We start from the raw sequence: 57,069 nt of genomic DNA on the forward strand, positions 1-57,069 counted from the left end.
CGGGACGCCCAGAATTGCCCGCCCCTAGTTGCCTTTGTTATACTTCCCGCTTGGTCAGCGAAGGGTGTTGACGCGAAAAACCGATGCGGCAAGCTCCCGGCGAGTTTCGCCCGGCCTGTTTATCGCGACACGCGCCGGACGTTTGGCCGCGCGAGGCTGGCAAGTTATCGATCCGTTAACCGGTACGTCACACTGCCCCGCTGGATCTAAAAATGCTTCGCACCCTTCGTCAACGCCCACTGGCCGCACCGCTGAATGACTATTCAGCACACAATTCCATGTTTTAGTAAAAGACGCAGGCTGCGGTGGTCGCAAAAGGAACTTCCCATCATAATCCGCTCCACAGTTATATCGCGCGTACGCGGTCTTAAGTGATGACCCGCGGCGCTCAACAGTGAAAGTGCGTCTGACTTTGTCCTTCGACCAATAAGCATATTTACGGCGAAAAGCCAAGAGACCTACTAAGGGACGCCTATGCAGTTAATTACGACCATTCTTTGCGGCGGTGCTGGCTCTAGATTGTGGCCCGTTTCGCGTGAACTCCACCCGAAACCGTTTATCCGCCTGGCGGACGGACAGAGTCTCTTGCAAAAGGCTTTCTTGCGAGGCGCGCAGCTTTCAGGACTGACGGAAATTTTGACCGTCACCAACCGCGAACTCCTGTTCGCCACGCAGGATGAATTCCGTGAGGTCAATTCGACCGGAATTCCGGTGTCGTTCGTACTGGAGCCTTGCGGACGCAATACTGCTGCTGCCATCGCGATTGCCTCACTGCAAGTCGCCGAGAAGCACGGTCCGGACGCGCTTATGCTGGTGCTCGCGGCGGATCATGTAATCGCGGACCAGCCCGCGTTTGAAGAAGCTGTGCGGAAGGCGAGCCAACTGGCCGCATCCGGCAAGCTGGTGACCTTCGGCATTCATCCTGACAGTCCTGAGACGGGTTATGGCTACATTGAGGCGGAAGGCTACACGGTGATTCGTTTTGTCGAAAAACCGTCGATCGAGGTAGCTCGGGAATATGTGGAGTCTGGACGCTTCCTCTGGAATTCGGGCATGTTCTGCTTTGCAGCGGGCGCGATGCTCGCGCAGATGAAACTGCACTGCCCTAACATTTTGGACGCCACCGCCGCTTGCGCCGGGCAATCGCGTTCCGCTGAAGGCAAGGGATTTACCCAGTTGGAGCTGGACGCGGAGACGTTCAAGCTGGTGCCGGACTTGTCGATCGACTACGCCGTCATGGAGAAGTCTGATCAAATTGCCGTCGTTCCATGCAATGTCGGCTGGAGTGACATCGGGTCCTGGACCGCGCTGGGCAATCTGGACGAACCGGATGCAAACGGCAATCGGATCCAGGGCGACGTGCTCCTGCATAACACTCATAACTGCATCATCCACAGTAATGACCGGCTGATGGGCGCGGTCGGCGTGGACGATCTAATTCTCATCGATACCCCAGACGCCGTTCTGGTCGCTCACAAGTCGAGTGCCCAGGACGTCAAGCAGATCTACTCACAGTTGAAGACCAATGGTCATGAGGCTTACCGACTGCATCGCACGGTGCACAGGCCATGGGGCACTTATACCGTTCTCGAGGAAGGCAACGGCTTCAAGATCAAACGCATCGAAGTGAAGCCGGGGGCGAGCCTGAGCCTGCAAATGCACCATCACCGCAGCGAGCACTGGATCGTCGTGCGCGGCATGGCAAAGGTGGTGAATGGCGACGCGGAACTGCTCGTCAATACCAATGAGTCCACCTACATCCCTGCAGGCCACAGACATCGGCTTGAAAATCCGGGCATCCTGAGCCTCGTCATGATCGAGGTCCAAAGCGGGCCGTACCTGGGTGAAGACGATATCGTCCGGTTCCAGGACATCTACGGGCGCGCGTAACGCCTTCTCGGCCGCCGGGCTTGGTCCGGCGGCCTTGTGCGTATCCTTTTTAGACAGGCTTTCTAGTCAATGAGCAACTATTTCCCCGCAACGCCGAGCGCCGTGATCCGGGGCGTGGTCCAGCACCGGGAATTGCTGCGCGACCTCGTCAAGCGGGATTTCGTCGGCCGCTACAAGGGCTCGATGCTAGGTGTCATCTGGTCGCTATTCAATCCCCTGCTGATGCTGGCCATCTACACCTTTGTGTTCAGCGTGGCGTTCAAGGCACGATGGGGCGGCCATAGCGACGAAAGCAAGGTTGCGTTCGCGGTCGTGCTGTTCTCGGGGATCATCGTTCATTCGTTTTTTGCCGAGTGCCTCAATCGCTCGCCAAGCCTGATCACGAGTCATGCCAACTATGTTAAGAAGGTGGTGTTTCCGCTCGAGATACTGTCGTGGATGGCGCTGTTCTCGGCGTTCCTGCACTTTCTCGTCAGCTTCGCCGCACTCCTTGTTTTTTGCATGCTGACCGGTGCATCGATCCATGTTGAGGCCTTGCTGATTCCGCTCGCGCTTGTGCCGCTGATCCTGATGATCATGGGACTGTCGTGGATATTGGCCTCGCTCGGCGTCTACCTGCGTGATCTGTCGCAGGTGATCGGCATGCTGGTCACGATCTCGCTCTTTCTCGCGCCCATTTTTTATCCAATCGAATCGTTGCCTGAGGGATACAAGACATTCCTTGCATGGAACCCGATTACTCTCCCGGTCATCCAGTTGCGCAACCTGTTGTTGTGGGGCAAGCCATTCGAGTGGGAATCATGGGGCATCAGTCTCGTAATCGGTCTGGGTATTTTTCAAGCCGGGTACTGGTGGTTCCAGAAATCACGTCGAGGTTTCGCTGATGTCGTCTGAAGAAATTGTTATCGACGTACAGCACGTCAGCAAACGCTACGAGATCTACAAGACCCCGCGTGACCGGCTGAAACAGCTCGTCGTACCACGCTTGCATCGCACGCTCAATCAAGCCGGAACGGCGCTTCGCGTCGTCAAGCCTCAACCGTCGCCGCATTTTTTCCGCGAGTTCTGGGCGCTGCAAGACATCTCCTTTCAGGTTCGTCGTGGCGAAACGCTCGGGATCATCGGTCGTAACGGCAGCGGCAAGAGCACCTTGCTGCAAATCCTGGCCGGTACGCTCACCCCCACCGCAGGCGATGTTCACGTCAATGGCCGTGTCGCGGCTTTGCTTGAACTGGGAAGCGGTTTCAATCCCGAGTTCAGCGGGCGCGACAATGTTTACTTGAACGGCCGCATTCTTGGGCTGACGCAACGCGAGATCGAAGAACGCTACGATCAAATAGTGGAGTTCGCGGACATTGGCGAGTTCATTGACCAGCCGGTCATGACGTATTCAAGCGGCATGTTTGTCCGGCTCGCGTTCGCGGTGCAGGCGCATATTGACGCGTCTATCATCATCATCGACGAAGCGCTTGCCGTGGGCGACGTGTTCTTCCGCAAGAAGTGCTATACGCGGCTAGAGCAGTTGCGAGATGCAGGCTCGGCGATCTTGCTGGTATCGCACGCGATGCCGGATATCGAGCAGTATTGCGAACGGGCCGTGCTGCTCGATCACGGGACAATGAAATTTATCGGCCCGTCGTCGGAAGCGGCCAAGCATTATTACCTGATGCATCAGGCACCTGCAATCTCCGCGCCGCGCCCTGCCACCGCGCCGGCTCTGCCCGGAACCACCGGCCAGGCCGGAAGCGCGGTGCGAGGCGAGCGGCCATCGGCGGCAGCGTTTATCGACCTGTCCGACAGATCGCAGATTGGCGACGGCAGCGCGCGCTGCGTCGGCGTGGCGCTCTGCAACGAAGCCGGCGACCCGTGCAACTCGTTCCGTCAAGGCGACGTCGCGGTCTTCTACTATGAGTTCGAAGTCACCCGCGGCATAGGCGTGCCGATTTGCGGACTCGTCATTCAAAACGAGCGCGGTACGATAGTGCATGGGAAGAATAGCTGGCAGTTCGATAACGATGTTGCCGTCACCACCGAGGCCGGATCCACAATATTGTGCAAACACGAAATCAAGCTGGATATTGGCCCGGGCGAGTATGTCTTCGAAATTGGCTTGGCCTCTATATCGGAAGACGTGTGGGCCGCGCGCAAAACCATGTCGCATGACGATATGTCGGCCTTGCACATCCGCAATTGCCATATCGCTGACGCCGGCTCATTTTCGGTAGGCTTGGCAATGATCGATGGCGTCGCTAGATTGACCCATCACGGCATTGCGAACCTGGCCGGCGACATGTCGGTTACGGTCGAGCAGAGCCAGCACTTATCAGCACAATCAGTGGGTCATTGACCATCATGAATAGAGAACTTAATTCGCCGGTGTCAGTTTTCCATATCACGCAATGGAAAGCAGGTTCCCAGTGGCTGCATCGAATCCTCCGTGATATTGAATTGGATCGGATCGTGCGACCGCAGTTGTCGGAAAAGCAGTTTCTCGATTCGCCGCTGATTACCGATGCGATTTATCCGACTGTCTATGTGACCCGGGAACAGTTTGAGTCGGTGACGCTTCCTGAGAATTATCGGAAACTCGTCATTATCCGGGACCTTCGGGACACACTTATTTCCGCCTACTCCACCATTCGATACAGCCACGCTGTTATAAACCCGAGTTTGGCGGAATGGCGACAGCGCCTCGAGGCGAGCAGTATCGAAGAGCGATTGCTAATCCAAGCGGTCTTCCGCTATGAAGACCTGCTTGAAAACGATTTGAAGACTCTCGAAGACACCTTGCTTCGGCATTGCGAGATTCCACTGAGCTGCGACAGGTTGCGCGAGATCATTCTGCATAACCGGTTCGAAAACGTTGCCGGTGGGCGCGAGCCCGGAGAGGAAGACCAGAAGGCACACGAACGTAAAGGGATCGCGGGCGACTGGCGAAATTACTTCACCTCTTTGGTCGCGGAAAAATTCGACGCTCGTCACGGCGCCCTTCTCGCCGAGGCGGGTTACCAGCCGACTGATTTAGGAGCCTAACGCGATGGAAAACCGTATCCTGCTTGCGGACGAAGTACTGCGCGGCTATGACGCCGTTTGTCCTCTTTATCCCCATGTTCCGCCGCTCAGCCATTGGCGGGCGTGGGAGTACGCGGCCTATCAGCACTGCAGGATCGATGGGCGCGTGCTCGATCTCGGCTGCGGTGACGGCCGATATTTCCGGCTGATCTGGCCGGAAATCATGGACGCGGTGGGCGTGGACATGGAACCGGTGGTCGCGGAGTTGGGCCGCAATAGCGGGGTGTATCGGGCGGTGCATGTGGCTCCTGCTCATCAGGTGCCGGAACCCGACGCAAGCTTCGACCACGTATTTGCGAACTGCTCGCTCGAGCACATGGACCATCTCGACACGGTCCTGGCGGAGATTCACCGGTGCCTCAAACCCCACGGCACGCTGGTGGGTAGTGTCGTGACCAACAGGTTTGTCGAGTGGTCCCTTTTGTCGAATCTGGTTGCGATGGCCGGACACGGAGAGACCGCTCAGGCACTGCAGAAAGACTTCCTCGAGTACCACCATCTCGCGAATCCACTGACCATCGACGGATGGGCGAGCAGCTTCGAGCGTGCCGGACTGGTGCTGGAGGCGCACATCCCTATCCTGCCGAAGATCAATAGCGGAATCTTCCTCTTGATGGACAGCCTCTGGCACGTCAAGCGGAAGTCGGGCGGCGAACTGGGCGACGTAATCTATCCGTTCCTTTCAGCCAACGCGAATTTCCCTGCGGCATTCCGGAAGGTATTCGAGGGCCTACTGGATATGGAGACCGACTGGCAGGACACGTGTGGTGCGGTTTTTGTCGTCCGCAAACCCGGGTGATGACTATGCGTATGTGCTGGTGCGGAAACGCTGACTATCGACCGTTTGGCCTGGAATATGGCGAATGCACGTTCTGCGGAACGCTAGTGTATCTGCCGGCAATGCCGCCTGAAAAATTGTTGGTTCGTGACGACGAGTCTGACTTCTACGGCAAGAACTATTGGCTCGAGCGCCAGAAAGACGCATTCGGTACGGCCGATATCTTTTCCAGAGCACGCACTGACCTGACCGAGAGAAATCTTCACTGGCTAAAAGCGCTGCTCAAGTATCGCCTGCCGTCTGATGGAAAAGCGTTGGAGCTGGGCTGCTCGCACGGCAGTTTCGTCGCTTTGATGCAGATGGCTGGGTTCGACGCATCGGGCGTCGAAATGAGCCCGTGGGTGGTCCACTTCGCGCAAAAAGCGTTCGGCGTACCCGTTTCACTGGGACCGATCGAGAACCTCGACATGGTGCCCGGCAGCCTCGATGTGATTGTCGCAATGGACGTTCTTGAGCATTTGCCCGATCCCGTCGCTACCATGGCCCGTTGCCTCGAGCTTTTGAAGCCGGACGGATTGCTGTTAGTGCAAACGCCGCAGTTCACTAGCGGTGCGAGCTACGAAGAGTTCGTTGCGAGCCAGAATCGCTTCCTCGAGATGTTGATTCCAGAGGAGCACATTTATCTCTTCACTCAGGAGTCAGCGGCAAGAATGTTCCGTGGATTGGGTGCCGGGTTCATCCATTTCGAACCCGCCATATTCGCGCACTACGACATGTTCTTCGTCGTGAGCAGGACACATTTGACACCCTGTTCGGCTGATAAGATGAGAGCCACGCTGGAGTCGCGTCCAAGCGGGCGAATGGCGTCGGCCTTGCTCGATCTGCGTGAACGCGAACTTGCCTCGGTGTCCGATCGCATCGCGCGAGGCTGCCAGATCGATGAGCTCACCACGCTTCTGAAGGAAGCAGAGGCCGACCGGGCTGCGCGAGGTCTGCAACTCGAAACGCTTTCGACATTGCTCAATGTCGCTGAGGCGGACCGCGCCGCGCGAGGTGAGCAGATCGAGACGCTAACAAAGTTATTGAATGAAGCTGAAGCCGACAGAGCGTCGCGAGGTGAGCAGGTCGAGACGCTGACAAAGTTATTGAATGAAGCTGAAGCCGACAGAGCCGCGCGCGGCGAACAAATCATGCGGCTGACCAAAATGTTGGCGGCGTCCGATGCGCAAGGATCGGCGAGGGCCGAACAACTTGCCGCGTTGGAGGAGACTCTGAAGCAATTGGTCGCCGACCGCGCGGCGAAGGAAGAACTGCTGGGTGAAGTGCGAAACTTGTTTCACCAACGGGCGTTCCACGCGGTTGCCAAGATGGCCGGCGGAGAACAGTTCCGCGCATTGGAGAAACGGCTTGAAAACAAAACTTAGTACGGCATTGACAAGCGGAATTGAGAAACGATGAGTCGAGTTCCTCTAAAGGTGGGGGTAGATCTCACCCCTGTTCTGCCCGGGGGTGAGAACGGCGGCGCGAAGATTTTTGTCCTCGATTTGCTGCGCCAGTTGGCTGCGATGCAGCCCGACACCCTATTCATCCTGCTCACGCAAGCCGCATCGCACGAAGAGCTAGCGGCGCTCGATCGGCCCAACATACAACGCCGCATGGTACTCGGCGCCCTGACCGCAGACTCGAGCCGGTCGCGCCTCAAGAGGCTGGCATCGCGCGTGGTCCCAATGGTGCCAGGTCGGTTCCAACGCGTATTGAGCCGCGTGGTGTATCGGCTGAACGCGAAGTTGAAGCGGCGTGGGACTGAAGGATTGATGCGTCAGCTTGGCATCGATCTGCTGTTCTGCCCGTTCACGGCACCGACATATTACGAACCCAGCATTCCTATCGTCTGCACGATCTACGATTTGCAGTACAAAACCTATCCGGAATTCTTCACGCCCGAGGACGTGGCGCATCGCGCACAAACGTTTGTCGACGCTGCGCGCCGGGCGACCGCACTCGCCGCCATCTCTGACTACTCGCGTCAGTCTGCAATCGATCACGGCGAGCTGGAGCCGGACCGGATTCGCACAATCCATCTACGGATGGCTCGCCGGATCGCGCCCGACGCGACGCAAAGTACGGAGGTGCTGGACCGCCTTGGCCTGACACGCCAGCGCTATCTCGTATTTCCGGCGAATTTCTGGAAGCACAAGAATCACGAGATGCTACTGACGGCGTTCGGCATGGCGCGCCGCGATGGTAGGCTTGACCCGAAAATCAAGCTTGTTTGCACCGGCGCGCCAGGCGTACGGCGTGACTGGCTGATGCAAGCGGCAAAGGCGATGGAGCTGGGCGGACACATCGTCTTCCCGGGTTACCTGCCCAACGACGAGTTGGCGGCCTTGATCGCGAACTGCAGCGGAGTCGTGTTTCCATCCCTTTACGAAGGGTTCGGATTGCCGGTCATCGAGGCCATGGCGGCCGATGTTCCCGTTGCGTGCAGCAACACCACCTCTCTACCGGAAGTCGCGGCGGACGCGGCAATCATGTTCGACCCACGCATCCCCGAGCAGATCGCGCAGGCGATGATTACCCTGGTGAACGATGAGCCTTTGCGCGCGCGGTTGATCGAAGCCGGGCGGCGGCGAGTGGACGAGTTTTCGGATTCAAAGCGCATGGCCACCGAATACTGGGAGCTCTTCGTCTCCGCGCTGGCCAATTCCAGGCACGAGAACCTGCTTACCGGCGTGCACGTGGACGGCTGGGTCGGCGACAACCTCAAGATCCAAACCGCCCCGCTAACAGGCGCGCGCAGTGTGGAAGTCACCTTCCTGTCGCCCGACTGGGCGCCGCAACGGGCCATTAGTGTTCAGCGATATCGCGACGGAAAGCCGGATGGCGAGCCAATCAAGATAAAGCGCGGATCGGAAACGGTCGTTTCGCTCCCCATGGACGGCAGCGGCGGCTTTTACGAATTGCACCTCAGGCCTACATTCGTCCCGGCGCGCCATAAGATCGGCGATGACCAGCGCGAACTCTCGGCCATGTTGCAGCGCTGCTGCATTGTCGCCGACAATACGGCCAACATCGACCTGTTCCCTGAGAAGGTTTCTGCATGAAAGTCAGCGTCGTCACTCCCTCGTACAACCAGGGACAATTTATTGAACGTACGCTGCAAAGCGTGGCCTCGCAAACGGGCGCGGAGATCGAGCACGTCGTGTTCGACGGCGGTAGCAACGACTCTACGGTATCCGTTTTGGAGGCGTTCAAACCGCCGGTGCGCTGGGTATCGAAGAAGGACAAAGGACAGACCGATGCCGTCAATCAGGGGATCGCTGCGACTGACGGTGAGATTATTGGATGGCTGAATTCGGACGATGTCTATTACCCAAGCGCGATTGCAAAAGTGGTGGCGTTCTTTGAACAGCATCACGATGTAGACGTGGTCTACGGACTGGCTGATCACATTGATCTCGAAGACCATGCTTTCGAAGAATATCCGGCTGAAGAGTGGGACCTCGAGCGGCTGAAGGAAACATGTTTCATTTGCCAGCCGGCGCTCTTTTTCCGGCGGCGCGTGGTGGAACAGCATGGCCTCCTCGATGAATCGCTCAACTACTGCATGGACTACGGGTATTGGTTACGGCTTGGCAAAGCGGGCGTGAAATTCGCGCTGCTTCGTGAAAAACTTGCGGGCTCGCGGCTTTACGCCGACAACAAGACGCTCGGCGCAAGGGTCAAAGTTCACGCCGAAATCAATGATATGTTCCGCAGGCTGTTCGGCAACGTACCCGACCGGTGGCTGTTTAACTATGCGCACGCAGTAGTAGAACAGGGAGAAGCGACGCAACCGCGCACGAAATCGTTTGCTGCGCGAGTTGGCGTAGTGGCGCTGAAGGCGTCGCTGCGATGGAACCGCAGCATATCGATTGGGATGATGAAATCGATTTTCCAATGGATTCGGGGATGATTTTAGCGCACGTCTGGAACATCGGAACGGGCATTGGAGCGACACTGATCGTTGTTGCGTTTGTGTATTTGCTAGGCGTTGCCCTCACGCCCGCAACCGCGGTGCGGTTCCTCTCTAAGCCCTCGTTGTCAATCGCGCTGGGCGCGTCCGTATCCATTGTGTGGTGCTGGTACGGAATCAAGTTCAACATCACACTGCCCGTTTGCATACAGATGCTGGCCATCCTGGCGGCAATCATCCTTTTAGTCCGATGCCGAAAGCTCACAGCGCTTTCGCAGCTAGAGGAATCGCTCAGGACGACCCCTTTTTTCATTGCCGCTTTCGCCACGTTCTATACGCTGTCTTATTTTTTTCTGGCGCCGCCAACATCGACGGAATATCTGCCGATCGCGCGCATCATGAATAACGACATATTCAATTACTTTATCATCACGCAATATCTACAGAAATTAGGCACGCCGAACATCGCTGGTTTTTCGTTCTTCGATACGCCTTCGATGATGCTGACATTTACTCCGGGCGTATTCACAGTCATGCAAGGCGTCGCGACGGTTCTACACGGCGACGTGCTCGCGGCCACGATGCCGGCTATCTTCGCTATAACCGCGCTCATAGGATGCGCGGCCGTTCAGCTTGCGAGAGGCGCTTTCAACGTATCGAAATCTGTTGGATTCGGCATCGCGGCCGCGTTCATATGCGGCCCGTTCTTCCGCTATCTGGTCAGCAATTACTTTCTATCGTCTTTGATCGGGATGTTGTTCGTGATGCTGCTGCTTGTTGAGACAGTGGCCATCGTATCCGAACCTCAACAGCGGAGCTGGATTCGCTCGATTGCGTCGTGTGCACCGCTTTATGTCGTTATTTTTTACTGCTACCCGCCTCTTTTCATCATCGGCGTGGGGGTGCAACTCGGGTTCGTGGCGACCGTCACGCTTGTGTCGTGCTGGCAAAAGCGCGGCGAGGCCTCCCTTTATCGCGAGATGGGCAGAGCCATCGCATACTGGACCAAGCTGACCCTCATCTGCTTGGTCATTGTGATCGCAGTCGATCCGGCACATCTGGCGCATATATTTCGCTTCTTGTTTTTGATCTCGCAGAAAGGCGATATCGGGTGGCCGCTTGATTTCATTTCTCCTGCGGCAATCTTCGGGTTCCCGTCGCGTCTGCAGCTCCACGGTGCGCGTCGTCAAACACTCGGCATTGCACTATCGCTGGTAATCGCCGGAGCGCTGCTGCTTGCATACTGGAGACGGCGTGGAGCGGAGCGGTCCGTCGCGGGATTTGCCTTATTCACTGTCGCTGTTCTGGCTCTATGTTTCTACTTCTTCTATTTTTTCCGCAGCGGTCCTACCTATCAACAGTGGAAGATGGCGTCCTATCTTCCGCTACTTCTTTCGATCTCGCTTCTCGGGGCCGTCCATGAAATATTCGGTCCCCTGAAAAATGAACCGGGAGCGGTAAAAAAAGCTGGCTTTCTGCTCGTCTACGCGCTTCTGACGGTAGGCAACATAGTTTCCGTGATTCATGAGAGGCGCCATCCGGAGACATTTTCGTCGAAATACGAAAACCTCAAGGCGCTCGACATGCTGGGTGGACCAAGCGATCTCTACGTGAAGATGTCGAGCTTCTCGTCCACCTTCTTTGCAGCCTACTTCATTCAACAAAAGAAGCTTCATTTGTTGAGTGCAAGCTACTATACCAAGGAGGATATGAAACTCGAGGACGTATCGCGCAACAAGCCCTTGTTTCTCGAAGGCGACTCGTGTGCTTCGAACGAGCACAACATCACGATTGCTGACGTCGGCTGCCTTTACTTCTCCCCGCCCTCCTTGCCGTACGGTCGTCAATATCGCATTGATGCGAGCACGCCGGGAGTCGCAAGCAGCAAGGGCCTGAGCGACCCGGAGGTCTGGGGTACATGGAGCAACGCGTTCGACGTCGACTACACAGTTCTGCTTGACACCAATGCGGTGCCGAACGACAAGAAGCTCTACTTGAACATCGAAGTCCAGCCTCTTGTTCTGGGAAATTCCAAATCACAGAAGGTGCAGGTTTCTTGGGGGAAAGATTCGCACATGGAGCAGATCGTCGACAAAAGAAAGTGGATCAGCCTGCCATACTTGAGCGACGATCTGGCCGGATTCGCCGCTCGCGAGATGTCAATCCGGATCCATATCCCTGGCGCCGTTGCGCCGCATTCCGTCGATCCGAACAATCCGGAAACGCGCTTGTTGGGGATCGGGTTCCTGGCGCTATCGGTGAGCGATGCGCCAAAGGGGCAAGTGCCCGAAAACTAAGCGTCAACTCAAATGCCAATCATGAATGGAGGAGCCGGTCAAAAGCGGCCCTCCACGTGCGCGCTCGAAGACCTTACTGTTGGCGAGCCACACACAAATAGCCGCGAACGGCGGCCAAGTCATTTTGATATGTACTTTCGTATAAAACTAATTCTCCTTTATCCGATATCAGAAGAAACATGCAAATAACGAATGGCTCCGGCAGGCCGTCTCACTCCGTCGTGGTGCCAATATTCTGCGCGGCGGCCACTGCAGCCTTTTTCGCTTTCATTGCTCACATCGGCAGTCTCAATCCCATCAACGATCACGCGTTCCTCGCGAACGTCTTTCAAGGATATCCATTCCCCGGCTATATCGACCGCCATCTGGGGCGGTTTACGCCGCTAGCATCGCAGGAATATGCATGGGTGTCCCGGCTCCTGTCACCATCCGCTCAGTTGTTTTACGTCGTGCACGCACTCAAGATGGCGGCAAGCTGCGCGCTTCTCCTTTACTGCCTCATCCTCCTGCGCGCGGGTTCGTGGCTTGCACTGAGTTTATGGTGCTCGGTGTTTTTCTCGGTCGGTTTCGTTTATTCGTCGGTCATTGTCCAGGCGGGCGAGCTAAACGAGTTATTGCTCACGCTCCTGTTCATAGCAATCGTCGTCCGCCGCGAGTACTCGCAACTCCCAACGTCCCGAATCCGCTATGTATTAGTGCTCGTCGCGACCCTTCTGCTGATCGTGACATTCTTCTACAAGGAAACTGCATTTATCTTCGCGCTGGTGTTCGGTGCATCAGAGGTCATGCGCTCGAGGCTTGCCGGTCCCCGTCGCATGCCGCGTTATGCCATGATTCTGCTGACTTCGGGCATTGGATATCTGGTGTTCTTTGGCCTCTGGCATGGTTTGAGTATGTCCGGGTCATACGCAGAGTCTCACTCGACGGGGCGATCAGCTATGATCGCCGCCTATGCCGCCAACGACCCGCTGATCATGTTCGTCCTCGCGCCAGTCTTATGCCTGCGAATCATCGCCGTGGCGCAAAAACCCAGCCGCTATTCGCTCTCCGACTCATTTCTCGTGACGGCGGCCGCCTATGCCGCCGCATATGTCGTCCTTCGCATGTACAGCGGCTACTACTTCCTGCCTTCCTATGGATTCGCCGTTTGCGGCATTGCCGGCATCGTAGCGCCGCTTCGCGGGTTTGTTCGGGCGATAGTTGCAGCGGTCTGCGCGCTGTTCGCGATCAATCTCGCCCCCATTGCGCTGTCCGACGCGGCCGCGCAATCCAACATTGCTCGCAACTACTCACGCTTCACCGACGCAGTGGCAGACTGGGTCTGGGCGAATCCAAATGCCGGAAAGGTTCCCCGCAATCTAGTGCTGCTCGGGGTGAGCGCCGACAGTCATCCTGAAATCATCATAAGTCTTCAGCGTTTTCTGGAAAATACAGGCCTCTCGGACTCACTGTTCAGGATCAGGGTTTCAAAAAAATCGACCAATCCCGCTGTCAGCGCTGCATTCGGTCTCACGGACACCACCCCTTATCAGGCGCGCGCGGGGGACCTTCTCCTCTACAACCCGTTTCAGGATGTAGTCACGTTGCCGCCGCTGCGCTCACCGGATCAGCAGATTGTCGTTCGAACCGGCGCTGAGCACACGCCGCCTCGATGGTCGGTCTATGAGTGGTTCGAGCAATGCGGCTCTAGCATCAATGCATGCATGGAACTCGTGTCAACGAATAGCCCGTACACTGGGTATGCCGCGACACTCCTTACCCGCGATCCAGCCCCGCCGCAAATCGCATCACTGACGGCGCCGTCCTACGACATAGGGCCCGTTGGGCTGCCAAAGCGGCTGCGAGCGGGTACCACAGTGTCCATCACCGTGCCTGTCAGGAATGCCGGTTCCGAGAGCTGGCCGGCGGTTGGGTCACTGCGTCCCGGGAAATATGTTCACATGAGCTACGTGTGGCTCGGTGCAAAACGCGCGGTTGTAACCATTGGCGACCGGACCGCGTTACCGACGTCGTTGCGGCCGGGGGACATCGCCCAAGTGAATATGCGTGTCAATGTGCCGTCAAAGCCTGGCGACTACACTCTGGTACTCAGCCCGATTCAGGAAGACGTCGTCTGGTTCTATCAGGTGAATCCGAACGCGAGCGGCGCGGCGAAAAAGGTCAATGTCTTTCAATCGAGGCTGGCGAAATTCTTAAGCGATACCGACGCCGCAACGCGACCGAAAAGCGGTGAGAAATAAAAAAAGCGACTGCATCACAAGAGCCAGCCTCCCCGCTCGGATGTCGTCGCTTTCCGGAAAACATGATCATCGCTCCGTTAGCCAACGAAGCAATGGTACTGCCCTAAAAATTACGGCAGAGTTACAGTTTGAATCCCGCCGCTACCGCATCGCTGTGGAACATCTTCACGGTGTCGAGCGAATATTCGTCGAGGTCGTAATCCACCAGCGACAGCTTCTTCAGAATGTCATTGGTCACCGTGATGATTTGGCAGCCAATTGCGTCCGCCTGGAAGATATTAAGCAACTCACGCGGGCTCGCCCAGATGAGTTCAGCCGCAGGGGCGACTTTCAACTGTTCCACAGCAGCCAACATCAGCGGCACAGGATCCCGGCCCGTATCCGCAATGCGCCCAGCAAACACGGACACATAGCTCGGCACATTCGGGTCCAGCGAAGCCACGACGTCACGCACTTGTGTCAACGTCATGATGGCAGTCACATTCAGTTTCACCTTCTGAGCTACCAGCTTCTTGACGAGCGCGTAGCACGTCTCGCGCTTCGTATTCGTGACCGGGATCTTGACATACACATTCTCACCCCAGCTCGCAATCTCCATGGCCTGGCGTTCCATGTCGGCGAAATCGTCCGAAAACACTTCGAACGATAGCGGCTTATCGTTGATCGACGACAGGATGTCCTTACAGAATGCCTTGTAGTCAGTAATGCCGACCTTTTTCATCAAGGTCGGATTCGTCGTCAGCCCTTTGATGAATGACTTGTCGTACATTTCGAGCATGCCAGACTTGTCGGCGCCGTCCGCGAAAATCTTGACTTTCAATTGGTCAACTTTGCTCATGATGCCTCTTTTAAAATGATTTCCGACGCCTCCAACAGAGACGTCACAGTAAAGGTCCTGGATTCCGGCTGCTTTTCAGCATAACCGTAGTCAATAAAAATTGTTTTGCATCCTGCGCGCTGACCCGCCTCGATGTCCCGCCATCGGTCACCCACCATGTAGCTGTCCGTCAGGTCGACCGAATATTTGTTCGCCGCGGCCAGAATACCGCCCGGTAGCGGCTTGCGGCAGTCGCATCCATCACCACTGTCGTGATAGCAGGTGCGGAATTCGTCCAGCGGAAGGTTCGCACTGAGGTAGTCATTGATGGCCTCCACTGTCGCTTTCGGCGTGGTGCCTCGCGCGACGTCGGGCTGGTTCGTGACGACGATCAGGAGGAAGCCGGCGCTGCGGAGCGCCAGCAGTGCATCTGACACGCCGGGCAGGATTTCGAGCTCCTCTACATTTGCCGGCGGATAGGGCTTTCCATCGCACACGACTGCGCGATTGATCACTCCGTCACGGTCGAGAAAGACAGCTCGTGTCATTAACGGACCGCCGATTCCCACTTGGTCTGATTCGACTTCAACGCAGGATGCGATACCAGCAAATGCCATACGACCGCCTGGAAGGCTTCCGAATGTGGGGTGATGGTCTCGGGATTGACCGTGGGCACGATAACGCAGGCATCGGCGACCTGCGCCGTATAGCCACCGTCACGCCCGACCACGCCCGTGATCTTCGAGCCTACAGTTTTTGCGTACTTGAGCGCTTCAACTAGGTTGGGACTGATGTTCTTTTCCAGGTTGCCGCCACCCACCGAGAAAATGAAGATCGCGTCTTTCGGCTGCAGCTTGCTGATCTTCAGCCATTCGACAAAAATGGTCGACCAGCCTTCGTCATTGGTTCTGGCAGTCAATTCGGAAACGTTGTCCGTCGGGGCATACGACTCGATCCCCACGATCTTGCGGAAATCGTTCACTGCGTGGGAACAGTTGCCAGCACTTCCGCCCACTCCCAAAAAGAAGATGCGACCTCCGTCGCGCTTGACGCCGGCAAGGAGCTCAGCCATTGCTTCCACGGCCGTGACATCCATCTTTTTGATGATTTCGATTGATTCGTCCAAATGCTGCTGCGCATAGCTCATCGCTTAACCTCGTTTAAGAAAAAAGATTCCGCTTCCTTCAAGCCCGTGTGGGAGCCGATTTCGTAAAAGCGTTGTTGGACTTCAAAGCCGGCTAGCTGACCGTCCAGCGACAGCCTGTGATACACGTCGGCGAGATCGAACGGCATGTCGTCCGGATAAGCCTCGAGAACGCGATCGTTCAGCACGCCCAGTCCATAATCAATGAACTGCATCTCCGCACGGGGACTATGCTTGTTGTATTCGATTAACTCGCCGTCTCTGAACAGCACGTTGCTCTTGTCCCAGCGGTTATCGTTTCTAAGTACGGTCATCAATGCCGACTTTTTGCTTGCATGGAATGCGCTTTCTACCGGCGCGAAGTCAACTGGCAAAAAAGAATCACCATAAAGCACAAAAAACTGTTCACCAATTAGGGGAAGTGCCCGCCTTAGCGCACCGCCGGTACCTAGCAGCGTATCGCCGTCGGCTGAATAGACAACCTCGAGATCGAACTTCGAGCCGTCTCCCACGGCGTCCACGACCATGTCGCCCAGATAACCGATGCACAGCGCTACCTTGCGAACGCCCTGAGCACGAAGATAGGCCAACTGGCGGAACACAAAAGGCTCGCCGACAACCTCGACGAGGGCCTTCGGGATAGTTTCCGTGATGGGACGAAGCCGCGTAGCGAGCCCACCGGCGAGGATAGCGACAGGCAAGCTCATGACGACAGCACAACCTTCGTGCCCTCGAAGTCGAAGCGGAACCGGACTTCTTCCAATCCGGCTGCCGCCATGGTATGCCTCAGCTTGTTGCGATCGTGAGCGAGGAACATCAGGAAACCGCCGCCGCCGGCACCGACGAGCTTTCCACCAACAGCGCCATTCTTCATCGCAAGGTCATACCACTCATCAATCTTCGGGTTGCTCATGCCTCCCGAGCGCTTTTTCTTGTGCTCCCAGTGCTCGTGCATCAACTCGCCGAACTGAGCCATCTTCCCGGATTCGAGCGCTTCCTTGCTGCGGTATCCTAGTTCCTTCACGTAATGCAGGTTGTTGAGCATCTCGACGTCGTTTTTCTGCGACCGGACTTGCTGGTCCATCAGGATGCCACTTGCGCTGCGTGAATAACCCGTAAAGAACAGCAACAGGTTGTCTTCCAGGTCGAACATTGAGTCTTGGCTAATCTTCAGTGGAACGGCCGTGACTTTATCGTCTGAATGAAAAGTGAAGCAGGTCACACCGCCCACCGCCGCGATATATTGATCCTGCTTGCCTATCGGCTGCGAGAGCCGATCGATTTCGATGTGGCACGCAAGCTCGGCCAATTCTTCCTGGTGGAGATGCCGCTTCCGGTGGGTGTATAGCGCCTTGAGCAACGCCGTGGTGAAGCTGCCGGACGAACCCAGGCCCGTGCCCGCCGGGATATCCGCCAAGGTAGTGATCTCGATTTGCGGCGTCCTGAAGCCCAGGATCTGCAGCGCTTCACGAATGATCGGGTGCTTGACGTCGATAATTTTATCGACGTGTTCAAGTTGAGAATACTTGAGGTAGACGCCTTCAGTAAAAGGCCGCATCACTGTCACATAAACGTATTTATCGATCGCGGCTGAAATGAGGAAGCCTTGGTGGTCGCGATAGTAAGACGGCAGGTCTGTGCCTCCGCCGCCCAGCGAGATGCGCAGAGGACTACGCGCGATGATCATAGCCTGACTCCTTATAGATATTCTGGATGACTTTCAGTGCAGCGTACGCGTCGGGAAGCCCCGCGGCAGGTTGACGACCCAAGCGAACGTCCTCGTAGAACTCGGTCATCTCGGTGAGCCAGGAATTGTCCGCCATCGGATATTCCCAGGTCGTGGTCTCCGGTGGCCCCATCTCGGGCAGCATCTTGTAGTGCGTGAGGCGCTCGACGCCATAACTTCCGCCGAGCCCGGAGATATCGAGCTTTCCAACTTTGCCGTAGATCTCCATTGAGAAAAGGTTCTTCCACTCGGTACACGACGCGTGCAAGAACGCGACCTGCTGCCGGGACGTCTTCAGGATCATGAAGCCGTTGTCGTCCACCGGCATGTCCCAGTAGAACGTATGAGCGAAGCCCTGGACATCGACGAATTCCCCGAGGAACCAGCGCGACAGGTCGATCAGGTGCGGGCCTTGATCAATCAGTTCGCCGCCTCCGGATAACACCGGGTCGGCGCGCCACTCTCTGTCGTATCCGACGCGCGCGCCGTGACCGTAGCGCGCACGTATGAACATCAATTCACCCAATTCGCCCGAGTCGACAATCTTCTTGGCCTGGAGCAAAGCGCGATGATAACGATGGTTGAAACCTACGCGCACGAGCACACCCTGTTCTTGAGCGGCTTTTAGCACAGGCTCCAGTTCATCCGCCGATCTCGCCGCCGGCTTTTCAACCAAAACATCCTTGCCCGCGCGAATCGCGGCCAGCGTGATCTCGGCAAGCGAATCATGGAGCGTCGCGATGACGACGATCTGGACCTCGGGCAGCTTGAGCAATTCGCGCCAATCAGAAAACGCGCTCGCACCCGCGCTCTTGGCGAGATTCGCCGCGCGCGTTGCATCGACATCGGCGCAAGCGATAAGGCTGCCGCCGGTCCCGAGCGCCTTCGCGCGCTTTTGTCCAATCAGGCCGCACCCAATGATGCCGATGCCGTACGTTGTATCTTGAGTACTCATTTATCACCTACGTCGAAACCACGGTCACGCCCGGCGATCCTGCGAAGCGTATAGAGGTCGCTGGTTGATAGCACGTCCAGATGAGAGGGCCATTGTTCCCAGTTATCCCAGACAGCACTGATGAGCTTGCCCGTGATGCCGTCGCTTGCTGGCGATGCCAGAAACAAAGCAAGATCGGCACCCCGGCCGAGCGGCACGCCGCCAGAATCCCTCTGCTTCACCGCGCGCTCGAAAAAGTCCTTGCCGACCTTCTCCGGTCCAGCTTCGAGTATTTCGTCGAGCATGCGTGTATTGAGTGCTCCGGGCGCGATTGCGTTGACGTCGATACCCGTTCCGCGGACCTCCTCGGCGAGTGTCTCCGCAAAGCGCACGATAGCCGCCTTGGAAACAGCATAAGCACTGATGCGCGGCATGGGGTTGGTTGCCCCTCCGCCTGACAACTGGATGACCTTGCCGTAGCCCTGCGCCTTGAAGTGAGGCAGCGTTGCCCTGCACATCAGGACCGAGCCCAACACGTTGATTTCTATCGCCTTGATCCAGGCCGCCCAATCCACATCCTCGATATTGCCTTTGGGCCCATACACGCCCGCATTGTTGACAAGGATATGGTAGCCGCCCAGTTCACGGGCCGTGGTGCTCACAAGCTCCTGAACCTCGGCTTCGACCGATACGTCCACAGCCATCGCAAGAACTTGCTGCCCCGATGTCGCGCTGTTCGAAAGCTCAGCTCGCACCTCTTCCAGCAAGACGCCGTTCCGCGCGCAAAGCATGAGGTGCGCGCCCGCTGCTAAATATTTCCGGGCCACTTCAAGCCCGAAACCCTGATTTGCGCCAGTAATGATGGCGACCTTGTCTACGAGTACCTTTTCCATATTCAATGTTCGCGCGTCGAAGAAGTTCCCACAGCCACGTATTCAACTGCTGAACGCGCCAGTTGCGATTCCAAATGCCGGTTCGCATCGATCACAACCACGTCCGTACCGGAATCAGCTGCCAGCGCTGCCGCCGCCTCGCGGAACTCGGGCCATTCCGTCCCCACTACCAGGGCGACCGCATCGCGCGCCGCATCAAGCGGACTTGCGCAATTTGTGACATGACCGGACCAGCGCTCGGGCAACACCCGAATGACGGGATCATGCACTCGCAAAACGGCGCCTTGCCCGATGAGCCAGTCGCAAAGTTCGACAGATAACGAGCGCCGCAGTGTGTCCGTACCCGGTTTATACGTCAGTCCCCAGATTGCGACCGTCACGCCCTTGATGTCTGGAAAGCGCTCGAGCAATTTCCTGCGAACCCACTTTTTGTGCTCGTCGTTACTCGGCCGCACAGACGAGAGCAGCGGCGTTTTAAGCCCTGCTGCGTGGCTTGCCACGCCGAGGAATTCGATGTCTCGTGCAAGCGTGCCTCCAGCGAACGGACCGCCGGGGGACACGTAGGCTTTGGGACCAATGCGAACTTCAGTCTTCAGGCCGCGAGCGACGTCCTTCGCATCCGCGCCGACTGCTTCGCAGATGGCGGCGATTTCGTTAGCGAACGTCACGGAAATCGCGAGAAAGGCGTTGATGGCATGCTTCGTCATCTCGGCGGATTCGACTGACATCCATTCCACCCTGTCGGTCACCGGCGCGATAAGCTTTTCGAGTGTGAGGCGAGCGCTGCTGTTGCTGACGCCGACCACGATGCGATCCGGTTTCAGGAACACATCGAGCGCCTTGCCCAGACGCAGGTTTTCGGGCGAATAAGCGAAAACTAGTTGCTTGTCGGGCATCGTCTCGCCCGCAAATTTTTCCAGCGCCCGCATTGAACCCACGGGCATTTGCGACGATACGAGCACGACTGCTCCAACAGCCAGGACCGGCAGTACGCGTTTGACTTCTCCAAGCACAAACTCGACATCTGCCTTGTCGTCTTCGTCGACGGGGGTATCGAAGGTGACCCACAACACCTCGGCGTCCGCGGCGGCGCTCGCATCAGTCGTGAAACGAAGGCGGCCGGCGTCGCGTCCCTGCGCCAAGAGCTGGTCCAGACCCGGTTCGAACAGCGGCGCTTCACTGTTGCCCAGCTTGGCAATAGTGTTCGTGTCAGCATCCAGACCGACCACATCGTGGCCCACGGATGCGAGGCACGCCGCCGTCACGGAGCCGAGGTGCCAAAGACCTTGCACGCAGACTTTCATCCTTAGCCCCTTTCCCCAAAAACCCATTCGTTGGCGCGCAGAAATTCGACCGTCTTGATCACGCCTTCGCGAATCCCGTACTTCGGCTTCCAGCCGAGGGCCTGAATGCGCGTGGTGTCCAGGAAGATGAACGGATTGTCGCCGATCCATCCGCGATCGCCGCCGGAGTACTCGAGAGCGGGTTTCACGCCGAGCGCTTCGCAGATCCATCCGATTGAATCGTTGACTTCGCAGTAGCCATTTACACCGAGATTGAAAATGTTAACTTTCTCTTGCGCCTTGTCCATGGCAAGCAGGATCGCGTCGATGCAATCCTGCACGTACAGATACGACTTGCGTTGCTTGCCGTTGCCCAGCACCGGCAAGCGGGACGGATCAGCCTTCAGCTTTTGATAAAAATCGAAAACGTGGCCATGGGTGTAGCGTTCGCCGAGAATCGAAACGAAACGGAAGATGCACGCTTGAAAATCAAATCCTTCGCAGTACGCCGAAATCAGCCCTTCGCCCGCTGCTTTTGAAGCACCATACAGAGAGGTCTGGACAGGGAAAGGCCCGTTCTCGGGAGTGGGAACAACGGGCGCTTCACCGTAGACCGATCCGGTCGAAGAGAAGGCGATTTTTTTGATGCCGTTATGTCTCATGGCTTCAAGGACATTAAATGTCGCAATCGTATTCTGCTCCAGATCGCGGCCGGGATGATCCGTTCCAAACCGCACGTCCGCATTGGCCGACAGATGAAAAACCGCTTCAGCGCTCGCGAACGCGTCCTTCAATGCGTCCACATTCAACACATCTGTTTCGATAAATTCAAAGTTTGGGTTCTTGTGCGCCGACTCCAGAAACCGCCGCAAACCAGTGCTGAAGTTGTCCACGCCTGTCACGAAGTGACCGTCGACCAATAGTCGATCGACCAAAGTGCTTCCAATAAAACCGGCGCAACCGGTTACCACATATCGACTCATAGTCTTTAATCCCTAGCTCTGAAAACCCAAAACCTTGAAAAGGTGTACCCGGTCATGACCGTGACAACTACAGACGCGCAGACGCCGATATAGGGCGAAAGGCCAAAATGTTTCACGCAGACGTTTACGATCAGCAGTGTTAACAGATAGTTCACGCACCACATCACAAAGTAGCGCGCGAGCTGTTGGCGGTGAGAATGGGCGCCGGCGCCGAACGTGTAATAGCGATTCGCGAGAAAATGGAACGCGGTCGACAAAAGGTAGGCCGCTGTGATCGAGACCACGTAGTGCAACTCAAGCAAAGAATTGGCTACCCACATGACGGAGAAGTAGATCGCTGCCGTGATCACGCCAACCGTCCCGAATTTTGCTAGCGCAAAAAAGTGAGCCGAAAAGACTGAATGTGCTCGTTGCATATCATTCGTAGGCTCAGGCCGGACGCCGGGCCGTGGCCAGTGCGCGAATGCCGAATGGCAAATGGAATCGCGAAAGCCACCTGGACTCGACCTCCATGGCGACCCTGACAAAACCACTGCTGGCAGTGCTGGCAGCTTGCTCGCGAACCACCGTGGTGCTCTTCCGCGCCGACGCCCGCTTGTTCATCAGCTTTACTGCAGCGAAAGCAGGGAACAAGATGAAACCGAGATGGGACTTTCGGCTAACAGCGAAGCCGACTGAACTGAGCTTGTCAGTCAACTCGGACAAGGCGTACCGGCGAAAATGTTGCAATTCTTCGTCATACGAGTCATACAGCGACTTGCCCGCCGGAACCTCCGCGATCAGCACGCCCCCCGGTTTCAGTAACTGGAAAGCCTGACGCATGGCGCCAACGTCGTCCTCAATGTGTTCAAGAACATTCAACATGATCAGGACGTCCACGCTTTGAGCAGGCAGAGGGCATTGCAGCAGGTCGAAGCGGATCAACGGAACGCCCGGCAGCTTCTTAGCCAACCGATACAGCGGATCCTTCACCACGTCCGCGCCAATGACGCACGCATTAGGAAAAGACGCGACCAGTTCGCTGATCAAGAAACCTGAGGAGCAGCCGATCTCCATAATCACCGGCTTCGTGCCACGGATGACTTTCCTGATCTCCGCGATTGCGTTGCTTCGTGACGCAACGTCGACCGGGTGGTTATCGCCAGCCGCTTCTTCATGAAGGGCAGTCAAATCATCCGACCATCCCGCGAAATTCTCGCTGTATTCAAGGACAGGGCTACGAACGTCCCCGAGAACGAACTCGCGGCCGTCCCATTCCGGCCTAAAATCGGATCCGGCCGGCACCGGGAGACTGAACGGAAGGCTCACTCATGACCTCCAAAGTTGATTTTTTTATCCACGATATACATGGGACGACGTTTAACTTCGTCGTAAATGCGCCCAACGTATTCTCCGATCAGTCCCAGCCCAAGCAATTGAACACCGGCAAAGAAACAAATCAAGAGAACCGTCGTGGAAAGGCCGGGGGTGAGACTAAAGCCAACGAGTTTTTGCAGGACATACCAGGCCGCCATCAGAAACGATAAACCGGCCAGGCAGAAACCGGCAATCGACATCATGAACAAAGGCCGCGAGCTGAAACTAATAAGCCCGTTCAGGCCAATCTTCAGCGACCCCGTGAGGCGGTTGTAATTACCTTTGCCCGCGAACCGCTCATCGCGTTCATATTCAATGAACGCCTGCTTAAACCCGACGTACGCGACGAGACCACGCAAGAAGCCGTGACTCTCATTTAGCCGACGCAATTCCTCGATAACCCGGCGAGTCATTATGCGGAAGTCGCCCGTGTTCCGCGGGATGTTGACATCACTGAACTTGTTGATCACGGAATAGCCGACATGAGAAATAAACCTCTTGACCAGTGTTTCTCCCTTGCGCGACGTCCTCTTCGCATAGACCACTTCATAGCCTTCGCATAACTTTGCGTGCATTTGCTCGATAAGTTCAGGCTGGTCCTGTAAATCGACGTCAATCACGACGCACGCGTCACCAGTACAGCCAAGAATGCCTGCCATGGTGGCGGCGGGTTGGCCGAAGCGACGCGAGAAAACAAGCAGCCTGATTGACGTGTTCCGATTGATCTCTTCGAGAATGACCTCCTCCGTCCTATCTGGGGAGGGGTCAAGCGCGAAGACGATCTCATAGCTCATGCCGATCCGCTCGCAAACTGCCTCAGTGCGTGCGAGAAATGGCCGTATATTTGCCTCCTCCCTGTAGACCGGGACGATGATGGAGATATCTGGCACCAAGACTCCTGACTTATCGGATGTTGATAGTTGACGCGATGACTAACAATGTAACAACTCGAGCCGAGACGGAAGGTGCCCGTATCGCACCCGGCCATTCGCACTCAAGCCTCGAAGTTGCGAGCAAGGTCATTCACATACCCCATGCTTCAAAATTGCGAAGCGGAACTTGTCGTTGCGAACGCATGGGTAACATGGCGCAATGCGACGTTGATAGAGCGGAAATGCTGCCACTCTCCCAATGGATAACGAATCGGGCTTCCTTACCAAGTTTTCTCGTCATGGACACTTCCACGGTCAAAATTCGGGTCAGATTGTTGCCGCGACTCGAGCGATTCGTTCGCAGTATAACTGGTCGCTGCGTGCGGCTAGTAGTATCTAAAGCATGTAGTCCGGCGGACGGGCATGTCCGCCACCAAGCCCGCCAACTGCGGTAAACACAGTTGCACGGAGCGCAGGCCAGCCAAACAAGCAGCCCTCGGGACGCGTACGACCTGCTCTTATTGCAACATGTTCTGGCAGTAGCCGCGCTCTGCAGCCGCCAGGTTGGCCGGCGTCACATCAATGTTATAATCCCGACATCGGTGCCGGCTTCCGGCATCTCGCGAGATCGACTTTCCTTGGTCTTAATGCGGTCGGTACTCCGCCTCACCCATGGTCTACCGCAAGCCGTCCGAGGTGGGACTCGTGTGTACTGCTGTTCCAAACACCCTGACGAGCGAGATATCGATAATGTCGACGAGCGCAGCAAGCATCACCATAGCTTCCAAAATCTACGTCGCCGGTCATCGTGGCATGGTCGGCTCGGCAATTGTCCGCCGCCTGAAAGCCAGCGGATATGAAAACATCCTGAGCGCAACGCGCGCGGAACTTGACCTTGAAGATAATCACGCCGTGCGGTCGTTCATGCAGCGTGAAAAACCGGATTATGTCTTCCTCGCGGCAGCAAAAGTTGGCGGCATCTACGCCAACAACACGTATCCTGGCGAGTTCATCTTTCAGAACCTTGCCATCCAGAACAACGTTATCCATTCGGCCTACGAAGCAGGTGTCCAGCGGTTGTTGTTTCTCGGCTCATCTTGCATCTATCCGCGGGAGTGCCCTCAGCCTATCCGCGAAGACTACTTGTTGACCGGTCCGCTCGAACCGACCAATCAGCCGTATGCCATCGCCAAGATTGCCGGGGTCGAGCTCTGCGACGCGTACAACCGCCAATATGGTACGCAGTATGCGAGCGCCATGCCGACCAACCTCTACGGCCCCAACGACAACTACGACCTCGCGACGAGCCACGTGTTGCCAGCGCTGATTCGCAAGGCGCACGAAGCGAAGTTGCGCGGCGATCACGAACTGGTCGTCTGGGGCACGGGTACGCCGCGCCGCGAGTTCATGTATGTCGACGACATGGCCGACGCCTGCGTCTTCATGATGGAATCCGGCGTACCGTCCGGTCTATTCAACATCGGCCTGGGAACGGACGTCACGATTCGCGAAGTAGCGCAAGCGGTGGTCGAGGCAGTCGGCTTCGACGGAAAATTGACATTTGACACCACGAAGCCCGACGGCACACCGCGGAAGCTCCTGTCCGTTGACAAACTGAAGGCGCTCGGCTGGAAAGCGAAGACTGAGTTGCCGGAAGGCTTACGCCTCGCCTATCAAAGTTTCCTGAACGGGGACAAGCGGTAGCTGACCAGCGTATGCCCAACCGCAAGCCCGCCGTCACTGTCGTCGTTCCTTCGTTCAACCAAGGGCGCTTCCTCAAAGACGCCCTTCAATCGATAGCCGCGCAAAACGTCCGCACCGAGATCTTCGTGATGGACGGGGGCTCGACTGACAATTCGGTTTCGATCATCCGAAATTGGGAATCGAAGCTTGCAGGCTGGCGTAGTCACAAGGACGACGGGCAGGCTGCCGCGATCAACGAAGGCATCGCCCTGGGTACAGCCCCGTACGTTTGCTGGCTCAACAGCGATGACTTTCTGTTGCCCGGCGGCCTCGACAAACTCGTGGCAGCGCTGGAGCGCCACTCCATGTGGCCAGCCGCGTACGGCAAGGCACTGCATCTCGACGAGGTCACTGGCCGGCGCACACCCGCGTGGGTCGAGCCGTTCAACGAGCGCCGCATGGCGACACGCTGCGTTATCACCCAGCCAGCGTCACTGATTCGGCGCAGCGCGTGGACCGCAGTCGGAGGCCTCGACGTATCCCTGAAGATGGCGCTCGACTACGACCTCTGGTGGCGTCTTTATCGCACCGGTGGTCCGCTTGGCTTTGTCGATGAAGAAGTCGCGGTCAACCGCAACCACGATGAAACCAAAACGCGCATTCATCGCCGCCTGCATTACAAGGAAGCGATGGAAACCGTGCGCCGCCATCATGGCCACGTACCGTTGAAATGGTGGCTCGCCCAGCCTTACGCTGTCTGGTGGAAGACCCTCATCCGCTAGCATGCGAGTTCTCCATTTCTATAAGACCTACAAGCCGGATACGATGGGTGGCATCGAGCAGGTGATCGGCGAGATCTGCAGCGGCTCCGCACGCCGGGGTGTGGCAAGCGACGTGCTCACCGTCAGCCGTGACACGTCAACGGTCGATCTCGGCGACCACATGCACTATCGGGCGCGGCTCGACTTCAAGGTAGCGTCGTCGGCATTTTCGCTGTCGTCGCTCTCACGGTTGAGGGAACTCTCCCAGCACGCGGATGTGATCCACTACCACTTCCCGTGGCCGTTCATGGATATGGCGCATTTCCTCACACGCCTGAACAAGCCGACGGTCGTCACCTACCACTCGGATATAGTCCGGCAGAAAACACTCCTGCACTTCTATCGGCCTTTGATGATGCGCTTTCTCGGCAGCGTCACGCGCATCGTTGCGACCTCGCCGCAGTACGCGAAGAGCAGCGTGGTATTGCAACGGTTCGCCGATAAGGTCGAGGTGATCCCTTTCGGGCTGAACACGCAAGCTTATCCTCCCGCAACTGAAGCCAGACTGGCCGGATGGCGGACCCGCGTCGGACCCAAGTTCTTTCTGTTCGTTGGCATGCTGCGCTACTACAAGGGCTTGCATGTCCTGCTGGACGCCCTGAAGGGCTCCGATTACACCGTCGTCATCCTCGGTGGCGGTCCTCTCGAGAATGAACTGAAGTCACAGGCTGCGACGCTGGGATTGCGCAACGTGCATTTCGTCGGCGCGCTGCCCGATGAAGACAAGGTCGCCCTGCTTACGCTGTGCCATGCGCTCCTCTTTCCGTCGCATCTGAGATCGGAAGCATTCGGTATTTCACTGCTGGAAGCCGCCATGTTCGGCAAGCCGATGGTTTCGTGCGAGATCGGCACCGGAACGTCTTATGTGAACGTGGCTAATGAAACCGGGCTTGTCGTGCCGCCAGGCAATCCCGCCGCGTTACGCAATGCAATCGATCAGATCTGGCACGATGAAGCGATCGCAGTGAGATTCGGAGCTGCGGCGCAACAACGATTCTGCAAGCTTTTCACTGCTGACAAGATGGCGGACTCGTACGTCGATCTGTATAAACGGATTGTTAGCGAGGCATCGCGCTGACGTCAGATATCCCAGGATTCGAGCCTGACCAGGCCAGACTCTGCCGTGCAGACCCTCGTCGCAGCAATGCCGGCGATGCGTGCTGAATTACGAATGAAAGCGTTCATGGGACCATCGTCGGTATCCGCCGCGTGAAAGTGCTCGCGCAAAGCCGCGTGGCTAATGAGACCATGGTAGATCACCCCATCAAACTCGAAGCGAAAGTTGACGGTCTCCGAAAACGAGTCGTTCATCGGAAACAGATTCCTCTCCTGACTCTTTCTTTCGCGAGTTTCAACGCGCCTTGGATTCCAAAAGAAATTCAAGCTGCGCGAGGTTCCCCGGCTCATCGACAGTTCACGATGACAAAGTGCATAGCTTTCCCTTTTTGTGAGGAATCGCAGCATGCCGACCGAAGACGCTATTCCTCACAATGAGTGACGTGCGTAGGAATCCGTGCATCGATTTGGTCAGGACAACGGACCAGACGCTTGACAATATTATCTTCGGGTCAAATGTGCTCTCCACACCGATAGACCGCGGATCAAGCCACCGCCCCAAAATCAGTTGGGTCGGTGGCTCCGCTGTATCTCGGCCGATCTGACGAAAAACAAGTCTGGTCCCAATCACGAATTACTCGTTTAGAACGAAAAACCCGCCTTGTTCCGGCGCAGATCTTCCTCGACCATCATCTTGCAAAGCTGCTCCAGCGTAGTCTTTGGTTCCCAGCCAAGCTTTTCCTTCGCCTTTGCGGGGTTGCCGATCAACAGCTCAACTTCGGCCGGGCGGTAATACTTCGGATTCACGCGAACCAGCACCTTGCCGTTTGAATCGACGCCCTCTTCCTTCTCTCCCGCGCCGCGCCAATTCAGTTCAACACCGGTCGCCTTGAACGCCATGGTGACGAAATCGCGAACCGTCTCTGTCCGGTTGGTGGCAAGCACGAACGTATCCGGCTCGTCGGCCTGGAGCATACGATACATGCCCTCGACGTATTCCTTGGCAAAGCCCCAGTCGCGTTTTGCATCGATGTTGCCCAGTTCGAGCACATCCAACTTGCCAAGCGAAATCTTCGCCACCGAATCCGTGATCTTGCGCGTCACGAACTCGCGGCCGCGCAACGGCGACTCGTGATTAAACAGAATGCCGCTCGAACCAAAAATATCGTACGACTCACGATAGTTGATCGTAATCCAGTGGGCATACAGCTTCGCGACGCCATAGGGGCTACGCGGATAAAACGGCGTGTCTTCCTTTTGCGGAATTGCCTGGACCTTCCCGAACATTTCGGAGGTAGAAGCCTGATAAAAACGAATCGATTTATCGACGATACGGATTGCTTCCAGCTGATTCAACGCACCTACGCCGGTGATTTCTGCCGTGGTGGCCGGCTGGTCGAACGAGACACCGACAAAACTTTGCGCCGCAAGGTTATACACTTCACGCGGCTGGGCCATTTCGAGCAAGCGGATGGTGGCGCCCAGATCAGTCAGATCGTGCTCGACCAGGTTCAGCTTCGGATGGTTCAGGACACCGAGTTCCTCCATGCGCCAGAAATTGACCGAACTCGTACGCCGGTAGGTGCCATGAACCTCGTAGCCCTTCTCAAGCAACAATTGCGTGAGATATGCCCCGTCTTGCCCGGTAATGCCTGTGACCACTGCGCTCGTCAATTCCATCTCCTTTAAGTAGACCCATCTGCTCGATAGCACTATCGTGCTTGATGGAGAAATGCTCAGGGCTCAATTGTAACCGAGCCAACATAGCCGCCAAACGTTCCGGCCTCAGTCACAAGACGCAAGGGCGGTACCCGGCAAACCCGCCCGCAGTGCGCCCGCCTCTGCCGACTTCTCACAAGCGCAAAACGGCACATGACCGCATTTCGATATATGGATGCGACGCACAGCGTGCCCGCACTTGGGCGCGAGGCGCTAGGAGAGATTCTAAACTCAGAAAAAATGATAAAAATCGTGCGAAGTGCAAGCGCGCTCATTTGACCAAGCGAGGCTGCGTATCTCACTCACCCAATAGATCACATGGCGTCTCCGTGGATGCTCGGCGCTTGGCCGCCCGATTCCCAGCACAACAGGCATGACGATGAACATTTCGTGGTCGGAAGGCGACCCCAAGCATCCCTTCGTAACATGAAATTTGTGATTCGGCATAAATGATCGCGGCGATTTTAATATATTCCCGATATTTCAAAGATGTAAATTTTGATTACGACAAGAGGATTTCACGGCCATCTGGTTGACGTCGACCAAGGGTTTAAATATTATTTAATTCAATAATAGGGAATGCGATCTTTCTTGGAAGCCTGTTCAAATTTTTTTCAGAAAAGCCTCGCTCAGACTTCTTGGCAAGGAACCCGTTTCGGTTTTGAAGTTGAGGTTGGTTTTAACAATTGACTGCATTGTCAAAATTGAAAAATCAAGCATTTCGAGCGACACGTTATTACCAATAATTATTTTCTGTGACAACTATTCCAAGGAACATTGAGTGTAATATATGTAATATCGCCGTTTTTACTAGATTGAGTGCATACGCTACGCCCCAGGCGGCACCAGAAATTCTTACGCAGGACTTTTATGACGCGTCGTCAAAACTTCGAAACTATCCTCGCCCGCCCTTCGCCACATGTCGTGAAGCAGACAATAACAGTCACGCGTGCCAGTCGTGAAGCGAGGAACCATCACCGCGGTGCCGTGGTTTGGCTGACGGGGTTGCCAGGCTCGGGTAAGTCGACAATTGCAGACGCAACGGAACGTAATCTTTACGCGCTGGGCATGCAAACCGCGCTTCTCGACGGTGATAATGTCCGGCTTGGCTTGTGCGCCGACCTAGGATTTTCCGAAGCGGATCGTAATGAAAACGTCCGGCGGGTCGCCGAGACGGCCAAACTGTTTATAGAGTGCGGGATAGTTGTCATTGTTGCGCTGGTTTCTCCAATTCGGGAGACACGAGAACAAATAAAACAGTACTCGACCCGGACGACTTTCTCGAAATCTATTGTAGTTGTCCGTCCATAGTTTGCCAGGGGCGAGATCCCAAGGGTCACTATGCTCGAGCAACGCGCGGAGAAATCCGTGAATTTACCGGGGTGTCTTCTCGTTATGAAGAACCGCTCGCGCCAACGCTACTTCTAAATACAGACCAACAAACAGCAGAACAATCAGTCGAATTGCTCACTGAGTTGATACTCAAGCGTTGCAAGTCCTAAGCATTGCGAAACTGATAGTTGGCTCTCACGTTACAATTTCAATGCGATGCACTGATGGGGACAATTAAACCGGGTCGTTTGTATAACTTATGCAATCGCTGGGTAAATGCTGACCCTATTTTGCTCTGCCATATAGGCGACGTGTACGTCCCTACGCAGGCATCTTCACATCACGCGCGCTTGCAATTTCTTATCTGTATATGTGAGTTCGTAGGCGGTGCAGTAGCTACCGCCTACGAAGCTGCCGAAATACGATTCGAGAATCGGTTTCACTGAGGGCTGTTTTCAACGTCCACAGTCGATAACGATTGCTCAGACGAGGCCCGGACACCGAGGCGTTGGAGTAGCAACCATCGCCAAGCCCCCTCCTCTGTCGCATCGGCACTTCTGTGTTGCAAATGCATGGACGCGGCGGCATCGATCCAAGGAGAAGCCCCAGGTGAATGCATGCCGGGCACGGCCTCGATGCAATTAGAGCGCGCTAGGTTCCCAAGTATGCGCCAGCGCATCGACATCCAATCCTTGTGACACAACACCTGCCTACCTCAAAGAATTTTGGCAGTTAAACTACTCGCTTGTGGCGCCACCGCATCCGCAATGACTTGCGACCGTCGGATGACACGCCGGCATTGAGAACACCGTTACGCGCCTGTCCTCCGACACTCCTTCACCGATTTTGTAGCCAGTGCCTCACTTATGCTGCTTTCCCCTGCCCAATACTCTCCACCGCTTGCTTTCGGCGATATCCAGGGTTGCCACGAAGCATTCCAGCGCCTCCTGGCCAAAGCCGCGCCGAGCGCTGCCACGCCACTGTGGTTCGCCGGCGACATCATCAATCGCGGCCCCGAATCGCTCGCCACGCTGCGTGACCTGATCGCCCTCGGCGACCGTGCAGTCGCCGTCCTGGGCAATCACGACCTGCACCTGCTGTCGGTATCGGCGGGGATCCGGAAGTCGAAAAAAGGCGACACCATCGACGAAATCCTGGCTGCTCCCGACGCCGCGGATCTCCTCGACTGGGTCCGGCATCGTCCGATCGCGCATTTCGATCACGGCATGCTGATGGTTCATGCGGGCGTCCTGCCGCAATGGGACGTGGCGCTGACACTCGAACTCGCCGATGAATTCCAGCGCGCTCTACGCGCACCCAACTGGAAAGAAACGCTCGCGAGCCTCTACGGCAACGAGCCGACCCGCTGGAAACCCAAGCTCAAGGGCAGCGACCGGCTGCGGGTGGTGTGCAATGCTCTGACGCGTCTGCGCTTCTGCTCCGCCGAAGGCGACATGGACTTCTCGTCCAGCGGCGGCGTGGACTCGGCGCCCCCGGGCTTCATGCCCTGGTTCGACGTGCCGTCGCGCGGAACGGCGGACGTGACCGTCGTGTTCGGCCATTGGGCCGCGCTCGGCCTCATCATCCGCGATAACGTCATCGGACTCGATTCAGGCTGCGTGTGGGGCGAAGAGCTGACGGCAGTGCGATTGGCCAGCAATCCGGCCGAACGCACGGTGACCCAGGTGGAATGCTCGAACTGCCGCGCGGTTATCGACTAAATGTCCTGCACGGGGATTTGCAACAAATCCGCCATGCAGAGCTCCAGCGCCTGGCGCCAGTCAGGCGCCGTCAGTCCGAAAGTCGCGAACAGCTTATGGTTCGATAGCCGGGAGTTCTCCGGCCGGACCGCAGCGGTCGTAGAACCCGGGTAGGCAGCGGTGGAGATCGCCTTGACCACCGGCTTGTTCGCAAGCGTCGATGTGTCGAAGATGGCCTGAGCGAAGCCACACCACGAGGTCGCGCCAGAAGCCGTCAGGTGGTAAATGCCCGAGCGTCGCAGCCACTCGTCTCGATCCTGGACAAGAAGCTGGGACAACACATTGGACGTCATCGCTGCAATGGTCCTGGACCATGTCGGCGCGCCTATCTGGTCGTCCACCACGCTCAACTCCTCCCGTTGCGCACCAAGCCGCAACATCGTCCGGAGAAAGTTCTTTCCCCGCGAGCCATATACCCAACTGGTCCGCAAGATCAGATGCGCGCAACCCGACTCCGCAATCGCCTGCTCGCCGGCCACCTTGCTCTTGCCATAGACATTCAACGGATTCACGGCGTCATCTTCCTCGTACGGACCGTCCTTCGTGCCATCGAAGACATAGTCAGTCGAGTAGTGAACGAGCAACGCGCCGAGACGCTTTGCCTCCTGAGCTAGAATATCCGGTGCTTCGGCATTGAGACGCAGCGCGGCAGCCGCATCGCGTTCGGCTGCATCCACGGCCGTATAAGCTGCCGCGTTGACGATCAACGCAGGCGACAGTTCGCGCACAATCTGTCGAATCTGTTCGGAGTCTCCGAGATCAAGGCCGCTACGATCCAACGCCACCACTTGCCCCAAACCCTGCAGACTGCGCGCCAGTTCGAAACCAACCTGGCCGTTGGCGCCAGTCAGCAAAATCAGTTGCCGCTCGTGTCCGGTGGTCATCTACAGGCTCTCACGTAAAGTACTGCGCGTCGGCCAGCCGCACGGCCGCCGCATCTTTCGCCGCCAGCAACGGTTCGAAATCGATCGGCCACTCAATCCCAATTTCCGGATCGTTCCAGATGATGCTGCGTTCGTGCGCCGGGTACCAGTAGTCCGTCGTCTTGTAGAGAAACTGCGCCGACTCCGATAACACTACAAACCCATGCGCAAAACCCGGTGGCACCCACAATTGCCGATGGTTCTCCTCCGACAGATGCACACCCACCCACTTGCCAAAATTCGGCGAGCTCTTGCGGATATCGACGGCCACATCGAATACTTCGCCTTCCACCACGCGCACGAGTTTGCCCTGTGCGTGCTCGACCTGATAATGCAAACCACGCAACACGCCCTTGGCCGAGCGGGAATGGTTGTCCTGCACGAACTGAACATCCACTCCTACCTGGTCCGAGAACTCGCGGCCGTTAAAGCTTTCGTAGAAGTAGCCCCGGGCATCGCCGAACACTTTCGGTTCGATGATCCTGACTTCAGGCAGCGCGGTGGCGCTTACGTGGATGACCATGCGACTTGATCGTTTGACAGGTTGAGAAGGTATTGTCCATATGCATTCTTCGCGAGCGGCCTGGCAAGCCTGAGCAACTGCTCGTCGTCAATCCATGCTCGACGATAGGCAATTTCCTCCGGGCACGCGACCATCAGGCCCTGCCGTTTTTGTAGCGTCGCTATGAACGTGGCAGCTTCAATAAGCGAATCGTGCGTCCCGGTATCGAGCCATGCAAAACCACGTCCCATGATCTCGACGGTCAGTTTCTCCTGCTCAAGATAGCGGGAATTCACGTCAGTGATTTCGAGTTCACCGCGCAGCGACGGCTTGATATCGGCAGCGATGTCGCAGACCTGGTTGTCGTAGAAATAGAGTCCGGTAACCGCGTAGTTCGAACGCGGCTTCAAGGGTTTTTCTTCTATCGATAACGCACGAAACTGCTTGTCGAACTCCACTACGCCATAACGCTCGGGATCCTGGACGTGATAGGCAAATACGGTCGCGCAATCGCTACGAGCATCGGCGCGCTCGAGTTGCTTCACGAGATCGTGGCCATAAAAGATGTTGTCGCCAAGGATCAGTGCCGACGGATCGTTGCCGATGAATTCCTTGCCGATAATGAACGCCTGCGCCAATCCATCGGGCGATGGCTGCACTTCGTAGCAAATATTCATGCCCCACTGGGTTCCGTCGCCGAGCATCGCTTCGAATCGCGGCGTGTCCTGCGGAGTGGAGATGATCAACACGTCACGAATGCCCGCAATCATCAGCGTGGAAAGCGGGTAGTAGATCATCGGCTTATCGTACACAGGCAACAGCTGCTTTGAGACGACATGCGTGATCGGATAAAGCCGTGTTCCAGAACCACCAGCCAGAATGATGCCCTTGCGTGCCATGGTCGATTCCTGTCAGTTATGCGCACGCTGCGCGTAGTTCGTTTCGACCCACTTCAGGTACTCGCCGGAGGCTACATCGTCGGACCATTCCTGGTTGTCGAGATACCACCGGACAGTCTTTGCCAGACCGGTTTCGAACGTCTCCGCCGGCTTCCATCCAAGCTCGCGCTCAAGCTTGCGCGCGTCGATCGCATAACGCCGGTCGTGTCCCGGCCGGTCTGTCACATACGTGATCTGATCACGGTAAGATCCGTTCGATTTCGGCTTGAAGCGGTCGAGCAAATCACAAAGTGTGTGGACCACTTCAAGGTTCTTCTTCTCGTTCCAACCACCGACGTTGTAAGTCTCTCCCGGTTTTCCGCGTGCAAGCACTTCGCGAATCGCGCTGCAGTGGTCGCCGACGTAGAGCCAGTCGCGCACGTTCTGGCCGTCCCCATACACAGGCAGCGGCTTGCCGGCTGTCGCATTGGCGATCATCAGCGGAATCAGTTTTTCCGGGAATTGATACGGCCCGTAGTTATTCGAGCAGTTGGTCGTGAGGACCGGCAGACCATACGTGTGGTGATAGGCGCGGACGAGATGATCCGACCCAGCCTTCGTGGCTGAATAAGGGCTGTTAGGCGCGTAAGGTGTGGTCTCGGAGAACTGGGGATCGATTGCGGAGAGCGATCCGAACACTTCATCCGTTGAAACATGCAGGAAGCGGAAGGTGGTTTTTTCCGTCTCGGACAAGGTTGTCCAATAAGCGCGGGTCGCTTCGAGCAACGTGAACGTACCCACCACATTGGTCTGCACAAAATCCGCCGGCCCATGGATCGAACGATCGACGTGGCTCTCAGCCGCAAAATGCAGGATGGCGCGCGGCCTGTGCTGGGCGAGCAGCGCATCCATCGCGGCGCGATCGCAAATATTCGCGCGGGCAAACACGTGCCGGGCATTGTCTTGTTGCGATTTGAGCGTACCGAGATTGCCTGCATAGGTCAGAGCGTCGACGTTCAGCACCGCTTCTTCAGAAACGTGCAGCCAATCAAGCACGAAGTTAGCGCCGATAAAACCCGCACCGCCGGTCACTAGGATCATGTAATTTTTGCGCGAAAAGTTGATTAACAAATCTGATTGCCGCGAACCATCGAAGCGTAGTCGAAAAGAAATCGCGCAATCGGACATTCACAAGCTACTTTGTGTTGTCGCGAAGATATCACAGTGACATAACAGCTATCCGCCTAGCCAATCGGGTGCCTCACGTTCATCAGGCGAAATCCGGTGGAGCGCACTGGAGCGCGGGGTGAACCGTCGCCAGCCAGTCGGCGCGTGGTTTCAAACGACACACACTTGTCCTCAAAGCGCTAAGGTTGCAACACCCGCCTGCCCCAAAGAAATTTGGCAGTTAAACTACTCGTTTGTGCCGTCATCGCGCCCACAATGACTGGCCACCATCGGCGGATACACTTGCATTTCGAATTCTGATACGCCCGCGTCCTCCGACACTCATTCACCGATTTTGTAGCCAATTTGCCTCATTTATGCTGCTTTCTCCTGCGCAATACGTCCCACCGTTCGCATTTGGCGATATCCGGGGTTGCCCGAAGCTTTCCAGCGCCTATTGACGAAAGCCGCGCCGAGCGACGCTACCCCATTGTGATTCGCCGGCGACGTCATCAATCGGGGTCCCGACTCGCTCGCCACGCTGCGTGACCTGATCGCCCTCGGCGACCGTGCAGTCGCCGTCTTGGGCAATCACGACCTGCACCTGCTGTCGGTATCGGCGGGGATCCGGAAGTCGAAAAAAGGCGACACCATCGACGAAATCCTGGCTGCTCCCGACGCCGCGGATCTCCTCGACTGGGTCCGGCATCGTCCGATCGCGCATTTCGATCACGGCATGCTGATGGTTCATGCGGGCGTCCTGCCGCAATGGGACGTGGCGCTGACACTCGAACTCGCCGATGAATTCCAGCGCGCTCTACGCGCACCCAACTGGAAAGAAACGCTCGCGAGCCTCTACGGCAACGAGCCGACCCGCTGGAAACCCAAGCTCAAGGGCAGCGACCGGCTGCGGGTGGTGTGCAATGCTCTGACGCGTCTGCGCTTCTGCTCCGCCGAAGGCGACATGGACTTCTCGTCCAGCGGCGGCGTGGACTCGGCGCCCCCGGGCTTCATGCCCTGGTTCGACGTGCCGTCGCGCGGAACGGCGGACGTGACCGTCGTGTTCGGCCATCGGGCCGCGCTCGGCCTCATCATCCGCGATAACGTCATCGGACTCGATTCAGGCTGCGTGTGGGGCGAAGAGCTGACGGCAGTGCGGTTGGCCAGCGACCCGGCCGAACGCACGGTGACGCAGGTGGAATGCCCGAACTGCCGCGTAGTCACCGACTGAAACGCTCAATGCCGCGGCGTCACCGCTTCGAACTCGGCAACCGCTCCCGTGTCGTCGCTAACAACCGCCACCGGTGCCCCCAGCCCCGCCTGCATCCGCCGCAACGCCGCCTCCACCGCCGCCTGCGCCTCTTTCGCCAGCACGCGCCTGTCGGCACCCGGCTCGATCGCATCGCAGACGTAAAGATGCGCTGTCAGCGGCGTATCGCGGAGCATCGCGTTCAGCGTGAACGCCAGCGTCAGGTCATCGATATAAGCCGGCGCCGCCGATTGCCGTCCGTTCGCGTCTTCGTACATCAGGCAGATCGGTTGCACCGGACGAGACGCCGACACAGCCGCCTGAAACAAGTTGGAGTGAAACGGCAGCAAGTCCGCGCCAGACGACGTCGTCCCTTCCGGAAACACGCACATCAGTTCGCCGCGCACCAGCCGCTCCGACAGCTCATGCATGATGCGTTTCGCATCGCTACGTTTTTCGCGTTGAAGGAAGATCGTGTCGAGTTGTTGCGCAAGCCAGCCGACCAGCGGCCATTGGCGAACCTCCGCCTTCGATACAAACGGCGTCGGCCGCCACGCGTTGATCACGTAGATATCGATCCAGGACACGTGGTTGCCGACCACGAGCGCGCCGCTATCGAGCCGCGCCTGATCGTTGTGCACGACAAGCTTCATCCCGCATCGACGCAACATTTCAACCGACCAGAGGCGATTCAGCTCCATGCGCACCTGCGGCGTCGCGTTCGGGAAACGCGTGGCGACCGTCCACATGCCGTGAAGCAGATGCCCAAAAATCCGTACTTTGCGGAAAGCGAACATGGTCAGGACCGGTCAGCGCGCTTCATAGGCGATATGCCCCGACACCAGCGTCATGAGCACACGCGCCGGCAATTCATAACCGAGGAACGGTGAGTTGTGCCCCTGGCTCTTGAGGTTGGCGGGCTCGACGAGCCATTCGGCGGCGGGATCGAAGAGACAGAGATCGGCTGATTCGCCCACCGCAATACGCCCGGCGTTCAGCTTGAGCACGCCGGCCGGCGCAGTCGTGATACGCGTGAGCGCCTTCGCCAGCGGTACGCGCGCCTCACGCGCCCATTTCACCGTCAGCGACAGCAGCAGTTCCAGCCCAGTCGCGCCCGGCGTGGCTTCGGCGAAGGGCAGCAGCTTTTCGTCATCGTCGAGCGGGGTGTGATCGGAGCAGATTGCATCGATAGTGCCATCGGCCAGCCCCGCACGAATCGCGTCGCGGTCACGCTGCGAGCGCAACGGCGGATCGAGACGAAATTGCGAGTTGAAATAACCGATGTCCATGTCAGTCAGATGCACGTGGTTGATGGTCACGTCGCAGGTCACGGGCAAGCCCTCGGCCTTCGCCTCGCGCACGAGCGCAACGCCCGCCGCCGACGACAAATGCGACAAGTGCACGCGCGCGCCCGAGACCCGGACCAACTCAAAAATGGTATGCAACGCGATGGTTTCCGCCGACACCGGCACGCCCGACAACCCCAGTCGCGACGCCACCGCGCCACTCGCCGCCACGCCGCCGCTCGCCATGTAAGAGTCTTGCGGACGCAGCCACACGGCGTACCCGTACGTGGTCGCATATTGCAGCGCGCGCAGGAGCGTGCGTGTATTGACAATCGGTGTATCCGCCTGCGAGAAGCCGATGCAACCCGACTCGGTCAACTCGACCATTTCGGTGATCGCCTCGCCCTTGAGTCCTACCGTCAGCGCGCCGAGCGGATACACGTGCGCCTGATGCAGCTTCTGCGCGCGGAACTTGAGCATTTCGACAAGCCCCGGTTCATCGAGAACGGGATCGGTGTCGGGCGGACAGACGAGACTCGTCACGCCACCTGCGGCTGCGGCCGCCATTTCGGACTCGAGCGTAGCCTTGTGTTCAAAACCCGGCTCACGCAACCGCGCGCTCAGGTCGACAAAACCCGGCGCGAGAGCCAAGCCTTTTGCATCGATCACCCGCGCCGCGTTGAAATCGGCAGGGGCATCGCCAATGGCTACGATCTTCCCCGCCGCGATAAACACATCGGCCAGGGTTTCCGTGCCCGTAGCCGGGTCAATGAGCGTGCCACCCTGTATATGTATCTTCATGGTGTTAGTCGTGATTTCCGGCAACGATGCCCATTACCGCCATCCGCACGGCAATTCCGAATGTGACCTGGTTGAGGATCACGGATTGCGGGCCGTCGGCCACTTGCGAATCAATTTCCACGCCGCGATTCATCGGTCCGGGATGCATCACGATAGCGTCGGGCGCAGCCAGCGCGAGACGCTCGGGCGTGAGTCCCCAGGACTTGAAATACTCTTGCGCCGAGGGCAGCAACGCGCCGCTCATGCGTTCATTCTGCAAGCGCAGCATGATGATCACATCGACGCCCTTCAAGCCTTCGTCGAGGTTGTGATACACGTGCACGCCCATCTCATTGAGATTGCTCGGCAGCAAGGTACGCGGACCAATCGCGCGCACTTCCGGCACGCCGAGCGTGGTCAGCGCGTGAATATCAGAGCGAGCGACGCGCGAATGCAAAATGTCACCCACGATAGCCACACGCAGATTCGTGAAATCGCGCTTGTAATGGCGGATGGTGTACATGTCGAGCAAACCCTGTGTCGGGTGTGCATGACGCCCGTCGCCGGCATTGATGACATGCACGTGTGGCGCGCAATGCTCGGCAATCAGATACGGCGCCCCGCTCGACGCATGACGCACGACAAACATGTCCGCGTGCATGGCCGAGAGGTTGTTGATGGTGTCGAGCAGCGACTCGCCCTTGCTCGTGGACGACGCATTGATATTCAGATTCAGCACGTCCGCCGAGAGTCGCTTCGCAGCGATCTCGAATGTGGTCCGGGTGCGCGTGGAGTTCTCGAAGAACAGGTTGAAGACTGACTTGCCGCGCAGCAGCGGCACTTTCTTGATCTCGCGATCCGTCACGCTGACGAACTGTTCGGCGGTATCGAGAATATGCGTGACGACGGCGCGTGGAAGTCCTTCTATGGTGAGCAGATGCTTGAGTTCGCCGTTCTTCGTGAGCTGTGGATTGCCTTTGAGAAAACCATAGCGCGAAGACGCCGGTTTTCTGTCCGGCTCGCGGCTTTCGGCAGAACCCTGGGTGGCCGTGTGCATGTCGATCCTGGTGGTGCGTTATTTCTTGTCTGGGGAGAGGTGGCGCTGCTATTCGCTGCTGTTTGTGTCCGTGCGCGTTTTTAGTCCGTGCGAGCTTCAGTCGTGAACGCCAGCGTGCCGTCGTCGCGCTGCGTGAGCACGAGATTGGCGTTCGCGGGTACATCGACTAAACCGCCGGTAAAACGCGCCGCCATGGGTAACTCGCGGCCACCACGATCGGCGAGCACGGCGAGTTCCACGGAAGCCGGACGGCCGAAATCATAAAGCTCGTTGACGGCGGCGCGCACGGTCCGGCCCGTTGAAAGCACGTCGTCGACCAGCAGGATTTGTTGATTGTCTACTTCGAACGGCAGCGACGTCGGGCTGGCCTGGCTGTGCAGGCCCTTCTTTGCGTAATCGTCGCGATGCAACGACACGTTCACCACGCCGAATCCGGCCACGTTCAGATCTTTGGCGAGCCGTTCGACGAGCCACACGCCGCCGCTGTAAATACCCGCGAGCACCGGAGCGCCAGCTTGCGTCAGCGATTCACCATAAGCCGCGCGGATCTGCCCAAGCAACTCGCGATACAGCGCCTCGGCATCAATGGAACTCATGATTTGTCGTCAAGTCCGTCTAGATACTGTTGGAGGATGACCCGCGCGGCTTCGGCGTCGATATCGTCGTAACGGCCCTTCGCATTCATCTTCACGCCGTTGCGCTTCATTTCGGCCTTCGCTTCCACCGATGAATACCGCTCGTCCACCCAGCTCACCGGCACGCTGAAACGACCGTTCAGCTGATTGCCGAAACGCGTGGCGAGTTGCGTCATTTCATGCGGCGCGCCGTCGGGGTGCATGGGTAGCCCGACGATCACCGTCATGGGTTTCCATTCATCAATTAATTGACCGGCTACTTCGAACCGATATTCACGGCTGCGGTTTTCAAACACCGTCAGCGCCCGGGCGTGCCCGGTCAACGTATTGCCGACCGCGACGCCAATGCGTTTCTCGCCGTAATCGAAGGCGAGCAGCGTGGCTTCGGTGCGCGCGTCAGTGCGGGTGTCACCCGTCATGCGTGGCCCGCTTCGCCCGACAGCATGGAAAGCGATACGCCGAGCAACGACAACGCCGCTTGCAGCTTGTCCTCGGCGGGTACGTCGAAGACGATCCGCGGATCGGCTTCCACGGTCAGCCAGCCGTTCTTGGCGATTTCTTCTTCCAGTTGCCCCGCGCCCCAGCCGGCATGGCCGAGCGTGAGCAGGAAGCGTGCAGGCCCTTTGCCGCTCGCGACCGCTTCGAGCACGTCTTTCGACGTGGTCATGGCGAGACCGCCGGGAACGCTCATGGACGAGGTGTAGACATCGCCGTCGGCCGGATCGTGCAGCACGAAGCCGCGTTCCGTCTGCACCGGGCCGCCGAAATAGACGGGCAGATGCACGAGCGGCTCGATCTCGAGTTTCAGGTCGATGCGATTGAAAAGCGATTGGAGGTCGATGTCGGTCGGCCGGTTGATCACCAGGCCGAGCGCACCGCGCTCGCTGTGATCGCAAAGGTAGACTACAGTCCCCGAGAACGTGGGATCGGCCATGTTTGGCATGGCGATCAGGAACTGATTGGTCAAATTGATGCGATCGGAAGTGTTGGACATAATTCGAATTTTAGCAAAGGCGCTGCTTGATGGCCGACTTTGATCTGGGGCTAGTCTGGTTTCGACGAGACCTGCGCGTAGCAGACCATGCTGCACTCTATCACGCACTAACACGCTGTCGCCGGGTGCTGTGCGCCTTCGTTTTCGACAGCGAAATTCTCTCTCCTTTGCCTCAAAACGATCGTCGCGTGCCGTTTATTCATGCCAGCCTGATCGAACTCGATAAAACCCTGCGCGACGCGGGCGGCGTCCTGATGGTGCGGCACGGTTTGCCGTCGCACGAGATTCCCGCGCTCGCCCGCGACTGCGGCGTTGACGCGGTGTTCACGAATCGCGACTACGAGCCGTCTGCGAAGGCGCGGGACGAGGATATCGGGGGGAAACTGGCCAGCGCGGACGTGGCGTTTTTCACGTTCAAGGACCAGGTTATCTTTCATGAGAATGACGTGCTGACGGGCGCAGGCAAGCCCTACACCGTGTTCACGCCCTATAAGCGCAACTGGCTCACGTCACTGACGCCCGATGCGTTGAAGCCGTATGCGTCGGAAGAAAACCTCGCTGCTTTGGTGCGCCCGCCAACTGGCGTGAAGCACGGCATTCCGTCGCTGGAATCGCTCGGTTTCAGCGCCGCGCACGCGCCCGCGTTGCCGGTAGGATCGAGCGGCGCGTACCAGCTCTTCGATGACTTCCGCGACCGCATGGTCGATTACGACCGGACCCGCGACTTTCCGTCGGCCAAAGGTCCGAGTTATCTCAGCGTGCATCTGCGACACGGCACCATCTCGATTCGCGCGTTGGCCCGTACCGCACACGACGCTCAGCGTCACGGCAATCAGGGCGCGCAAACGTGGCTGTCCGAATTGATCTGGCGAGATTTTTATTTCTCGGTGCTGCACCATTTTCCGTATGTTGGCGTCCCGGGCGACCACAAGGCGTTCAGGCCGGAATACGACCGTATCGAGTGGGAAACGGGAGACACCGCCGATGCCAATTTCGCCGCGTGGTGCGAAGGCCGGACGGGTTATCCGCTAGTCGATGCCGCCATGCGCCAGATGAATCAGTCGGGTTATATGCATAACCGGCTGCGGATGGTCGTGGCGAGTTTTCTCACGAAGGATCTCGGGCTTGACTGGCGGCGAGGGGAGCGGTATTTCGAGTCGATGCTGAACGACTTCGAGCTGTCATCGAATAATGGCGGGTGGCAGTGGGCATCGTCTAGCGGTTGCGACGCGCAGCCGTATTTCCGTATTTTCAATCCGGTCACGCAGTCGGAGAAATTCGATACCCACGGCAAGTTCATTCGTCATTACGTGCCGGAACTTGCCGCGTTGTCGGATAAAGACATCCACGCGCCGTGGAAAGCGAAACCGGACGCGTTGAAGGCGGCGAAGATTTCGCTGGGCGCTGAATACCCCATGCCGGTCGTCGATCACGATACGGCACGCAAAATCACACTGGCGCGGTACGCCGCGGTCAAGTAGCGCCTTTACGCGGGGGTTCTGCGGCTAAGGCGCTCTTGAACAAACCCTATCGCGTGACAGCCATGCCCCGTTCGATCATCGCGGTCAGCGCTGCAACAGACGCGCCGCCCTCCGACGGTGCAATGCCCGCCGCAGCCTGATGCAACATCGCGCCGAGCGCCTGGGCCGCGCGCTCGGGAATCGCGGCATCGAGCGGCGAGCCATCCGGGCTCGTCTGTGCCTCGTACGCAATCCGCCGCCACGCGAGCCCGAGCGTGTCGGCAAGCAACGCGACATGACCCAGCCCCAACGCACACGCCGCCGCACCCAGCCGATACGCCGCGTCGGCTGCTTTGAGCGCAGCCGGTACGGCGATACGGCCAGCCTCCCGCGCCGACATCCCATGCTCGATCAACGCGCCGATCGCCGGCTCGGCACCTGTCAGAAAGTCTTCGTACGCAAGGGCGTTCACGCGCACTACGCCCAGATCGCGAGTGGAAGCGTCACGCGCCTGCTCCACATTGCGCTCCCACGCGTCCTCGGATGCCTGCGACGCCGCGACGTGCCAGTCCACGGTCAAGCCGTAATCGCGCAACACATCGACCTGGACGGAGTCCTCCGCCGACGCGCCGTATAACGCGTAATCGCGCCATAACAGCGCCAGCGCAGCGCGCACCAGCGACTTGGGCGCATGCGACAAACCATGCGCCTGATCGGCCAGAACCAGGTTGAAGCGAGCGTAGAGGCGACGTGCGTCGGCGGCGGTGTCGGGATCGGGCTGCAAACGCAATGCTTCGACGACCGCGCCTGCCAGACGCCAGAAATCGTAGGGATCGGGACCGGCAAGATCGGCTAAACAGGCGTCGAGGATAGAAACAATTTCGGCCTCGCCCTTCAGCTCACCGGCCTTCGAACGCAGCAGCATCAGCAACGCCCGTTCATAGTGCGCCCGCACGCGAGCGAGGCGTTCGGAGGAAATGGAGCGCAGCGTGGCCGGCGCAATGGCACGGCCGGCGAGCGCGAGGTCATCGAAGGAAACGGGCGCGGCGCGGGTATGCGCGGCCATCAGCGCATGCAGCCCGCGATAATGCTCGAACAGCAGCGTGGAACAGGCGAGCTCGCGCAGATTGCGGCGCTCCACCGCCGCGCTGAAATCGCGCAACGCTTCAGCGAACTGGTTGCGATTTTTTTCGCTCAGCCCGGCAAGCGGCGACACCATCACCAAGGTCTCGCCGAAACGCTGCGCCGGCAGCCAGCCCGCCGAGTGCAACGCGCCAATCCCGCGGCGCAGGACGCCGAGCGTGTCGCCATCGCGCACGAATGCGTGCAGCGCGTCAGTCAGCGCCATCTCCGCAATCCGCACGGCGCCTCCGCGCGGATTGGGCAATGCCTGGAACGTGTTGCTCAAGCCGGATTGAGTTGTCATGGAACGCTCACGAGCCGATGCACGGCGCTACGCCATGCATCGGATGGATCTTGATCGAACCCGGGCGCATTTTCGCCGATGCATGCCGCCGCATCCCCTCTGGCGATAAAACCCGGACACACGCCGGAAGAGTCGAGTCGGGTCGAGCCAACTCGCTGGCCGAGCGTTCCTGCCCACTGATCTAACTGTGGTCTAACCTGACCGTCATGCGCGCCACGAACCACCAAGCGAACCGCACGCTTATTGCCCACACGTAAACAAGACGCGCCGCATGAAGGCATCCCATCCATGCGGCGCGGTTTTTCCTTGCGACATCCGAGCCTCTGCTCAGATCTGGACCATTTCGAAGTCTTCCTTGCGTGCGCCGCATTCGGGACACGTCCAGTTAATTGGAACGTCTTCCCAGCGAGTACCCGGCGCAATTCCTTCCTCGGGCAGTCCCGCTTCTTCGTCATAAATCCAGCCACAAATCAGGCACATCCAGCTTCTGTATTCCATACTTATGTCGCGTCGGGCAATCGGTTAAATGAGTGCATGATGGTACCGGTTTGGCGGCGCGATGCCTAGCAATGCGGCAGCGCTGGCCGATCGGCCGGGATTCGGACGGCTTTCGGATTTCGTTGAGGTTTCATTGAATCCCTCCCGGCACTGCCACGCGGGCGTTACACAGCGCGCGACGCCCTTCCAGCAAGTATCGGTCCTTCGTTGCACCGGTTCCCGCACAATGATTCATCCGGCTTTGGTACGAAAAAAAGCCCATCTCATGTGTCCACGTAACTTTAGGCCGCATAATCGTGCCGTTTGCGCCGGCTCCTTGTCCGGCCGCTTGAATAGCCGATAGATTGAACAAACGAATAATCCGATGCCCAGCGACACCCCTCCTATTGTTCTAACCTTTGGCCTGTCCGATCCCACGGGCGGCTCCGGCCTGCAGGCAGACCTGCTGACACTTGCCAGCATGGGCTGTCACGGACTCACTGTCCTGACCGGTTACACCGTGCGCGACTCGGCGAACTGCGACGAAGTCACCGGGCTCGACCCCGACACCGTGGGCACTCAGGCCCGCATGTTGCTGGAAGATATGCCGGTGGCGGCCTTCAAGATCGGCGCCGCGACGCGCGCGGAAGTGGTCAGCGCAATTGCAGAAGTGGTCGCCGACTACGACGACGTGCCGCTGATCCTCGCACCTGACTTCACGCTCGACGACGAACACGTGCTCGCGGCGGACGAATTGCGCGAATCGATGGCGGATTTGCTGGTGCCGCAAACCACCATGCTCGTGGCCGATCACGCCACGCTCCTGCAACTCGCGCAGCCCGATGGCGACGCCGAAGCGCCCACGCTCGACGCCGCGATTTCGCATTTGCTGTCGCAGGGCTGCGAGTACATCCTGGCGACGGAAACGGGCACGCATCGGCATGTGAACACGCTTTACAGTGAGGAAGGCCAGATCAGGCAGGACACGTGGGACCGTACCGAGCACCGCATGATGGGCATTACCGACACACTCGGGTCTGCCATCGCCGCGTTGCTTGCTAACGGGCAGGAACCCGCGGAAGCCGCGCGCGAAGCACAGGAATATGTGTTTCAGGCGACCCGCGCTGCCTTCAGGCCCGGCATGGGCGCTTATTTGCCGGACCGGTTTTTCTGGGCGCGTTCGAACGATGACGACGAGACGCCGCCCGTGGTTATCGATGCACAACCCGATGCACCACCCGTTACACCTGGCGAAGCCCGCCACTGATACTTTCCTGGAGCGAAACTGACACATGCCGCTGCGCAAAACATCGCTCCACCCACTCAAGCACAGTCCCGGCCTCGTGCGGGTCGGCTGCGCTGGCTGGGGTATCACGGACGCAGTCGCGGAACACTTCCCCGGCGACGGTACTCACCTCGCCCGCTATTCGCAGGTGCTGACCTGCGTTGAAATCAACTCCAGCTTTTATCGGCCGCATCGGGCGGAAACGTATGCACGCTGGCGCGATAGCGTGCCCAGTACGTTTCGCTTTTCCGTGAAGATCCCGAAGGCCATTACGCACGACGCTCGTCTCGTCAGTTGCGAAACGCTGCTCGACACCTTCCTCGAATCCGCGACGCAACTGGGCAGTACGCTCGGTTGCTGGCTTGTGCAACTACCGCCCAGCCTCGCGTTCGACCCCGACGTGGCCAAGTCGTTTTTTACATCGATGCGTGAACGCACGGACATTCCGATCGCGCTGGAAGCACGGCACGAGAGCTGGTTCGCGAAAGACGCGGCCACGTTGCTCAAGGCGAAACAGATTGCCTACGTCGATGCCGATCCACAACCCGATGACTGTTTCATCGCGCATCGGGCGGATACATCGCTGGTGTATTTCCGGTTGCATGGCTCACCGGAGATGTATCAGTCGTCGTACGAATATCCCTACCTCGATTCCCTTGCGCTCACGCTGCATGACCGGGCAAAAAAAGCGCACGAGGTTTGGTGCATCTTCGACAACACCGCCGCCGGCCACGCCCAGTTCAACGCGCTGCGCGTGAAAAGCCGCAAGGCATTGAACGCGCGTCCGAAACGCGCGGCCGTCATGGAGAAAGCTGATGCTTGAGTTCAGAAAATGGCTGGGTACACGGGTGATTGCGGGGGCGCTGGTGGCCGTCAGTTCCGCTGTGGCTTTCGCGCAGACGGCGCCGGCTCCGGCTCCGGCTCCGGCTGAAAACACGAATTCGAACGCTACGCCCGTCGGCGATGGCACCTTTCTGCTGACCATTTTCCTGAAACATGATGAGTCGAAGACGCTGCCGAAGATCAACGAACAACTGAAGGAGCAAGGTTTCTTCAAGGCGTTTCCACCGCCGGGCGTTCAGGTGGTTTCGTGGTACGTGATGATGGGCATCGGTCAGGTGGTCACGCTGCGTGTCCCCGCCGATAAATTGCGCGAGGTGAATCGCGCAATCGAAAATACCGCGTGGGGTGGTTACCGGACCGAGTTCTACCCGACCTACGACTACAAGGCGGCCGCCGAACAGATGCGCGCGGAGAACAACAAATAGCCGGCAGTTTCTTGAGCCGATAAAAAAACCCGCATCGTTGCCGATGCGGGTTTTTTCTTTGGCAACCCGGGCTCCCGAAGAAACCCGCGCTGCCCTGTAATTCAGGCCAGGCCTGAATTACATGTCCATGCCCATACCGCCCATGCCGCCGGGCATACCGCCGCCCATCGGAGCATCTTCCTTCGGCAGTTCCGACACAGCGCAGTCGGTCGTCAGCAGCAGACCTGCCACCGATGCCGCGTTTTGCAGTGCCGTACGCGTCACCTTGGTCGGGTCCACAACACCGGCTTCCACCAGGTCGACGTACTCGCCCGTTTGCGCGTTGTAGCCGAAGTTGCCCGTACCGGCTGCAACTGCTGCCACCACGACGCTGGCTTCTTCGCCACCGTTCGTGACGATCTGGCGAAGCGGCTCTTCCATCGCGCGCAGCACGATCTTGATGCCGGCGTCCTGATCGGCGTTGTCGCCCTTCAGGTCCTTCAGTGCCAGACGAGCGCGGATCAGCGCAACGCCGCCGCCAGCCACGATGCCTTCTTCCACAGCTGCGCGCGTTGCGTGCAGTGCGTCTTCAACACGTGCCTTCTTTTCCTTCATTTCGACTTCGGTCGCAGCGCCAACCTTGATCACTGCAACGCCGCCAGCCAGCTTGGCGACACGTTCTTGCAGCTTTTCACGGTCGTAGTCCGACGTTGCTTCTTCGATTTGCGTGCGAACTTGCTTCACGCGCGCTTCGATGCTCGCAGCTTCGCCAGCGCCGTCGATGATCGTGGTGTTTTCCTTCGCCACTTCGATGCGCTTAGCCGAGCCCAGTTCAGCCAGCGTAGCCTTTTCCAGCGTCAGGCCGGTCTCTTCAGCAATCACTTGACCACCGGTCAGGATCGCGATGTCTTCCAGCATGGCCTTACGACGATCGCCAAAGCCCGGAGCCTTCACAGCAACGGTCTTCAGGATGCCGCGGATGTTGTTCACAACCAGCGTAGCCAGTGCTTCGCCTTCGACATCTTCAGCGATGATCAGCAGCGGACGGCCAGCCTTCGCAACTTGTTCCAGGATCGGGAGCAGGTCACGGATGTTCGACACCTTCTTGTCGTGCAGCAGCACGAACGGGTTTTCGAGGATCGCGACTTGCTTTTCCGGCGTGTTGATGAAATACGGCGACAGGTAACCACGGTCGAATTGCATACCTTCAACCACGTCCAGCTCGTCTTCCAGCGACTTGCCGTCTTCAACCGTGATCACGCCTTCCTTGCCGACCTTGTCCATTGCTTCAGCAATACGGTCACCAATCGACGTGTCGCTGTTAGCCGAAATCGCGCCAACTTGAGCGATTTCCTTGTTCGTCGTGCAAGGCTTGCTGATCTTGCGCAGTTCTTCGATAGCAGCCGAAACTGCTTTGTCGATACCGCGCTTCAGGTCCATCGGGTTCATGCCCGATGCAACGTACTTCATGCCTTCGCGAACGATCGACTGAGCCAGGACCGTAGCCGTGGTCGTGCCGTCGCCTGCGTTGTCGCTGGTGCGGGAAGCAACTTCCTTCACCATTTGCGCGCCCATGTTCTGCAGGCGGTCTTTCAGTTCGATTTCCTTAGCGACCGAAACACCGTCCTTCGTGACCGTCGGGCCGCCGAAGCTGCGTTCCAGAACCACGTTACGACCCTTCGGGCCCAGCGTGACCTTGACCGCATTGGCCAGGATGTTCACGCCTTCAACCATCTTTGCACGGGCGATATCGCCAAATACGACTTCTTTAGCTGCCATATTCAAACTCCTTGATTCGTTTCAGTTTTCTGGCTTTCGATCAGGGCGGACGAGAATCGCTTGAGCGGTTCGATCGTCCGGCCGGAAAGCCAAATGGGCTTGAAGGTGATTACTTGACCAGAACGGCCATGATGTCTTCTTCGCGCATCACGAGCAGTTCATTGCCGTCGACCTTGACGGTCTGACCAGCGTATTTACCGAACAGCACGCGGTCGCCCACTTTGACGTCGAGGGCGTTTTGCGTACCCTTGTCATCGCGCTTGCCCGGGCCGACGGCCAGGATTTCGCCTTGATCCGGCTTTTCAGCTGCAGCGTCGGGGATGATGAGGCCCGAGGCAGTCTTGGTTTCCTGATCCAGACGTTTGACGATGACGCGATCGTGCAAAGGACGAAGGTTCATACACACTCCTCTCTAACTGAGACTATAAAAACGCGGGAAACCCGTCCGACGACCTACAAAGCCACCGGGCGGAAAACTGTTAGCACTCTCGTGCAATGAGTGCCAAGTATATGGCACACCGATCGGTAATTTCAAGAAGGGATATCGGTGAGGGACGAGAAATAGATGTCGAAGCAGATCTGAATGAGAGGTAGGGTCTCTCCAGCTTCCGTTCATTCGTGTCGAGCAAGTTGGTTTTAAGTGGAAAAAATCTCAATGAAACAATAGCTTAAGACTTATGTAGTCACCGGTTGCCAAGGGACGGCAAATTCTTTGTCAGGTCGCGGGCGTAGCCCAGTCTTCGATGCGCAAGCCGGGCACTCGTTTGAACTCGCGAACGTTGTTCGTCACCAGCACTGTGCCGGCGGCCAGAGCGTGGCCGGCGATAGCGGCATCGTTATCGCCGATGGGCGTTCCATAGCTTGCCAGCGCGATTCGCACGCGTGTCGTCTCGTCTACGGCCGCGGTGTCCCAAGGCAGGATGCCGTCCAGCCGCGCGACAAAGGCCGATATAAGTCCAGCATGTTTGGGCGATGCCTTTTTGCCGATCGACCCGAAACGCATTTCCGCGTAAGTGATGGCTGAAATGACAATGCGCTGCTGGGCATCGACGCAAGCCTGCAATTTCTCCAGGACTTCAGCTGGGCGCTCGCGCATAAGGAATGAGCAGATGTTTGTGTCCAGCATATAGAGCTGCGTCACTGGTCCTGCTCTCCTGCGTCATCATCTGGACTGGAAAGATCAAAGGAAAGATCAAAGCGGCCGGTCTGGATAACCGCAGGACGCTCGGCGAGAAAATCTGCATCGGCTAGAGGCTCACTTGCGAACGAGGTCCAGTTTGGCCGCACCGGGCGCAGTAGTATCGTGTCCCCTTCACGCTGGATTTCGAGTTCTGTCACTCCGTCGAACTGCATGTCCTTTGGAATCCGGACCGCCTGATTAGCGTTGTTCTTAAAAATAGATACCGTGCGCACGAGCACCTCCTGAAGCAAAGATATGCATTCAATTTTAAGCATATGTCAACATATGTCAAGCATTTAAACCAGACTTACTTTGGCTACCGCCGTCCACATCTGGAGAGGCTCCAGCGGCTGGGCGCACTCGGAAACTGTCGTTGTGAGAGGGAAACTGATGACCCCAGTCCAACGTAATTTCTTGTTTTTACGCCGATACGCGCGGCGCACTACAATCTAGGCCGCCGAAGTCCTTCGTTTCATCCAGCCGCCGTCATGCAAAACCCGCTTTCCCGACTTTCGCTCGCCCTGCCCCTGCTCGCGCTCGCCGCTTGTGGCGGCAAGGCCGCGCCCACGCCCAGCTATCAGGCCGAAATGTTCTTGACGGGCGCGAGTCCGTTCACCCGCAACTACGACGCCACGAGTCAGGAAACCTGCGAAGCCTCGCGCCGCGCGCTGCTGAGCCAGGGTTACGTGACGACCATGCCGCAGCCCGATACCGTCGATGCCACCAAGAACTTCCAGCCCGCGGCGGACACGCACGTGGTGGTGTCGTTCCATGTGGTCTGTACGCCGGGCGAAAACGCGAGCAATACGAGCATCGCGTATGTGAATGCAGTGCAGGACGGTTATACGCTGAAGAAAAGCGATACCTCGGCCAGCGTGGGTTTGAGCGTGCTCGGCTCGCTCTCGCTGCCGATCCGCTCGAACAGCGACTCGATGGTGAAAATCTCCAGCGAAACCGTGCCGGCAGGCAAGTTCTACGATCGCTTTTTTAGTCTGGTCGAGCACTATTTGAAGACCGTGCCGCGCAGCTCGCCGATTCCTGGCGAGAATGTCAGCAGTCAGGCGCTGGCGCCATCGCTGATCCTGAATTCGCCGGACCTCACGCCAACACCCATCGTCGTGCAGACGCCAGCCGCGAGTGCGGCCGCTCGCGCGGAGTTGAACGCCAGTGCGGCTAGCCCTGCGCCAACGGCAAGTGCGGTTTCAGCCGCCAGCGCCACGGCGGTGACGGTGGCTACCCCGGCTTCGGTGCCGGTGGCCGCATCGGCGACTACGCCTTAAGCGCTCGGACGCAGTTGCCACCAGGTCCTTCCCGCTGCAGCCAATTTACTCACCGATAGTCACCGCGTAATCAATCGAAGATAGCGGCTTATCCAATACTTGCTGCCGGCAACACGCCAACCGCCGCCAGTTTCAGCGGCCGCGCTTCGATAAATCGCAAATTGCGCCCCGTCCCCATCCCCGTCCGACACCGTCGCCGGCCAGCCATTGACCGGCGAGATGAAGCCCCAGCTTCAATTCGGCACATTCACCCCGCCACCGCCGAACGTGATTGCGTTCGACCCGGGCGACGCGGAAATCGCCGGTAAATTACTCACCGATAAAGCCGGCGCCGCTCCCGCCGTACCGCCTCTCGGCACCGTATGCACGACCTGCGACGGCGGCAAAGGTGCCCCGTTCTTCAAATGCGCCCACATCAGGTTCAGCGCCTGAAGGTTGTAGTACTGCAACGGCACGAAGCGCGTATCGAAGCCCGCGACGCTCAGGAACGCATCGAAATGCTGGCCGTTCGTCACCTCGTAAAACGACAAATTGCTTGAATTGCCCTCGGCCAGCTTGTTCATCGCCGCGTACGGGCGCGACGCGTGGTTGATCGGCACAAGCGTATCCGAACGCCCCTGCACGATGATCGCCGGCTTCCCGTGCAGATTCGCATTCACCCGGATCGCGTTGACACTCGCCGTCATCCGCGCGTCGCCGTTCGTCCACAAGCCGCGCAGACAAAACGCGCCGGCGAAACTTGCATCGGCGGTAGCGAATCGATGGTCCGCCGCGCCCGAATTTCCCGCGTTGTAGACGAGATTGATACCGTTGGTCGGCGGCACGCCATTGCCGTTGCCGAACACGGTAGACATCGGCGATACGAGCTGGCTGACTCCAGCCGCCCCCGTCACCGCATTGGTCGTGCCGAAACTGAAGTTGCAGAGGTTATCGGCGACGCTCGACTGCGTGTACGCGTTGGCATACGTCACGGCAACCGCCGGCACGGCCTGCGAATCCCACATCGGCGCCTGCAGAAAGTCGGAGTCCGTCTGATAACCGGCCTGATGCAGTTGGGCGAGGGCATTGGTGGCCTGGCTGAGCACATCACCGCCGGTAATCACGCCGTTCACTGCCAGCGACGCGCAGCGCGCCGCCCGGATCGACGCGGTCGTGGCCACAGGCAACGTCGTGAGATAAGGCGCGCCCGCTGCGGCCGGCGCCAGTGCCGCGCACGGCTGCAGCAGGTTCGCGAGCGTCATGTAATCGGCGAGCGGCCGGCCGAACGACGCCACCGGCACGCCGCCCTGCCTCACCGAAACCTGCGACGGAACGTTCAGGTTGATCTGCGGCTCACCCACGACCACCGCCGTGATCCATCCTTGCGTGTCCTGCTCGGCGGCCGCGAGCGACGCGCCGCCGCCATTGCTCACCGACGCAGCGATGGTCGTCACATCCCCGCGGTTATAGCGGATCTTGCGCGTGGTGCCGTCGAGTGGGCCGTAGGTATCGTTGAGCGCCCAGTACGCGAACTGGATTGCCTGCAGCGTATTCGCGCCCCAGTTTTTCTCCGGATTCTGCTGCGAGTGCGCGTGTTTGAACGCGTAGCGATTCGGGAATTGCCCGTTGAACGTGGCGAGACTGGTGCTCCCGAGGTTCGCCGTGAACACGCTGGTCTTGCCGGCAGCCGCGGCGTTTGACAACGTGCCGTCGATAAGCGTAATCGTGTTCGTCGCCAGTTCGTGCGCGCCGTTGCCGCTGCCTTTATCGGTGTAAGCGACCGCGCAGCCGCGTTTCAAACCCCATTCCCCCGCCGCCGATATCGCCCCGTACACGCCCCGCGACCCGGACGAAGTGGCCGTGACAATGCACGGCTGATCGGGGTTGAAACTCGCCGGGATCTGCACGAGCAAACTCACGTTGAGCGTGCCGCCGCCGTCGTCGGCGAAAGCCAGATATTCCTTGCCGGCGATCATCCCCTCGCCGAGCGTGTCGTTGCCGTTCAGGTCGACGTTCGGCCCCCAGAAGCGTCCGTAGCCGCCATTGGCGGACATATCGACGAGCGCGCGATAGTTCGAGTAGATCGCGAGACGGCGCAATTCAGCGGCGCTCGGCGCAGCTGCGTTGGCAATGGCGGGCGGCGTTGCCGATGCCAGCCCGTCCTTGCCCAGCCCCGCTGTCAGCAGGTCATCGGTCGTGCCGTCGTAGGTTTGCGTGCGCACGCTGCCGGCGATGAAGTTCGGCAGCGCATTGTTCTGCGAACCGTTGCCATTGCCATTGCCGTCGTCGTTGCCGTGACAGGCCGCGAGGCCGAACGCCACCATTGCCAGCGCAAGCGCCATGACTCCCGGGAATCGCTTCATCGTCGCTCTCCACCATGTTGTTTTTATTCGGCGTACTTCTTTCGATGCACGTCGCGAACCTGGCTCCTGCTCTCAACCAGGAAGCGTGAGCCCATAGCCTGGTCCCATAACGCATAACGGGTTCCGGCGCAAAGCACCGGAACCCGTTATTCAAACCACTGGACGAAACCGCGTCACACGCTGCAAAAACGCTGCAACGACGCACCGCAGTCCAAGGCTCAGGAAAGCATCAGCCTCCACCGTTCGGTTCAGCCAGCGTGAGCTTGTTCGAGACGGAAGTCACACCGCTCACGCCCTTCGCCACTTCTTCGGCCTTCGGGATTTGCGCGCCGTCCGGCACCGTACCCGTCAGCACGACTGCACCGCCGCGTGCGCGCACGAAGATGTTCGACACGTCGATGCCCTGTGCCTTACTCAATGCACGCCGCACATCGAGGCCGAGCTTGCGGTTGACCTTCTTGGTGGTCTTGGCCGACGGTGCCGTCGTGGCCGTGGCATCACTTGATTGAGCATAGGCGCTCGACGCCACTGCGACGCACATCACGACGCTCAGCGCCTTCAACATATCGACTACTTTCATGACTTCTCCTTTTGTTTCGCTTTGGACTTCGCAAAGTGTTGCTCTTGTACTTCTTTGGACCGCATCAACCCAGCGGCTTGGCTACGACATCTTGCGGCCTGACTGTACGAACGGCGACCCGACGATCGACGCGCATACGACACAAACAGACCGGCGATGCTGGCGACACGGTGTTGCGAGAGACTGGCGAAAAAACAAATGTCCGGCCTTTCTTGTACGGGTGTCATGACCGTTGGCTCAAGGACATAAGCTGCTGCACATCATGCGACGCTGCCGGTTCTGCTCGGAGCATTTCTCCGAATGCCGGTTAGGCGGCGCGGATGCTGGTTCTACGGCGGCGAACGTCAATTTAATCCAGCCTCGCGAGAAGCGCAAAGCATTTAACACGATGAAGTGCGCACTCGACCGTAGTTGTCGTTATTGTCATACCGGCTTAGGGCCTGCTCGTGATCCAACAGCACGGGCGTTCATGTACCATCGGCGAAAATTGCGACAGCGCGTGGGCAATGAATGTAACAACAGACGTTTCAACATATTGGCACAGGCATGTTTTACTGCCGCGATTGAATAAAAGACATAACGCGCAGAACAAGAGGTATTTTTAACCATCTCAAATTCGTTTGTTGAATAAGTTGGTGCGAGGGTTTTCCCTTTCCCTTTCTTCTTTTCGCTCCCGTTTATAAAATTCGCTGCTTTAATGGTTTTGCGGTTTTGCGTCAACGCAGGTCCCCGCCCCACCGAACCCGACAATGACTCAAACTCCCGGCCAAGAACCTCCCGCTCAGGAAACCTCGAAGAAAACCCGTACCCGGCGCATGGCTCCGACAATGGCACGTTTCGTCGCAATTTCCTGGCGCGACCTCGCGATATCGTTCGGACCGATCCTGCTGATCAGCGCCGCCGCGATCTATCTCGCCGTGCGCCTGATCCAGCCCGCGCCGCCCAATACGCTGACGATGTCGGCGGGACCTCAGGGCAGTTCGTTCTGGAACGACGCGCAGCAGTACAAAAGGATCCTCGCGCGCAACGGTGTCACGCTGAACGTGCTGGAGTCCCAGGGTTCGCTCGATAACCTGCAAAAGCTCGAAGATCCGAAGGTGAACGTCGATGTCGGTTTCGTTCAGGGCGGCATGTCGGCGCCCGGCACGCCGGACAAGCACGAAAATCTGGTCTCGCTCGGCAGCGTGGCGTATGTGCCGCTGGCGGTGTTTTATCGTGGACCGCTGCTGACGCGGCTTTCGGAACTGAAGGGTAAGCGGCTCGCCATCAGCACCGAAGGCAGCGGCACGCGTGCGCTTGCGCTGGCGGTGCTGAAGGCGAATGGCATCGAGCCGGGCGGCAACACCGAATTGCTGCCGCTGAGCGACGACGCCGCGGCGAGCGCGCTGACGGACGGGAGTATTGACGCCGCGTTCCTCACCGGGGACTCCGCGCAGCCGCCGACCATGGGCAAGCTGTTTCGCACGCCCGGAATCCGTTTCCTCGACTTCACCCAGGCCGACGCCTACGCGCGGCGCTTTCCGTATCTGAAGGTGATCGTCCTGCCGATGGGCGCCTTCGATCTGGCGAAGAACGTGCCGCCGCAACCTTTCCACCTGATTGCGCCGACCGCCGAGCTGATCGCCCGCGACGGACTGCATCCGGCGCTGTCCGACTTGCTGATCGAAGCCGCGAAAGAGGTGCACGGACGCGCGAACCTGTTGCAGACGGCCAACGAATTCCCCGCGCCGCTGCAACATGAATTTCGGATCAGCGACGACGCCGAGCGTTACTACAAGTCGGGTAAAAGCTTCCTGTACCGGACGCTGCCGTTCTGGATCGCGAGTCTTGCGGATCGCGTGATCGTGCTGCTGGTGCCGATTATCGTGGTGCTGATTCCGGGTTTTCGGCTCGTGCCGGGACTGTACAGGTGGCGGATCAAATCGCGGATC

The 57,069-nt window shown here is 58.2% G+C and carries 51 protein-coding genes and 3 pseudogenes (1 of these 54 only partly in view); 22 read left to right on the forward strand and 32 right to left on the reverse strand.

All coding sequences use genetic code 11. The features are described 5' to 3' along the window. The first annotated feature begins 474 nt into the window (after positions 1 to 474). From ACSQ36_RS15465 to ACSQ36_RS15510, 10 genes are all read left to right on the forward strand, one after another. Positions 475 to 1,890 carry a mannose-1-phosphate guanylyltransferase/mannose-6-phosphate isomerase gene (locus ACSQ36_RS15465; RefSeq protein WP_436182548.1) on the forward strand — a complete coding sequence of 472 codons (1,416 nt, stop codon included), beginning with the start codon at positions 475 to 477 and terminating at the stop codon, positions 1,888 to 1,890. 69 nt (positions 1,891 to 1,959) lie between these two features. After that, positions 1,960 to 2,784, forward strand: coding sequence for an ABC transporter permease (locus ACSQ36_RS15470; protein ID WP_436182549.1), 825 nt, complete (start codon positions 1,960 to 1,962; stop codon positions 2,782 to 2,784). Beyond that, the gene (locus tag ACSQ36_RS15475; RefSeq protein WP_436182550.1) at positions 2,774 to 4,237 is read left to right on the forward strand and encodes an ABC transporter ATP-binding protein; all 1,464 of its coding nucleotides are present in this window, start codon (positions 2,774 to 2,776) and stop codon (positions 4,235 to 4,237) included. The genes ACSQ36_RS15470 and ACSQ36_RS15475 overlap by 11 nt, the downstream gene beginning before the upstream one ends. 5 nt (positions 4,238 to 4,242) lie before the next feature. Further along, on the forward strand, positions 4,243 to 4,923 hold the full coding sequence (locus ACSQ36_RS15480) for a sulfotransferase domain-containing protein (protein WP_436182551.1): 681 nt from the start codon (positions 4,243 to 4,245) through the stop codon (positions 4,921 to 4,923). A 4-nt stretch (positions 4,924 to 4,927) separates the two neighbouring features. Then, complete coding sequence (locus ACSQ36_RS15485) at positions 4,928 to 5,761, forward strand: class I SAM-dependent methyltransferase (RefSeq protein WP_436182552.1); 834 nt, start codon at positions 4,928 to 4,930, stop codon at positions 5,759 to 5,761. A gap of 101 nt (positions 5,762 to 5,862) precedes the next feature. After that, positions 5,863 to 7,164 carry a methyltransferase domain-containing protein gene (locus tag ACSQ36_RS15490; RefSeq protein ID WP_436183198.1) on the forward strand — a complete coding sequence of 434 codons (1,302 nt, stop codon included), beginning with the start codon at positions 5,863 to 5,865 and terminating at the stop codon, positions 7,162 to 7,164. A 30-nt stretch (positions 7,165 to 7,194) separates the two neighbouring features. Next, a complete protein-coding gene (locus ACSQ36_RS15495; protein ID WP_436182553.1) occupies positions 7,195 to 8,844 on the forward strand; it encodes a glycosyltransferase family 4 protein in 1,650 nt (549 codons plus the stop codon). After that, positions 8,841 to 9,695 (forward strand): glycosyltransferase family 2 protein, encoded by an 855-nt coding sequence (locus ACSQ36_RS15500; protein ID WP_436182554.1) that lies wholly within the window; start codon positions 8,841 to 8,843, stop codon positions 9,693 to 9,695. The genes ACSQ36_RS15495 and ACSQ36_RS15500 overlap by 4 nt, the downstream gene beginning before the upstream one ends. Further along, a complete protein-coding gene (locus ACSQ36_RS15505) occupies positions 9,635 to 11,992 on the forward strand; it encodes a DUF7024 domain-containing protein (RefSeq protein WP_436182555.1) in 2,358 nt (785 codons plus the stop codon). Before ACSQ36_RS15500 ends, ACSQ36_RS15505 begins: the two co-directional genes overlap by 61 nt. Before the next feature lie 179 nt (positions 11,993 to 12,171). Then, positions 12,172 to 14,232 carry a hypothetical protein gene (locus ACSQ36_RS15510; RefSeq protein ID WP_436182556.1) on the forward strand — a complete coding sequence of 687 codons (2,061 nt, stop codon included), beginning with the start codon at positions 12,172 to 12,174 and terminating at the stop codon, positions 14,230 to 14,232. 121 nt (positions 14,233 to 14,353) lie between these two features. On the opposite strand, the gene ACSQ36_RS15515 is transcribed toward ACSQ36_RS15510, so the two are convergent. The 12 genes from ACSQ36_RS15515 to ACSQ36_RS15570 are packed head-to-tail and all read right to left on the reverse strand — an operon-like array spanning position 14,354 to position 24,258. Further along, positions 14,354 to 15,070 (reverse strand): transaldolase, encoded by a 717-nt coding sequence (locus ACSQ36_RS15515; RefSeq protein ID WP_436182557.1) that lies wholly within the window; start codon positions 15,068 to 15,070, stop codon positions 14,354 to 14,356. Continuing rightward, positions 15,067 to 15,597: a D-glycero-alpha-D-manno-heptose-1,7-bisphosphate 7-phosphatase gene (locus tag ACSQ36_RS15520; protein ID WP_436182558.1), complete on the reverse strand. Its 531-nt coding sequence runs from the start codon at positions 15,595 to 15,597 to the stop codon at positions 15,067 to 15,069. The genes ACSQ36_RS15515 and ACSQ36_RS15520 overlap by 4 nt, the downstream gene beginning before the upstream one ends. After that, complete coding sequence (locus ACSQ36_RS15525; protein ID WP_436182559.1) at positions 15,597 to 16,196, reverse strand: SIS domain-containing protein; 600 nt, start codon at positions 16,194 to 16,196, stop codon at positions 15,597 to 15,599. The genes ACSQ36_RS15520 and ACSQ36_RS15525 overlap by 1 nt, the downstream gene beginning before the upstream one ends. Beyond that, positions 16,193 to 16,900, reverse strand: a complete 708-nt coding sequence (locus ACSQ36_RS15530; RefSeq protein WP_436182560.1) for a nucleotidyltransferase family protein — start codon at positions 16,898 to 16,900, stop codon at positions 16,193 to 16,195. Before ACSQ36_RS15530 ends, ACSQ36_RS15525 begins: the two co-directional genes overlap by 4 nt. After that, positions 16,897 to 17,880, reverse strand: a complete 984-nt coding sequence (locus ACSQ36_RS15535) for a GHMP family kinase ATP-binding protein (RefSeq protein WP_436182561.1) — start codon at positions 17,878 to 17,880, stop codon at positions 16,897 to 16,899. The genes ACSQ36_RS15530 and ACSQ36_RS15535 overlap by 4 nt, the downstream gene beginning before the upstream one ends. Further along, complete coding sequence (locus tag ACSQ36_RS15540; RefSeq protein ID WP_436182562.1) at positions 17,864 to 18,874, reverse strand: Gfo/Idh/MocA family protein; 1,011 nt, start codon at positions 18,872 to 18,874, stop codon at positions 17,864 to 17,866. Before ACSQ36_RS15540 ends, ACSQ36_RS15535 begins: the two co-directional genes overlap by 17 nt. Beyond that, positions 18,871 to 19,746 carry an SDR family NAD(P)-dependent oxidoreductase gene (locus ACSQ36_RS15545; RefSeq protein ID WP_436182563.1) on the reverse strand — a complete coding sequence of 292 codons (876 nt, stop codon included), beginning with the start codon at positions 19,744 to 19,746 and terminating at the stop codon, positions 18,871 to 18,873. Before ACSQ36_RS15545 ends, ACSQ36_RS15540 begins: the two co-directional genes overlap by 4 nt. Before the next feature lie 2 nt (positions 19,747 to 19,748). Continuing rightward, a complete protein-coding gene (locus ACSQ36_RS15550; protein ID WP_436182564.1) occupies positions 19,749 to 21,050 on the reverse strand; it encodes a nucleotide sugar dehydrogenase in 1,302 nt (433 codons plus the stop codon). 2 nt (positions 21,051 to 21,052) lie between these two features. After that, positions 21,053 to 22,012 carry an NAD-dependent epimerase/dehydratase family protein gene (locus ACSQ36_RS15555; protein WP_436182565.1) on the reverse strand — a complete coding sequence of 320 codons (960 nt, stop codon included), beginning with the start codon at positions 22,010 to 22,012 and terminating at the stop codon, positions 21,053 to 21,055. A gap of 5 nt (positions 22,013 to 22,017) precedes the next feature. Continuing rightward, positions 22,018 to 22,428, reverse strand: coding sequence for a GtrA family protein (locus ACSQ36_RS15560; protein ID WP_436182566.1), 411 nt, complete (start codon positions 22,426 to 22,428; stop codon positions 22,018 to 22,020). A gap of 13 nt (positions 22,429 to 22,441) precedes the next feature. Next, positions 22,442 to 23,320, reverse strand: coding sequence for a class I SAM-dependent methyltransferase (locus ACSQ36_RS15565; protein ID WP_436182567.1), 879 nt, complete (start codon positions 23,318 to 23,320; stop codon positions 22,442 to 22,444). Then, the gene (locus tag ACSQ36_RS15570) at positions 23,317 to 24,258 is read right to left on the reverse strand and encodes a glycosyltransferase family 2 protein (RefSeq protein WP_436182568.1); all 942 of its coding nucleotides are present in this window, start codon (positions 24,256 to 24,258) and stop codon (positions 23,317 to 23,319) included. Before ACSQ36_RS15570 ends, ACSQ36_RS15565 begins: the two co-directional genes overlap by 4 nt. Before the next feature lie 732 nt (positions 24,259 to 24,990). Between ACSQ36_RS15570 and ACSQ36_RS15575 the strand changes: the two genes are divergently transcribed. The 3 genes from ACSQ36_RS15575 to ACSQ36_RS15585 are packed head-to-tail and all read left to right on the forward strand — an operon-like array spanning position 24,991 to position 27,822. Beyond that, positions 24,991 to 25,944, forward strand: a complete 954-nt coding sequence (locus tag ACSQ36_RS15575; protein ID WP_436182569.1) for a GDP-L-fucose synthase family protein — start codon at positions 24,991 to 24,993, stop codon at positions 25,942 to 25,944. A gap of 11 nt (positions 25,945 to 25,955) precedes the next feature. Next, positions 25,956 to 26,705: a glycosyltransferase family 2 protein gene (locus ACSQ36_RS15580; protein ID WP_436182570.1), complete on the forward strand. Its 750-nt coding sequence runs from the start codon at positions 25,956 to 25,958 to the stop codon at positions 26,703 to 26,705. 1 nt (position 26,706) lies between these two features. Then, a complete protein-coding gene (locus ACSQ36_RS15585; protein WP_436182571.1) occupies positions 26,707 to 27,822 on the forward strand; it encodes a glycosyltransferase family 4 protein in 1,116 nt (371 codons plus the stop codon). A 2-nt stretch (positions 27,823 to 27,824) separates the two neighbouring features. On the opposite strand, the gene ACSQ36_RS15590 is transcribed toward ACSQ36_RS15585, so the two are convergent. Continuing rightward, positions 27,825 to 28,055 (reverse strand): hypothetical protein, encoded by a 231-nt coding sequence (locus ACSQ36_RS15590; RefSeq protein ID WP_436182572.1) that lies wholly within the window; start codon positions 28,053 to 28,055, stop codon positions 27,825 to 27,827. A 387-nt stretch (positions 28,056 to 28,442) separates the two neighbouring features. Further along, positions 28,443 to 29,480 carry a GDP-mannose 4,6-dehydratase gene (gmd, locus tag ACSQ36_RS15595; protein WP_145837967.1) on the reverse strand — a complete coding sequence of 346 codons (1,038 nt, stop codon included), beginning with the start codon at positions 29,478 to 29,480 and terminating at the stop codon, positions 28,443 to 28,445. 909 nt (positions 29,481 to 30,389) lie between these two features. Between gmd and cysC the strand changes: the two are divergent. Together cysC and ACSQ36_RS15605 are read left to right on the forward strand one after the other, a co-directional pair. Next, positions 30,390 to 31,021: pseudogene (gene cysC, locus ACSQ36_RS15600) on the forward strand (adenylyl-sulfate kinase). A 696-nt stretch (positions 31,022 to 31,717) separates the two neighbouring features. Further along, positions 31,718 to 32,572, forward strand: coding sequence for a symmetrical bis(5'-nucleosyl)-tetraphosphatase (locus ACSQ36_RS15605; RefSeq protein WP_436182573.1), 855 nt, complete (start codon positions 31,718 to 31,720; stop codon positions 32,570 to 32,572). Here ACSQ36_RS15605 and rfbD read toward each other — a convergent pair. From rfbD to rfbB, 4 genes are read right to left on the reverse strand one after another with little or no spacing between them, the layout of a single operon-like run. Then, positions 32,569 to 33,495, reverse strand: coding sequence for a dTDP-4-dehydrorhamnose reductase (rfbD, locus tag ACSQ36_RS15610; RefSeq protein ID WP_436182574.1), 927 nt, complete (start codon positions 33,493 to 33,495; stop codon positions 32,569 to 32,571). The two genes, ACSQ36_RS15605 and rfbD, sit on opposite strands and share 4 nt — an antisense overlap. A gap of 10 nt (positions 33,496 to 33,505) precedes the next feature. Next, positions 33,506 to 34,057 carry a dTDP-4-dehydrorhamnose 3,5-epimerase gene (gene rfbC / locus ACSQ36_RS15615; RefSeq protein WP_436182575.1) on the reverse strand — a complete coding sequence of 184 codons (552 nt, stop codon included), beginning with the start codon at positions 34,055 to 34,057 and terminating at the stop codon, positions 33,506 to 33,508. Beyond that, positions 34,042 to 34,935 (reverse strand): glucose-1-phosphate thymidylyltransferase RfbA, encoded by an 894-nt coding sequence (gene rfbA / locus ACSQ36_RS15620; protein ID WP_436182576.1) that lies wholly within the window; start codon positions 34,933 to 34,935, stop codon positions 34,042 to 34,044. The genes rfbC and rfbA overlap by 16 nt, the downstream gene beginning before the upstream one ends. A 12-nt stretch (positions 34,936 to 34,947) precedes the next feature. Beyond that, a complete protein-coding gene (rfbB, locus tag ACSQ36_RS15625; protein ID WP_436182577.1) occupies positions 34,948 to 36,015 on the reverse strand; it encodes a dTDP-glucose 4,6-dehydratase in 1,068 nt (355 codons plus the stop codon). A gap of 443 nt (positions 36,016 to 36,458) precedes the next feature. Here rfbB and ACSQ36_RS15630 point away from each other — a divergent pair. Continuing rightward, a pseudogene (locus ACSQ36_RS15630) lies at positions 36,459 to 37,312 on the forward strand (symmetrical bis(5'-nucleosyl)-tetraphosphatase). Between the two features lie 5 nt (positions 37,313 to 37,317). On the opposite strand, the gene ACSQ36_RS15635 reads toward ACSQ36_RS15630, so the two are convergent. The 6 genes and pseudogenes from ACSQ36_RS15635 to ACSQ36_RS15660 form a co-directional block, all read right to left on the reverse strand. Then, a complete protein-coding gene (locus ACSQ36_RS15635; RefSeq protein ID WP_436182578.1) occupies positions 37,318 to 38,127 on the reverse strand; it encodes a lysophospholipid acyltransferase family protein in 810 nt (269 codons plus the stop codon). 12 nt (positions 38,128 to 38,139) lie between these two features. Beyond that, positions 38,140 to 39,417, reverse strand: a complete 1,278-nt coding sequence (locus ACSQ36_RS15640) for a dihydroorotase (RefSeq protein ID WP_436182579.1) — start codon at positions 39,415 to 39,417, stop codon at positions 38,140 to 38,142. A 4-nt stretch (positions 39,418 to 39,421) separates the two neighbouring features. Next, positions 39,422 to 40,453, reverse strand: coding sequence for an aspartate carbamoyltransferase catalytic subunit (locus ACSQ36_RS15645; RefSeq protein WP_436182580.1), 1,032 nt, complete (start codon positions 40,451 to 40,453; stop codon positions 39,422 to 39,424). An 80-nt stretch (positions 40,454 to 40,533) separates the two neighbouring features. Then, on the reverse strand, positions 40,534 to 41,049 hold the full coding sequence (pyrR, locus tag ACSQ36_RS15650) for a bifunctional pyr operon transcriptional regulator/uracil phosphoribosyltransferase PyrR (protein ID WP_436182581.1): 516 nt from the start codon (positions 41,047 to 41,049) through the stop codon (positions 40,534 to 40,536). Continuing rightward, positions 41,036 to 41,507, reverse strand: a pseudogene (gene ruvX, locus ACSQ36_RS15655) (Holliday junction resolvase RuvX). Before ruvX ends, pyrR begins: the two are co-directional and overlap by 14 nt. Beyond that, the gene (locus tag ACSQ36_RS15660) at positions 41,504 to 42,082 is read right to left on the reverse strand and encodes a YqgE/AlgH family protein (RefSeq protein WP_213767034.1); all 579 of its coding nucleotides are present in this window, start codon (positions 42,080 to 42,082) and stop codon (positions 41,504 to 41,506) included. The pseudogene ruvX and the gene ACSQ36_RS15660 overlap by 4 nt, the downstream one beginning before the upstream one ends. A gap of 29 nt (positions 42,083 to 42,111) precedes the next feature. Between ACSQ36_RS15660 and ACSQ36_RS15665 the strand changes: the two genes are divergently transcribed. Continuing rightward, on the forward strand, positions 42,112 to 43,563 hold the full coding sequence (locus ACSQ36_RS15665; RefSeq protein WP_436182582.1) for a cryptochrome/photolyase family protein: 1,452 nt from the start codon (positions 42,112 to 42,114) through the stop codon (positions 43,561 to 43,563). A 46-nt stretch (positions 43,564 to 43,609) separates the two neighbouring features. On the opposite strand, the gene ACSQ36_RS15670 is transcribed toward ACSQ36_RS15665, so the two are convergent. Both ACSQ36_RS15670 and ACSQ36_RS15675 read right to left on the reverse strand, forming a co-directional pair. Further along, complete coding sequence (locus ACSQ36_RS15670; RefSeq protein ID WP_436182583.1) at positions 43,610 to 44,968, reverse strand: hypothetical protein; 1,359 nt, start codon at positions 44,966 to 44,968, stop codon at positions 43,610 to 43,612. A gap of 327 nt (positions 44,969 to 45,295) precedes the next feature. Next, on the reverse strand, positions 45,296 to 45,466 hold the full coding sequence (locus ACSQ36_RS15675) for a rubredoxin (protein ID WP_025527884.1): 171 nt from the start codon (positions 45,464 to 45,466) through the stop codon (positions 45,296 to 45,298). Between the two features lie 364 nt (positions 45,467 to 45,830). Here ACSQ36_RS15675 and thiD point away from each other — a divergent pair, with 364 nt between their 5' ends. The 3 genes from thiD to ACSQ36_RS15690 are packed head-to-tail and all read left to right on the forward strand — an operon-like array spanning position 45,831 to position 47,998. Further along, entirely contained in the window at positions 45,831 to 46,712 is an 882-nt protein-coding gene (gene thiD, locus ACSQ36_RS15680) for a bifunctional hydroxymethylpyrimidine kinase/phosphomethylpyrimidine kinase (protein ID WP_436182584.1), read from the forward strand. Between the two features lie 25 nt (positions 46,713 to 46,737). Beyond that, a complete protein-coding gene (locus ACSQ36_RS15685) occupies positions 46,738 to 47,553 on the forward strand; it encodes a DUF72 domain-containing protein (protein ID WP_436182585.1) in 816 nt (271 codons plus the stop codon). After that, complete coding sequence (locus ACSQ36_RS15690; RefSeq protein ID WP_436182586.1) at positions 47,546 to 47,998, forward strand: hypothetical protein; 453 nt, start codon at positions 47,546 to 47,548, stop codon at positions 47,996 to 47,998. The genes ACSQ36_RS15685 and ACSQ36_RS15690 overlap by 8 nt, the downstream gene beginning before the upstream one ends. A gap of 117 nt (positions 47,999 to 48,115) precedes the next feature. Here ACSQ36_RS15690 and groL read toward each other — a convergent pair whose 3' ends face one another. The 4 genes from groL to vapB form a co-directional block, all read right to left on the reverse strand. Then, positions 48,116 to 49,756: a chaperonin GroEL gene (groL, locus tag ACSQ36_RS15695; protein WP_436182587.1), complete on the reverse strand. Its 1,641-nt coding sequence runs from the start codon at positions 49,754 to 49,756 to the stop codon at positions 48,116 to 48,118. 109 nt (positions 49,757 to 49,865) lie between these two features. Beyond that, positions 49,866 to 50,156: a co-chaperone GroES gene (locus ACSQ36_RS15700; protein WP_031362728.1), complete on the reverse strand. Its 291-nt coding sequence runs from the start codon at positions 50,154 to 50,156 to the stop codon at positions 49,866 to 49,868. 315 nt (positions 50,157 to 50,471) lie between these two features. Beyond that, the gene (locus ACSQ36_RS15705; protein ID WP_436182588.1) at positions 50,472 to 50,897 is read right to left on the reverse strand and encodes a type II toxin-antitoxin system VapC family toxin; all 426 of its coding nucleotides are present in this window, start codon (positions 50,895 to 50,897) and stop codon (positions 50,472 to 50,474) included. Then, positions 50,894 to 51,169: a type II toxin-antitoxin system VapB family antitoxin gene (vapB, locus tag ACSQ36_RS15710; protein ID WP_436182589.1), complete on the reverse strand. Its 276-nt coding sequence runs from the start codon at positions 51,167 to 51,169 to the stop codon at positions 50,894 to 50,896. Before vapB ends, ACSQ36_RS15705 begins: the two co-directional genes overlap by 4 nt. Positions 51,170 to 51,424: 255 nt before the next feature. Between vapB and ACSQ36_RS15715 the strand changes: the two genes are divergently transcribed. Continuing rightward, entirely contained in the window at positions 51,425 to 52,216 is a 792-nt protein-coding gene (locus ACSQ36_RS15715; RefSeq protein ID WP_436182590.1) for a DUF2242 domain-containing protein, read from the forward strand. A 233-nt stretch (positions 52,217 to 52,449) separates the two neighbouring features. Here ACSQ36_RS15715 and ACSQ36_RS15720 read toward each other — a convergent pair whose 3' ends face one another. Further along, positions 52,450 to 54,558, reverse strand: a complete 2,109-nt coding sequence (locus ACSQ36_RS15720) for a D-(-)-3-hydroxybutyrate oligomer hydrolase (protein ID WP_436182591.1) — start codon at positions 54,556 to 54,558, stop codon at positions 52,450 to 52,452. A gap of 229 nt (positions 54,559 to 54,787) precedes the next feature. Next, on the reverse strand, positions 54,788 to 55,138 hold the full coding sequence (locus tag ACSQ36_RS15725) for a BON domain-containing protein (RefSeq protein ID WP_436182592.1): 351 nt from the start codon (positions 55,136 to 55,138) through the stop codon (positions 54,788 to 54,790). An 827-nt stretch (positions 55,139 to 55,965) separates the two neighbouring features. Here ACSQ36_RS15725 and ACSQ36_RS15730 point away from each other — a divergent pair. Continuing rightward, positions 55,966 to 57,069, forward strand: the 5' portion of a protein-coding gene (locus tag ACSQ36_RS15730) for a TAXI family TRAP transporter solute-binding subunit (protein WP_436182593.1). 252 nt of this gene lie beyond the right edge of the window; the window shows 1,104 of its 1,356 coding nt (coding positions 1-1,104); the start codon lies at positions 55,966 to 55,968; the stop codon falls past the right edge of the window.

This window comes from Caballeronia sp. LjRoot34 (genome assembly GCF_964253815.1).
In the GTDB taxonomy this organism is placed as follows: domain Bacteria; phylum Pseudomonadota; class Gammaproteobacteria; order Burkholderiales; family Burkholderiaceae; genus Caballeronia.

Coding starts and splice junctions, on each gene's coding strand:
- ACSQ36_RS15465 (WP_436182548.1), top strand. CDS start 475: ATGCAGTTAATTACGACCATTCTTTGCGGCGGTGCTGGCTCTAGATTG.
- ACSQ36_RS15470 (WP_436182549.1), top strand. CDS start 1,960: ATGAGCAACTATTTCCCCGCAACGCCGAGCGCCGTGATCCGGGGCGTG.
- ACSQ36_RS15475 (WP_436182550.1), top strand. CDS start 2,774: ATGTCGTCTGAAGAAATTGTTATCGACGTACAGCACGTCAGCAAACGC.
- ACSQ36_RS15480 (WP_436182551.1), top strand. CDS start 4,243: ATGAATAGAGAACTTAATTCGCCGGTGTCAGTTTTCCATATCACGCAA.
- ACSQ36_RS15485 (WP_436182552.1), top strand. CDS start 4,928: ATGGAAAACCGTATCCTGCTTGCGGACGAAGTACTGCGCGGCTATGAC.
- ACSQ36_RS15490 (WP_436183198.1), top strand. CDS start 5,863: ATGCCGCCTGAAAAATTGTTGGTTCGTGACGACGAGTCTGACTTCTAC.
- ACSQ36_RS15495 (WP_436182553.1), top strand. CDS start 7,195: ATGAGTCGAGTTCCTCTAAAGGTGGGGGTAGATCTCACCCCTGTTCTG.
- ACSQ36_RS15500 (WP_436182554.1), top strand. CDS start 8,841: ATGAAAGTCAGCGTCGTCACTCCCTCGTACAACCAGGGACAATTTATT.
- ACSQ36_RS15505 (WP_436182555.1), top strand. CDS start 9,635: ATGGAACCGCAGCATATCGATTGGGATGATGAAATCGATTTTCCAATG.
- ACSQ36_RS15510 (WP_436182556.1), top strand. CDS start 12,172: ATGCAAATAACGAATGGCTCCGGCAGGCCGTCTCACTCCGTCGTGGTG.
- ACSQ36_RS15515 (WP_436182557.1), bottom strand. CDS start 15,070: ATGAGCAAAGTTGACCAATTGAAAGTCAAGATTTTCGCGGACGGCGCC.
- ACSQ36_RS15520 (WP_436182558.1), bottom strand. CDS start 15,597: ATGACACGAGCTGTCTTTCTCGACCGTGACGGAGTGATCAATCGCGCA.
- ACSQ36_RS15525 (WP_436182559.1), bottom strand. CDS start 16,196: ATGAGCTATGCGCAGCAGCATTTGGACGAATCAATCGAAATCATCAAA.
- ACSQ36_RS15530 (WP_436182560.1), bottom strand. CDS start 16,900: ATGAGCTTGCCTGTCGCTATCCTCGCCGGTGGGCTCGCTACGCGGCTT.
- ACSQ36_RS15535 (WP_436182561.1), bottom strand. CDS start 17,880: ATGATCATCGCGCGTAGTCCTCTGCGCATCTCGCTGGGCGGCGGAGGC.
- ACSQ36_RS15540 (WP_436182562.1), bottom strand. CDS start 18,874: ATGAGTACTCAAGATACAACGTACGGCATCGGCATCATTGGGTGCGGC.
- ACSQ36_RS15545 (WP_436182563.1), bottom strand. CDS start 19,746: ATGGAAAAGGTACTCGTAGACAAGGTCGCCATCATTACTGGCGCAAAT.
- ACSQ36_RS15550 (WP_436182564.1), bottom strand. CDS start 21,050: ATGAAAGTCTGCGTGCAAGGTCTTTGGCACCTCGGCTCCGTGACGGCG.
- ACSQ36_RS15555 (WP_436182565.1), bottom strand. CDS start 22,012: ATGAGTCGATATGTGGTAACCGGTTGCGCCGGTTTTATTGGAAGCACT.
- ACSQ36_RS15560 (WP_436182566.1), bottom strand. CDS start 22,428: ATGCAACGAGCACATTCAGTCTTTTCGGCTCACTTTTTTGCGCTAGCA.
- ACSQ36_RS15575 (WP_436182569.1), top strand. CDS start 24,991: ATGTCGACGAGCGCAGCAAGCATCACCATAGCTTCCAAAATCTACGTC.
- ACSQ36_RS15580 (WP_436182570.1), top strand. CDS start 25,956: ATGCCCAACCGCAAGCCCGCCGTCACTGTCGTCGTTCCTTCGTTCAAC.
- ACSQ36_RS15585 (WP_436182571.1), top strand. CDS start 26,707: ATGCGAGTTCTCCATTTCTATAAGACCTACAAGCCGGATACGATGGGT.
- ACSQ36_RS15590 (WP_436182572.1), bottom strand. CDS start 28,055: ATGAACGACTCGTTTTCGGAGACCGTCAACTTTCGCTTCGAGTTTGAT.
- gmd (WP_145837967.1), bottom strand. CDS start 29,480: ATGGAATTGACGAGCGCAGTGGTCACAGGCATTACCGGGCAAGACGGG.
- ACSQ36_RS15605 (WP_436182573.1), top strand. CDS start 31,718: ATGCTGCTTTCCCCTGCCCAATACTCTCCACCGCTTGCTTTCGGCGAT.
- rfbD (WP_436182574.1), bottom strand. CDS start 33,495: ATGACCACCGGACACGAGCGGCAACTGATTTTGCTGACTGGCGCCAAC.
- rfbC (WP_436182575.1), bottom strand. CDS start 34,057: ATGGTCATCCACGTAAGCGCCACCGCGCTGCCTGAAGTCAGGATCATC.
- rfbA (WP_436182576.1), bottom strand. CDS start 34,935: ATGGCACGCAAGGGCATCATTCTGGCTGGTGGTTCTGGAACACGGCTT.
- rfbB (WP_436182577.1), bottom strand. CDS start 36,015: ATGATCCTAGTGACCGGCGGTGCGGGTTTTATCGGCGCTAACTTCGTG.
- ACSQ36_RS15635 (WP_436182578.1), bottom strand. CDS start 38,127: ATGTTCGCTTTCCGCAAAGTACGGATTTTTGGGCATCTGCTTCACGGC.
- ACSQ36_RS15640 (WP_436182579.1), bottom strand. CDS start 39,417: ATGAAGATACATATACAGGGTGGCACGCTCATTGACCCGGCTACGGGC.
- ACSQ36_RS15645 (WP_436182580.1), bottom strand. CDS start 40,453: ATGCACACGGCCACCCAGGGTTCTGCCGAAAGCCGCGAGCCGGACAGA.
- pyrR (WP_436182581.1), bottom strand. CDS start 41,049: ATGAGTTCCATTGATGCCGAGGCGCTGTATCGCGAGTTGCTTGGGCAG.
- ACSQ36_RS15660 (WP_213767034.1), bottom strand. CDS start 42,082: ATGTCCAACACTTCCGATCGCATCAATTTGACCAATCAGTTCCTGATC.
- ACSQ36_RS15665 (WP_436182582.1), top strand. CDS start 42,112: ATGGCCGACTTTGATCTGGGGCTAGTCTGGTTTCGACGAGACCTGCGC.
- ACSQ36_RS15670 (WP_436182583.1), bottom strand. CDS start 44,968: ATGACAACTCAATCCGGCTTGAGCAACACGTTCCAGGCATTGCCCAAT.
- ACSQ36_RS15675 (WP_025527884.1), bottom strand. CDS start 45,466: ATGGAATACAGAAGCTGGATGTGCCTGATTTGTGGCTGGATTTATGAC.
- thiD (WP_436182584.1), top strand. CDS start 45,831: ATGCCCAGCGACACCCCTCCTATTGTTCTAACCTTTGGCCTGTCCGAT.
- ACSQ36_RS15685 (WP_436182585.1), top strand. CDS start 46,738: ATGCCGCTGCGCAAAACATCGCTCCACCCACTCAAGCACAGTCCCGGC.
- ACSQ36_RS15690 (WP_436182586.1), top strand. CDS start 47,546: ATGCTTGAGTTCAGAAAATGGCTGGGTACACGGGTGATTGCGGGGGCG.
- groL (WP_436182587.1), bottom strand. CDS start 49,756: ATGGCAGCTAAAGAAGTCGTATTTGGCGATATCGCCCGTGCAAAGATG.
- ACSQ36_RS15700 (WP_031362728.1), bottom strand. CDS start 50,156: ATGAACCTTCGTCCTTTGCACGATCGCGTCATCGTCAAACGTCTGGAT.
- ACSQ36_RS15715 (WP_436182590.1), top strand. CDS start 51,425: ATGCAAAACCCGCTTTCCCGACTTTCGCTCGCCCTGCCCCTGCTCGCG.
- ACSQ36_RS15720 (WP_436182591.1), bottom strand. CDS start 54,558: ATGAAGCGATTCCCGGGAGTCATGGCGCTTGCGCTGGCAATGGTGGCG.
- ACSQ36_RS15725 (WP_436182592.1), bottom strand. CDS start 55,138: ATGAAAGTAGTCGATATGTTGAAGGCGCTGAGCGTCGTGATGTGCGTC.